General features: G+C 70.4%; 50 protein-coding genes (2 of these 50 running past the window's edge). 22 read left to right on the top strand and 28 right to left on the bottom strand.

The features are described from left to right. Positions 1-1,034, bottom strand: the 5' portion of a protein-coding gene (locus tag ASE56_RS05860) for a hypothetical protein (RefSeq protein ID WP_056226209.1). The gene continues 58 nt to the left of window position 1, outside the view; only the first 1,034 of its 1,092 coding nucleotides appear in the window; the start codon lies at positions 1,032-1,034; the stop codon falls past the left edge of the window. A 119-nt stretch (positions 1,035-1,153) separates the two neighbouring features. Here ASE56_RS05860 and ASE56_RS05855 point away from each other — a divergent pair, with 119 nt between their 5' ends. Then, positions 1,154-1,741 (top strand): hypothetical protein, encoded by a 588-nt coding sequence (locus ASE56_RS05855; RefSeq protein ID WP_056226206.1) that lies wholly within the window; start codon positions 1,154-1,156, stop codon positions 1,739-1,741. Positions 1,742-1,762: 21 nt separating this feature from the next. Here the strand turns inward: ASE56_RS05855 and ASE56_RS05850 are convergent, their stop codons facing one another. The 5 genes from ASE56_RS05850 to pxpA all read right to left on the bottom strand — a co-directional run bounded on the left by ASE56_RS05850 (position 1,763) and on the right by pxpA (position 12,600). Next, positions 1,763-2,362, bottom strand: coding sequence for a hypothetical protein (locus tag ASE56_RS05850; RefSeq protein WP_056226203.1), 600 nt, complete (start codon positions 2,360-2,362; stop codon positions 1,763-1,765). Positions 2,363-2,544: 182 nt separating this feature from the next. Further along, positions 2,545-6,420 (bottom strand): DNA-directed RNA polymerase subunit beta', encoded by a 3,876-nt coding sequence (gene rpoC, locus ASE56_RS05845; RefSeq protein WP_056226200.1) that lies wholly within the window; start codon positions 6,418-6,420, stop codon positions 2,545-2,547. 56 nt (positions 6,421-6,476) lie between these two features. Beyond that, positions 6,477-9,974: a DNA-directed RNA polymerase subunit beta gene (locus ASE56_RS05840; protein WP_056226197.1), complete on the bottom strand. Its 3,498-nt coding sequence runs from the start codon at positions 9,972-9,974 to the stop codon at positions 6,477-6,479. Between the two features lie 272 nt (positions 9,975-10,246). After that, complete coding sequence (locus ASE56_RS05835) at positions 10,247-11,854, bottom strand: urea amidolyase family protein (RefSeq protein ID WP_235556936.1); 1,608 nt, start codon at positions 11,852-11,854, stop codon at positions 10,247-10,249. Beyond that, the gene (pxpA, locus tag ASE56_RS05830; RefSeq protein ID WP_056226194.1) at positions 11,848-12,600 is read right to left on the bottom strand and encodes a 5-oxoprolinase subunit PxpA; all 753 of its coding nucleotides are present in this window, start codon (positions 12,598-12,600) and stop codon (positions 11,848-11,850) included. The genes ASE56_RS05835 and pxpA overlap by 7 nt, the downstream gene beginning before the upstream one ends. Before the next feature lie 41 nt (positions 12,601-12,641). Here pxpA and ASE56_RS05825 point away from each other — a divergent pair, with 41 nt between their 5' ends. From ASE56_RS05825 to ASE56_RS05815, 3 genes are all read left to right on the top strand, one after another. Beyond that, complete coding sequence (locus ASE56_RS05825) at positions 12,642-13,508, top strand: spermidine synthase (protein WP_056226191.1); 867 nt, start codon at positions 12,642-12,644, stop codon at positions 13,506-13,508. Between the two features lie 94 nt (positions 13,509-13,602). Beyond that, entirely contained in the window at positions 13,603-14,130 is a 528-nt protein-coding gene (locus ASE56_RS05820; protein WP_056228266.1) for a hypothetical protein, read from the top strand. Positions 14,131-14,160: 30 nt separating this feature from the next. Beyond that, positions 14,161-14,649, top strand: a complete 489-nt coding sequence (locus ASE56_RS05815) for a SprT-like domain-containing protein (RefSeq protein WP_056226188.1) — start codon at positions 14,161-14,163, stop codon at positions 14,647-14,649. Between the two features lie 9 nt (positions 14,650-14,658). Here the strand turns inward: ASE56_RS05815 and ASE56_RS05810 are convergent, their stop codons facing one another. Then, a complete protein-coding gene (locus ASE56_RS05810) occupies positions 14,659-15,273 on the bottom strand; it encodes a 2-phosphosulfolactate phosphatase (RefSeq protein WP_056226184.1) in 615 nt (204 codons plus the stop codon). A gap of 82 nt (positions 15,274-15,355) precedes the next feature. On the opposite strand from ASE56_RS05810, the gene ASE56_RS05805 reads away from it, so the two are divergent. Then, positions 15,356-15,856: a hypothetical protein gene (locus tag ASE56_RS05805; protein ID WP_056226181.1), complete on the top strand. Its 501-nt coding sequence runs from the start codon at positions 15,356-15,358 to the stop codon at positions 15,854-15,856. Positions 15,857-15,868: 12 nt separating this feature from the next. Here ASE56_RS05805 and ASE56_RS05800 read toward each other — a convergent pair whose 3' ends face one another. The 3 genes from ASE56_RS05800 to ASE56_RS05790 form a co-directional block, all read right to left on the bottom strand. After that, the gene (locus ASE56_RS05800) at positions 15,869-16,519 is read right to left on the bottom strand and encodes a response regulator transcription factor (RefSeq protein WP_056226178.1); all 651 of its coding nucleotides are present in this window, start codon (positions 16,517-16,519) and stop codon (positions 15,869-15,871) included. A gap of 64 nt (positions 16,520-16,583) precedes the next feature. Further along, a complete protein-coding gene (locus ASE56_RS05795; RefSeq protein WP_056228262.1) occupies positions 16,584-17,753 on the bottom strand; it encodes a sensor histidine kinase in 1,170 nt (389 codons plus the stop codon). A gap of 107 nt (positions 17,754-17,860) precedes the next feature. Beyond that, positions 17,861-18,349, bottom strand: coding sequence for an Lrp/AsnC family transcriptional regulator (locus ASE56_RS05790; RefSeq protein ID WP_056226175.1), 489 nt, complete (start codon positions 18,347-18,349; stop codon positions 17,861-17,863). Positions 18,350-18,457: 108 nt separating this feature from the next. Here ASE56_RS05790 and ASE56_RS05785 point away from each other — a divergent pair, with 108 nt between their 5' ends. Both ASE56_RS05785 and ASE56_RS05780 read left to right on the top strand, forming a co-directional pair. Next, on the top strand, positions 18,458-19,855 hold the full coding sequence (locus ASE56_RS05785) for a DUF6421 family protein (RefSeq protein ID WP_143017960.1): 1,398 nt from the start codon (positions 18,458-18,460) through the stop codon (positions 19,853-19,855). Positions 19,856-19,862: 7 nt separating this feature from the next. Further along, the gene (locus ASE56_RS05780; RefSeq protein ID WP_056226172.1) at positions 19,863-20,570 is read left to right on the top strand and encodes an SDR family NAD(P)-dependent oxidoreductase; all 708 of its coding nucleotides are present in this window, start codon (positions 19,863-19,865) and stop codon (positions 20,568-20,570) included. On the opposite strand, the gene ASE56_RS05775 is transcribed toward ASE56_RS05780, so the two are convergent. Continuing rightward, on the bottom strand, positions 20,567-21,940 hold the full coding sequence (locus tag ASE56_RS05775) for an MFS transporter (protein ID WP_056226169.1): 1,374 nt from the start codon (positions 21,938-21,940) through the stop codon (positions 20,567-20,569). The genes ASE56_RS05780 and ASE56_RS05775 overlap by 4 nt on opposite strands. 64 nt (positions 21,941-22,004) lie before the next feature. Beyond that, on the bottom strand, positions 22,005-25,181 hold the full coding sequence (locus tag ASE56_RS05770) for a DEAD/DEAH box helicase (protein ID WP_056226166.1): 3,177 nt from the start codon (positions 25,179-25,181) through the stop codon (positions 22,005-22,007). Between the two features lie 126 nt (positions 25,182-25,307). Here ASE56_RS05770 and ASE56_RS05765 point away from each other — a divergent pair, with 126 nt between their 5' ends. Next, a complete protein-coding gene (locus tag ASE56_RS05765; RefSeq protein ID WP_056226163.1) occupies positions 25,308-26,375 on the top strand; it encodes a low specificity L-threonine aldolase in 1,068 nt (355 codons plus the stop codon). Between the two features lie 73 nt (positions 26,376-26,448). Here ASE56_RS05765 and ASE56_RS05760 read toward each other — a convergent pair whose 3' ends face one another. Then, a complete protein-coding gene (locus ASE56_RS05760; protein WP_056226160.1) occupies positions 26,449-28,371 on the bottom strand; it encodes a M3 family metallopeptidase in 1,923 nt (640 codons plus the stop codon). Positions 28,372-28,438: 67 nt separating this feature from the next. Beyond that, a complete protein-coding gene (locus ASE56_RS05755) occupies positions 28,439-29,053 on the bottom strand; it encodes an NUDIX hydrolase family protein (RefSeq protein WP_056226157.1) in 615 nt (204 codons plus the stop codon). 85 nt (positions 29,054-29,138) lie between these two features. Here ASE56_RS05755 and ASE56_RS05750 point away from each other — a divergent pair, with 85 nt between their 5' ends. From ASE56_RS05750 to ASE56_RS05730, 5 genes are all read left to right on the top strand, one after another. Then, positions 29,139-29,807: an alpha/beta hydrolase gene (locus tag ASE56_RS05750; RefSeq protein ID WP_056226155.1), complete on the top strand. Its 669-nt coding sequence runs from the start codon at positions 29,139-29,141 to the stop codon at positions 29,805-29,807. A 201-nt stretch (positions 29,808-30,008) separates the two neighbouring features. Then, positions 30,009-31,604, top strand: coding sequence for an ABC-F family ATP-binding cassette domain-containing protein (locus tag ASE56_RS05745; protein WP_056226151.1), 1,596 nt, complete (start codon positions 30,009-30,011; stop codon positions 31,602-31,604). A gap of 102 nt (positions 31,605-31,706) precedes the next feature. Further along, on the top strand, positions 31,707-36,380 hold the full coding sequence (locus tag ASE56_RS05740) for an ATP-dependent helicase (protein WP_056226148.1): 4,674 nt from the start codon (positions 31,707-31,709) through the stop codon (positions 36,378-36,380). Continuing rightward, a complete protein-coding gene (locus ASE56_RS05735) occupies positions 36,373-37,149 on the top strand; it encodes a DNA-formamidopyrimidine glycosylase family protein (RefSeq protein ID WP_056226145.1) in 777 nt (258 codons plus the stop codon). Before ASE56_RS05740 ends, ASE56_RS05735 begins: the two co-directional genes overlap by 8 nt. A 240-nt stretch (positions 37,150-37,389) precedes the next feature. Then, entirely contained in the window at positions 37,390-37,797 is a 408-nt protein-coding gene (locus ASE56_RS05730) for a transferase (protein ID WP_056226142.1), read from the top strand. 79 nt (positions 37,798-37,876) lie between these two features. Here ASE56_RS05730 and ASE56_RS05725 read toward each other — a convergent pair whose 3' ends face one another. Continuing rightward, positions 37,877-38,263, bottom strand: a complete 387-nt coding sequence (locus tag ASE56_RS05725; RefSeq protein WP_056228255.1) for a DUF1304 domain-containing protein — start codon at positions 38,261-38,263, stop codon at positions 37,877-37,879. Positions 38,264-38,454: 191 nt separating this feature from the next. Here ASE56_RS05725 and ASE56_RS05720 point away from each other — a divergent pair, with 191 nt between their 5' ends. The 3 genes from ASE56_RS05720 to ASE56_RS05710 all read left to right on the top strand — a co-directional run bounded on the left by ASE56_RS05720 (position 38,455) and on the right by ASE56_RS05710 (position 40,776). Continuing rightward, positions 38,455-39,030, top strand: coding sequence for a LysR substrate-binding domain-containing protein (locus tag ASE56_RS05720; protein ID WP_235556935.1), 576 nt, complete (start codon positions 38,455-38,457; stop codon positions 39,028-39,030). 86 nt (positions 39,031-39,116) lie between these two features. Beyond that, the gene (locus tag ASE56_RS05715; RefSeq protein WP_056226136.1) at positions 39,117-39,845 is read left to right on the top strand and encodes a GMP synthase; all 729 of its coding nucleotides are present in this window, start codon (positions 39,117-39,119) and stop codon (positions 39,843-39,845) included. A gap of 115 nt (positions 39,846-39,960) precedes the next feature. Then, positions 39,961-40,776: a tryptophan-rich sensory protein gene (locus ASE56_RS05710; RefSeq protein ID WP_056226134.1), complete on the top strand. Its 816-nt coding sequence runs from the start codon at positions 39,961-39,963 to the stop codon at positions 40,774-40,776. Between the two features lie 54 nt (positions 40,777-40,830). Here the strand turns inward: ASE56_RS05710 and ASE56_RS16870 are convergent, their stop codons facing one another. Next, positions 40,831-41,019: a hypothetical protein gene (locus ASE56_RS16870; RefSeq protein ID WP_156371621.1), complete on the bottom strand. Its 189-nt coding sequence runs from the start codon at positions 41,017-41,019 to the stop codon at positions 40,831-40,833. A gap of 134 nt (positions 41,020-41,153) precedes the next feature. On the opposite strand from ASE56_RS16870, the gene ASE56_RS05705 reads away from it, so the two are divergent. Beyond that, positions 41,154-42,200 (top strand): sodium:calcium antiporter, encoded by a 1,047-nt coding sequence (locus ASE56_RS05705; protein ID WP_056226130.1) that lies wholly within the window; start codon positions 41,154-41,156, stop codon positions 42,198-42,200. Between the two features lie 6 nt (positions 42,201-42,206). Here the strand turns inward: ASE56_RS05705 and ASE56_RS05700 are convergent, their stop codons facing one another. Next, positions 42,207-44,354 (bottom strand): alpha-galactosidase, encoded by a 2,148-nt coding sequence (locus ASE56_RS05700; RefSeq protein ID WP_056226127.1) that lies wholly within the window; start codon positions 44,352-44,354, stop codon positions 42,207-42,209. Between the two features lie 59 nt (positions 44,355-44,413). Here ASE56_RS05700 and ASE56_RS05695 point away from each other — a divergent pair, with 59 nt between their 5' ends. Continuing rightward, positions 44,414-45,532: an ROK family transcriptional regulator gene (locus tag ASE56_RS05695; protein ID WP_056226124.1), complete on the top strand. Its 1,119-nt coding sequence runs from the start codon at positions 44,414-44,416 to the stop codon at positions 45,530-45,532. A gap of 54 nt (positions 45,533-45,586) precedes the next feature. On the opposite strand, the gene treZ is transcribed toward ASE56_RS05695, so the two are convergent. The 7 genes from treZ to ASE56_RS16865 form a co-directional block, all read right to left on the bottom strand. Continuing rightward, entirely contained in the window at positions 45,587-47,338 is a 1,752-nt protein-coding gene (gene treZ / locus ASE56_RS05690) for a malto-oligosyltrehalose trehalohydrolase (RefSeq protein ID WP_056226121.1), read from the bottom strand. 89 nt (positions 47,339-47,427) lie between these two features. Then, complete coding sequence (gene treY / locus ASE56_RS05685) at positions 47,428-49,815, bottom strand: malto-oligosyltrehalose synthase (protein WP_056228251.1); 2,388 nt, start codon at positions 49,813-49,815, stop codon at positions 47,428-47,430. Between the two features lie 5 nt (positions 49,816-49,820). After that, positions 49,821-52,034 carry a glycogen debranching protein GlgX gene (gene glgX / locus ASE56_RS05680; RefSeq protein ID WP_056228248.1) on the bottom strand — a complete coding sequence of 738 codons (2,214 nt, stop codon included), beginning with the start codon at positions 52,032-52,034 and terminating at the stop codon, positions 49,821-49,823. A gap of 90 nt (positions 52,035-52,124) precedes the next feature. Then, positions 52,125-52,613, bottom strand: coding sequence for a hypothetical protein (locus tag ASE56_RS05675; RefSeq protein WP_056226118.1), 489 nt, complete (start codon positions 52,611-52,613; stop codon positions 52,125-52,127). Next, positions 52,610-53,461 carry a hypothetical protein gene (locus ASE56_RS05670; protein WP_056226115.1) on the bottom strand — a complete coding sequence of 284 codons (852 nt, stop codon included), beginning with the start codon at positions 53,459-53,461 and terminating at the stop codon, positions 52,610-52,612. Before ASE56_RS05670 ends, ASE56_RS05675 begins: the two co-directional genes overlap by 4 nt. A 21-nt stretch (positions 53,462-53,482) precedes the next feature. Beyond that, entirely contained in the window at positions 53,483-54,160 is a 678-nt protein-coding gene (locus ASE56_RS05665) for a GTP pyrophosphokinase family protein (RefSeq protein WP_056226111.1), read from the bottom strand. Positions 54,161-54,203: 43 nt separating this feature from the next. Continuing rightward, complete coding sequence (locus ASE56_RS16865) at positions 54,204-54,350, bottom strand: hypothetical protein (RefSeq protein ID WP_156371620.1); 147 nt, start codon at positions 54,348-54,350, stop codon at positions 54,204-54,206. Positions 54,351-54,469: 119 nt separating this feature from the next. On the opposite strand from ASE56_RS16865, the gene ASE56_RS05660 reads away from it, so the two are divergent. Continuing rightward, positions 54,470-54,796: a hypothetical protein gene (locus tag ASE56_RS05660; protein ID WP_056226107.1), complete on the top strand. Its 327-nt coding sequence runs from the start codon at positions 54,470-54,472 to the stop codon at positions 54,794-54,796. Between the two features lie 3 nt (positions 54,797-54,799). On the opposite strand, the gene ASE56_RS05655 is transcribed toward ASE56_RS05660, so the two are convergent. Beyond that, positions 54,800-55,117: a hypothetical protein gene (locus ASE56_RS05655; RefSeq protein ID WP_056226105.1), complete on the bottom strand. Its 318-nt coding sequence runs from the start codon at positions 55,115-55,117 to the stop codon at positions 54,800-54,802. Between the two features lie 112 nt (positions 55,118-55,229). Between ASE56_RS05655 and ASE56_RS05650 the strand changes: the two genes are divergently transcribed. Then, complete coding sequence (locus tag ASE56_RS05650) at positions 55,230-55,541, top strand: hypothetical protein (RefSeq protein ID WP_056226102.1); 312 nt, start codon at positions 55,230-55,232, stop codon at positions 55,539-55,541. Between the two features lies 1 nt (position 55,542). Here ASE56_RS05650 and ASE56_RS05645 read toward each other — a convergent pair whose 3' ends face one another. Then, entirely contained in the window at positions 55,543-55,797 is a 255-nt protein-coding gene (locus ASE56_RS05645; RefSeq protein ID WP_056226099.1) for a three-helix bundle dimerization domain-containing protein, read from the bottom strand. Between the two features lie 74 nt (positions 55,798-55,871). Further along, the gene (locus ASE56_RS05640; RefSeq protein WP_056226095.1) at positions 55,872-56,396 is read right to left on the bottom strand and encodes a MarR family winged helix-turn-helix transcriptional regulator; all 525 of its coding nucleotides are present in this window, start codon (positions 56,394-56,396) and stop codon (positions 55,872-55,874) included. Between the two features lie 135 nt (positions 56,397-56,531). Here ASE56_RS05640 and ASE56_RS05635 point away from each other — a divergent pair, with 135 nt between their 5' ends. Continuing rightward, positions 56,532-57,020 carry a MarR family winged helix-turn-helix transcriptional regulator gene (locus ASE56_RS05635; protein WP_056226093.1) on the top strand — a complete coding sequence of 163 codons (489 nt, stop codon included), beginning with the start codon at positions 56,532-56,534 and terminating at the stop codon, positions 57,018-57,020. Positions 57,021-57,047: 27 nt separating this feature from the next. On the opposite strand, the gene ASE56_RS05630 is transcribed toward ASE56_RS05635, so the two are convergent. Further along, positions 57,048-57,287, bottom strand: a complete 240-nt coding sequence (locus ASE56_RS05630; RefSeq protein ID WP_056226090.1) for a DUF3072 domain-containing protein — start codon at positions 57,285-57,287, stop codon at positions 57,048-57,050. Between the two features lie 78 nt (positions 57,288-57,365). Between ASE56_RS05630 and ASE56_RS05625 the strand changes: the two genes are divergently transcribed. Then, positions 57,366-57,428, top strand: partial view of an alpha/beta fold hydrolase gene (locus tag ASE56_RS05625; protein ID WP_056226087.1) — the 5' portion only. It continues 903 nt past the right edge of the window; 63 of the gene's 966 nt are visible here — the first part of the coding sequence; the start codon lies at positions 57,366-57,368; the stop codon falls past the right edge of the window.

Genomic DNA, 57,428 nt, shown 5'->3' with positions numbered 1-57,428 from the left:
TCGGCGTTGATCTCGGTCACGCGGCGACCGCGTGCCGACACCCACGAGCCGAACCAGATGGTGAGTTCGCGGCCGAGGACGAAGGCGACGATCGCGAGCGGGGCGAGGACGTTGTTCTGGAGCAGTTCGACCGACTGGCGGGGGGAGATCTCCCAGAACGGCGCGGCGAAGAGGGCGCCGAGCAGGTGCCCGGCCCAGGCCACGACACCGACGACGAGACCCCAGACCACCCAGTGACCCCAGCGCCCACGGTTGATCAGGGCGCCGAGGAACCAGAACCCGAAGTAGAACGCCACGGTGGGCACCCACAGGTCCCACGTGGCCAGCGCCGAGAGGGCCGCCTGACCGAGGTCGGCGGTGGCGGTGCGGCCGGTCAACAGCCCCAAGCCGAGAGTCGCGGCGAGATACAGCACCGCGAAGACCAGAGCGGCGAGAAGGCCGATGGCACCGGCCGCACCCCGGTTGTTGCGGGGACGAGGGGCTTCGGGCGCCTGCACGAAGATCGGCTGCGCCCCGCCCACCGTGCGGGTGGGCTCTTCGGCGACGGGAGCGGCGGCGGCCGCGGCGGCGGCACCGGCGGCGGGGTACGCCGTCGTGCTCGCGTCGTCGTAGCGCGACGTCGCGGTCGTGTCGTCGTGACGGACGTCGTCGCGGCGGACGTCGTCGCGCCCCGGCTCCGCGGAGGCGGCGTACGCAGCCCAGCGGGCGTCTTCGTCCTCGAGGTCGACCGACCCGGAGGACGCCGTGGACCCCTGCGGGGCGACCGGCGACGCGTCGTGCACGACGGGAGCCGCGTGCTCGCTGCGGGCCGTCGTCGGAGCGGAGGCGGCGTGCTCGTGCGCCTCACGCTCGTCCCACGCGGCTTCGGCCGTCGCGGGGTCGACCGCGTCGCGGCGGGCGGCCTCGGCATCGGCGAGACCCTCGTGGGCTCGGCCGACGACATCCTGCGCTTCGTCCTTCGGCTCGACGACGGGGTCGCCGTACGAAGCCTTCGGTTCAGCGACGGGGTCGCTGCCCGACGTGTTGTCGCTCATGGGGTCTCCTCACGCGGTGCTTGCCGCGCAAGGCTAACCCGGGTATCCCGCGGCGCCGTGCAGGCGTGCCGTGGGATGTCTTTCTCGACCGTGTCGGTGGGGCGGCTTAGGGTGTTCCCATGTCCCGTCGCCTGCTCCGTCCGGCCGTCGCAGCGGCTCTCGCCGGCGCCACCCTCCTCGCGCTGAGCGCGTGCGCCCCTGCCGCAGACGACGCCGCGCCCACCCCCGCGGCACCGGTCGTGTCGTCCAGCCCGACCCCCATCCCGACGATCACCCAGACGGCACCGGCCGTCCGCATCCCGGCCGACTGCCGCTCGATGCTCTCGGCCGACGTCCTGGCTCAGCTCGGCCAGACTCCGTTGAACGACCCCGCGCTCGGGCCCTCGGGCGTGCAGTCCGACGGCTCGCTGATCTGCATCTGGCGCGATCCGGCGGCGGACACCACAGGCCTCGTCACGCACATCTCGCGCATGGACCGCGGCCCCGCGCTCGACATGCTGAACGGTCTCGTCGACACCCAGGGCTTCAGCTGCTACACCCCCGACGCGGGGACGCGCTGCGAGAAGACCTGGATCAACCCGACCTACCCCGTCAACGACGGTCGGACGCTTTACTGGCGCGACGGCGTGTTGATCGACACGCAGTACTCGAACCTCGCCCCCACGGGATACACCGGCAGCATCATCGCGTCCGTCTTCGGCGGCTGACCCCGCGAGGGGGCTCCCCCGTCACTCGCCGAAGAAGGCGTGGGATGCCACGATCGCGGCGTACCCGTCGGGCATCCACCCGGAGAGCGTCGACGACACCCACCGGTCGGCACGCAGATCGTGGACCTCGTGGAGCTCGCCCGAGGCGCGTTCGCAGTGCGTGGTGTCGGCCGCGACCGCGCACGTGAAACCCTGTGCGGCGAGCGTGGTCGAGACCGCTGCGGCCCCCTCGGGCGTCACCGTCGAGACGGTCGTCTCGATCGAACGCCCGGCTTCGCCCCGCCAGTGGCAGGTGATCACGACCGTCGGAGCGGCGGCGGCGACCGCCTCGGGCGTCGACGCCGGCGCGGTACGCCGCTGGGAGAGCAACGCCTGTGGAGACCACACGAGGGAGGACCACAGCGGTTGCGAGTACAGGTGTCGGCAGTCCGAAGCCGGCGCGGGAGGGGTGGTCTCGACCGCCGCGTGCCGCCCCGTGGCGGCCCTCAGCGTGTCGCCCACGAATCCCACGGCCATCGGCACGCCGGGGGTGGCGATGACCACCAGAGCGGCGACGGCGGCCGCGCACAGCAGACCCGCCGGCCATGCCAGCCACAAGCTGCGTCCCCCGATGCGGGCCATGCGTTCCTCCACCACAACGGTAGGCGCACCGAGGTGCCTCCCCCGCGCCTCGACACGCCGCGAGCACGACGAAGGCCCCCGGCGTGAGCCGGGGGCCTTCGGGGATCAGGATGCCGCGCCGGGGCGTGGCATCCCTCCCGTCGAGTTCGGGAGGACGGGCGACCCGCCCTCCCGAGCCTCGATCAGTTGTACGTGCCGGGCGTGAAGTCGTCCGTCGAGAAGCTGTCGAAGTCGACGTAGCTCAGGTCGGCGTCGCTGTACGCGCCGTCCGAAGCGAAGATGCGGTTGGGGTACCGCTCGCTCTTCGCCTCTTCCGTCGCCTCGACCGTGACGTTGCGGTACTTCGCAAGTCCGGTTCCGGCGGGGATGAGCTTTCCGATGATGACGTTCTCCTTGAGGCCGACGAGCGGGTCGCTCTTGCCCTCCATGGCCGCCTGCGTCAGGACGCGGGTGGTCTCCTGGAACGATGCCGCCGACAGCCACGACTCGGTCGCGAGCGACGCCTTCGTGATACCCATCAGCTCGGGACGACCCGACGCGGGACGCTTGCCCTCGCCGACCGCCTCGCGGTTGATGGTCTGGTAGCGCTTGAAGTCCACCAGCTCACCGGGCAGCAGATCGGTGTCGGCGTGATCGACGACGGTGACCTTGCGGAGCATCTGTCGGACGATGACCTCGATGTGCTTGTCGTGGATCGGCACACCCTGCGAGCGGTACACGCCCTGGACGCCGTTGACGAGGTACTTCTGCACCTCGCGGGCACCCTGCACGCGCATGACCTCCTTGGGGTCGAGCGTTCCGACCTGGAGGGGCTCGCCGACCGAGACGTGCTGGCCGTCCTCGACCAGGAGCGTCGCGCGCTTCAGGACGGGGTAGACCACCGGCTCGTCGCCGTTGTCGGGCGTCAGGATGACCTTCTTGGCCTTGTCGGTCTCGTCGATCGTGATGCGGCCGTCGGCCTCGGCGATCGGCGACGCACCCTTGGGGGTGCGGGCCTCGAAGAGCTCCTGCACACGCGGAAGACCCTGCGTGATGTCGTCCGCCGAGGCGGAACCACCGGTGTGGAAGGTACGCATCGTCAGCTGGGTACCGGGCTCACCGATCGACTGGGCCGCGATGATGCCGACGGCCTCGCCGATGTCGACGATCTTGCCGGTGGCGAGCGAACGGCCGTAGCACTTCGCGCAGACACCGACCGCCGAGTCGCAGGTCAGGACGGAGCGGACCTTGATGGTCTCGACACCACCCGCAACCAGCTTGTCGATGAGCACGTCGCCCACGTCGTCGCCGGCCTCGGCCAGCACGGTGCCCTGCGCGTCGACGACCGCCGTGGCGAGCGTACGAGCGAACACCGAGTTCTCGACGTTGGCGTCCTTGACCAGCGAACCGGTCGAGTCGGCCGCGGCGATCGGGAGCTCGAGGCCCTTCGACGTGCCGCAGTCCTCCTCGCGGATGATGACATCCTGCGAGACGTCGACCAGACGACGCGTGAGGTACCCCGAGTCGGCCGTACGGAGGGCCGTGTCGGCCAGACCCTTACGGGCACCGTGCGTCGCGATGAAGTACTCGGCGACCGACAGACCCTCGCGGTACGAGGAGATGATCGGACGCGGGATGATCTCACCCTTGGGGTTGTTCACCAGGCCTCGCATACCCGCGATGTTGCGGATCTGCAGCCAGTTACCACGGGCGCCCGACGAAACCATGCGGTTGATGGTGTTGTCGGCGGGGAAGTTGTCCCGCATCGCCTTCTGGACCTCGTCGGTGGCCTCGGTCCAGATCTTGATGAGCTCCTGACGACGCTCGGCGTCGGTGGTGAGACCCTTCTCGTACTGGCCCTGGACCTTCGCGGCCTGCTTCTCGTAGCCGGCGACGATCTCGGCCTTGTTCGGCGGAGTGAGGATGTCGCTCAGCGCCACCGTGACACCCGAACGGGTGGCCCAGTAGAAGCCGGCGTCCTTGATCCGGTCGAGCGATGCTGCGACCTCGACCTTGGGGTACTCCTCCGCCAGCTTGTTGACGATCTGCGACAGCTTGCCCTTGTCGGCCTGCTCGCGAACGAACGGGTAGCCCTTGGGGAGCGTGTCGTTGAAGATCGCCTGTCCGAGCGACGCGTCGACGAGACCGTGCACGTCGTAACCCTCGGGCGCCTGGCCCTCGAGGAACGTCAGGCCGGGGATGCGGATGCGCGCCTTGGCCTGCAGGTCGAGGGTGCCCTCGTCCTTGGCCAGGATCGCCTCGCCCACGGAACCGAACGCGCGGCCTTCGCCCTTCGCACCCTCCTTGAGGGTGGTGAGGTGGTGCAGACCGATGATCATGTCCTGCGAGGGCAGGGTCACCGGGCGACCGTCCGACGGCTTCAGGATGTTGTTCGAGGCGAGCATCAGCACGCGCGCCTCGGCCTGGGCCTCGACCGACAGGGGCAGGTGGACGGCCATCTGGTCACCGTCGAAGTCGGCGTTGAACGCCGCGCACACGAGCGGGTGCAGCTGGATCGCCTTGCCCTCGACGAGCTGGGGCTCGAACGCCTGGATGCCGAGACGGTGCAGGGTGGGTGCACGGTTCAGCAGCACGGGGCGCTCGCGGATGATCTCCTCGAGCACGTCCCAGACCTCGGGACGGTAGCGCTCGACGGCGCGCTTGGCGGCCTTGATGTTCTGCGAGTGACCGAGGTCGATCAGGCGCTTGATGACGAACGGCTTGAACAGCTCGAGCGCCATCTGCTTGGGCAGACCGCACTGGTGGAGCTTGAGCTGGGGTCCGACGATGATGACGGAACGGCCCGAGTAGTCCACGCGCTTTCCGAGCAGGTTCTGGCGGAAGCGACCCTGCTTTCCCTTGAGCATGTCGCTCAGGGACTTCAGGGCGCGGTTGCCGGTACCGGTGACGGGGCGACCACGGCGGCCGTTGTCGAACAGCGCGTCGACGGCCTCCTGCAGCATGCGCTTCTCGTTGTTGACGATGATCTCGGGAGCACCGAGGTCGATCAGGCGACGGAGGCGGTTGTTGCGGTTGATCACGCGACGGTAGAGGTCGTTCAGGTCGGAGGTCGCGAAGCGGCCACCGTCGAGCTGGACCATGGGACGAAGCTCCGGCGGGATCACCGGGACGACATCCAGCACCATCGAGGCCGGGCTCATGCCGGTCTGCAGGAACGAGTTGACGACCTTGAGGCGCTTGATCGCGCGGATCTTGCGCTGGCCCTTGCCCTCAGAGATCTGCAGGTGGAGGCTGTCGGCCTCGGCCTGCAGGTCGAAGGCCTCGAGGCGACGCTTGATCGACTCCGCGCCCATGTGGGCCTCGAAGTACTGACCGAAGCGGTCCTGCAGCTCGTGGAACACGTCGTCCTCGGGCTTCAGGGCGCCCACCTCGAGCGTGCGGAAGTCCTCCCACACGCGCTCGAGCTTGGCGATCTGCTCGTCGGCGTTCTTGCGGGCCGCCGTCATGTCCTTCTCGGCGGCGTCCTTGACCTTCTTCTTCTGGTCGGCCTTGGCACCCTCCGCCTCGAGGGCGGCGAGCTCCTCCTCGAGCTTGGCGAGGCGGGCCGCGACGCGGGCGTCGCGACGGTCGCCGAGCGTCTTCAGCTCGAGGCGGATGTTGTTCTCCTGCGTGGCCAGGTCGCGGTGACGAGCATCCTCGTCGACCGAGATCACCATGTAGGCGGCGAAGTAGATGACCTTCTCGAGGTCCTTCGGCGCCATGTCGAGCAGGTAGCCGAGGCGCGAGGGCACGCCCTTGAAGTACCAGATGTGCGTGACGGGCGCGGCGAGCTCGATGTGGCCCATGCGCTCGCGACGGACCGAGGACTTGGTGACCTCGACGCCGCAGCGCTCGCAGACGATGCCCTTGAAGCGCACGCGCTTGTACTTGCCGCAGGCGCACTCCCAGTCGCGGGAGGGTCCGAAGATCTGCTCGCCGAAGAGTCCGTCCTTCTCGGGCTTCAGCGTGCGGTAGTTGATCGTCTCGGGCTTCTTGACCTCACCGAAGGACCAACGACGGATGTCGTCGGCGGTGGCCAGACCGATACGGATCTGATCGAAAGTGGTTGATTCGAGCACTGGTTCTCCTGTGTCGGAATTCTCTGAAATCTGAGCTGGGTCGCTGAGCTGGAAGCTCAGATCTCGTCGATCGACGAGGACTCGAAGCGGCTGGAGATGTTGATGCCGAGTTCTTCCGCAGCGCGGAAGGCGTCGTCATCCGTGTCGCGCAGGTTCACCGCGGTGCCGTCGGCCGAGAGGACCTCGACGTTCAGGCAGAGCGACTGCATCTCCTTCATGAGCACCTTGAAGGACTCGGGGATGCCGGGCTCCTGGATGTTCTCGCCCTTGACGATGGCCTCGTACACCTTGACGCGGCCGAGGATGTCGTCGGACTTGATCGTGAGGAGCTCCTGCAGCGCGTAAGCGGCACCGTAGGCCTCGAGCGCCCACACTTCCATCTCACCGAAGCGCTGACCACCGAACTGCGCCTTACCACCGAGCGGCTGCTGGGTGATCATCGAGTACGGGCCCGTCGAACGCGCGTGGATCTTGTCGTCGACGAGGTGGTGCAGCTTCAGGATGTACATGTAGCCGACCGAGATGGGCGCCGGGAACGGCTCGCCGGAGCGACCGTCGAACAGCAGCGTCTTACCCGTGGAGTCGACCATGCGGTCGCCGTCGCGGTTGGGGATCGTCGAGTCGAGCAGACCCGCGATCTCGGCCTCGAAGGCGCCGTCGAACACCGGGGTCGCGACCTTCGTGCCGGGGGCGGCCTCGCGAGCCGACTCGGGCAGCTGGGCGGCCCACTCGGGGGTACCCTCGACCTTCCAACCCTGCTGGGCGATCCAGCCGAGGTGGAGCTCGAGGACCTGACCGAAGTTCATTCGACCGGGGATACCGAGCGGGTTGAGGATGATGTCGACCGGCGTGCCGTCGGGCAGGAAGGGCATGTCCTCGATCGGGAGGATCTTGGCGATGACGCCCTTGTTGCCGTGGCGACCGGCGAGCTTGTCGCCCTCGGTGATCTTGCGCTTCTGGGCGATGTAGACCACGACGCGGCGGTTGACGCCCGAGCCGAGCTCGTCGTCTCCGTCTTCGGCGTTGAACTCCTTGACGGCGATGATCGTGCCCTGCTCGCCGTGGGGCACCTTCAGCGAGGTGTCACGGACTTCGCGGCTCTTCTCGTTGAAGATCGCGCGGAGCAGACGCTCCTCGGCGCTCAGCTCGGTCTCGCCCTTGGGCGTGACCTTGCCGACGAGGATGTCACCGGGGCGGACCTCGGCGCCGATGCGGATGATGCCGCGGTCGTCGAGGTCCTTCAGCAGGTCGGGGCTGACGTTGGGGAGATCACGGGTGATCTCCTCCTTGCCGAGCTTGGTGTCGCGCGCATCGACCTCGTACTCCTCGATGTGGATCGACGACAGCGTGTCGTCCTTCACGAGGTCCTGGCTGAGGATGATCGCGTCCTCGAAGTTGTGACCTTCCCAGGTCATGAACGCCACGAGGAGGTTCTTGCCGAGCGCGAGCTCGCCGTTCTCGGTCGCGGGACCGTCGGCGATGACCTCGCCGGCCTCGATGCGCTCGCCGGCCGAGACGACCACGCGCTGGTTGTAGGACGTGCCCTGGTTGGAGCGGTCGAACTTGCGCAGGAAGTAGTCCTGCGTGCCGCCCTCGTCGAGCTGGATGGTCACGACGTCGGCCGAGACCTCCAGGACGACGCCCGACTTCTCGGCCGTCACGACGTCACCGGCGTCGATGGCCGCGAAGCCCTCCATACCGGTACCGACGACGGGCGACTCGCTGCGCACGAGCGGCACGGCCTGGCGCTGCATGTTCGCACCCATGAGGGCGCGGTTGGCGTCATCGTGCTCGAGGAACGGGATGAGCGAGGTCGCGACCGACACCATCTGGCGCGGCGAGACGTCCATGTAGCCGATCTCGTCGTTCGGGAAGAGGTCGACCTCGCCACCCTGACCACGACGGGCGAGGATGCGATCCTCGACGAAGTGTCCGTCGGCCTGGAGGGCGACACCGGCCTGAGCGACGATGTGGTCGCTCTCTTCGCTGGCGGTGAGGTAGTCGATCTGGTCGGTCACCCGGCCGTCGACGACGCGACGGTACGGGGTCTCGATGAAACCGAAGGCGTTGATGCGGGCGAACGAGGCCAGCGAGCCGATCAGACCGATGTTCGGGCCTTCAGGGGTCTCGATGGGGCACATGCGGCCGTAGTGCGAGGGGTGGACGTCGCGGACCTCGACGCCGGCACGCTCACGCGAGAGACCGCCGGGGCCCAGCGCCGACAGGCGGCGCTTGTGGGTCAGACCCGCGAGCGGGTTGTTCTGGTCCATGAACTGCGACAGCTGCGAGGTTCCGAAGAACTCCTTGATCGCGGCGACGACGGGGCGCACGTTGATCAGGGTCTGCGGCGTGATCGCCTCGATGTCCTGCGTGGTCATGCGCTCGCGGACGACACGCTCCATGCGCGACAGACCGGTGCGGACCTGGTTCTGGATGAGCTCGCCGACGGCGCGGATACGACGGTTGCCGAAGTTGTCGATGTCGTCGGTGTCGAGGCGGATCTCGGCGGCCTGGCCACCGCGGACGCCGTCGAACGTGACGTCACCGCGGTGCAGGCGGACGAGGTACTTGATCGTGGCGACGATGTCGTCGACGGTCAGGACCGAGTCGCTCAGCGGCTTGTCGAGACCGAGCTTCTGGTTGATCTTGTAGCGACCCACCTTCGCGAGGTCGTAGCGCTTCGAGTTGAAGTAGAAGTTGTCCAGCAACGCGCGCGCAGCCTCGGCGGCGACCTGCTCGCCCGGACGCAGCTTGCGGTAGATGTCGCGGAGGGCGTCTTCCTTCGTGAGGATCGTGTCCTTGGACAGCGTCTCTTCGATGGAGTCGAAACCGGAGAACTCGGCGAGGATGTCCTCGCTGGTCAGGCCGAGGGCCTTGAGGAAGACGGTGACCGACTGCTTGCGCTTGCGGTCGATGCGCACGCCGACCTGGTCGCGCTTGTCGATCTCGAACTCGAGCCAGGCACCACGCGAGGGGATGACGCGCGCCGACACGATGTCCTTGTCCGAGGTCTTGTCGGGCGTCTTGTCGAAGTAGACACCGGGCGAACGCACGAGCTGCGACACGACGACACGCTCGGTGCCGTTGATGATGAACGTGCCCTTGTTGGTCTGGAGCGGGAAGTCGCCCATGAAGACCGTCTGGGTCTTGATCTCACCGGTCTGGTGGTTCATGAACTCGGCCTCGACGTACAGCGGGGCGGCGTAGGTCTTGCCGCGCTCCTTGCACTCCTCGATCGAGTACTTCTCCGGCTCGAGGTAGGGGTTCGTGAACGAGAGCTGCATGGTCTCGCTCAGGTCCTCGATCGGCGAGATCTCCTCGAAGATCTCCTCGAGTCCGCTGATCTCGGGGACGTCGGTGCGACCGGCGGCCTGAGCCTCGGCGACGCGCGCCTTCCATGCTTCGTTACCGACGAGCCAGTCGAACGACTCGGTCTGCAGCGCGAGCAGATCGGGAACGGTCAGCTTGTCGGAGATCTTCGCGAACGAGAGGCGAGATGCGCCGCGTCCGCTCTTCGGGGTGGTGGTGGTGGATGCGTTGCTCGCAGCAGCCAAGGGAATAACCTCCAGAAGCCCGGGCGAGGGGCTCGTGATTCCTTGTCGTCAGGTGGAGTGCGTTCCTGCCCCGATAACCTGCACGTCGCACACCGCGGTGAAGCGGGGACGCGCAGGCTCAGCCGACCACCATATGAGGGCAGGGGGAATCGAGGAGCGCAAAGTCCAAGCATACGCGGGAGGACTCGCCGTGTCCAGTCCAATTCTTGACGCGTTCTCGGACCTGCGGTATAACCGCGTGCGCTCGCCCGGCATTCCTCGCTCCCGCCCCGTCAGGCCCGGCGAAACCGCACCCGGTCACCCGGCCGCACCTGTGCGAAAGCGTCGAGGGCGGCATCCGGGATCACCCCGATCACGGGATAGCCCCCGGTCACGGGACCGTCGGCGAGCAGGATCACCGGGCGCCCGTGCGGAGGAACCTGCAGCACTCCCGGACGCATGCCCTCGCTGGGGAGTTCGTCGCGACGGGTGCGCTCGAGGACCGGACCGTCGAGACGGATGCCGATGCGGTCGATGTCGGTCGACACGGTCCAGGACGCATCGGTCAGCGCATCGACGGAGGCGGGGGTGAACCAGTCCGCCCGCGGCCCCGGCCGGAGCCCCACCTCGAGCACGGCTGAGGGAATCGACCAGGGGAACCCGTCCACCGCGGGCACCTCCCCGGTCGCGAATCCCGCGTGCACGAGGTCGCCGGCACGGAGGGGTGGAGGGCCGAGTCGCGCGAGAACGTCGGTGGAGCGCGAGCCGAGCACGGACTCGGCGGCCACTCCCCCGCGGACGGCGAGGATCACCCGCAGGCCCGCGCGGGCGGGGTCGATCGTCAGCTCTGCACCCCTCGCGAGCCGCACCGGCGCGTAGGCGGAGACGCCGCGCCCGTCGACGCGCACGTCGGCGACAGCACCGGTCACCGCGACCCAGCAGTCGTGTACGGCTCGCGCCGAGAACCCGCCGAGCGTGATCTCGAGAGCCGCCGCGCTCTCAGCGTTTCCGACGAGACGGTTCGCGATGCGCAGGGCGCCGCGATCCAGAGCGCCCGAGCGAGCCACCCCCAGCGCCGCTCGACCGGGTCGGCCGAGGTCCTGCACCGTGACCAGCGGACCGGGGGCGAGGATGCGGAGCGCCGGGCCCGGCGCCGCCCCGGCGGTCGAGGAACGCGCCACATGGGGCGAGGAATCACCCGCGGACGAAAAGGCCGCGGCATCCGGTCGTCCGCTCGTCGGAGTCGTGTTGTCGGGCTCCCGCGGCCCGACGACGTGCGCGCGCTCGCGGAGCGGGACGAACCGCACGCGGCTGCCAGGCGCCAAGAGGACGGGGTCGACGGCCTCGGGGTCGAAGAGGACCGCATCCGTCGACCCGATGAGCCGCCAGCCGCCCGGGGTGTCACGGGGGTAGGCCCCGCTGAACGCCCCCGCGAGACCCACGGCTCCGGCGGGGACGCGAAGGCGGGGTCGGTCGAGTCGAGGGACGTCGAACGGCCAGTCCGCACTCACGAGATAGGCGAACCCCGGCGCGAAGCCGGTGAAGGCCACCATCCACTCCGCGGCGCCGTGGCGCGCGATGAGTTCGTCCGCTCGAATGCCGAGCAGCTCGGCCGTGTCGTCCAGGTCGGCGCCGTCGTACCGCGTCGCGATCTCGACGAGGGGGCCGGGTCGGGCGGCATCCGGATCCCCGGTCGCGGCCGCCCGGACCCACGCGGCGACCGCGGACGCCGAGGTGCGGAGCGGATCGAAGGCGATGAGCACGGTGCGCGCGGCGGGCACGAGATCGTCGACGCCGTCGAGCGGATCCGCGGCGAGCGCGGCGTGCAACCGCACGACAGCGGACAGATCGGCGACCTCGGCCAGCACGGCCCTCTCGCCCATCGCCCGCAGCGTCACCACGGAGCGCGCACCTCGACACCCGCGTCGTCCAGGGCCGCGCGCACGGCCCGCGCCATCGCCACGGCGGCGGGAGTGTCCCCGTGCAGGCACAGCGAGGCGGCCTCGACGGCGAGCCGCGTCCCGTCGACGGCCTCGACCTCTCGGTCGCGTACGAGGAGCACCGCCCGCTCGGCCACGAGGGCCGGGTCGTCGACGAGCGCGCCGGGAGACCCTCGGGGCACGAGCGTCGCCGTCGCCGTGTACCCCCGGTCGAGGAAGGCCTCGGGCACGAAGGGGAGACCCGCGGATGCCGCGGCCTCGGCGATCGCGCCGGGAAGGCCGAGGATCGGGAGCGCGCGTCCGAGCCGCGCGGAGTGGTCGGCCACCGCCGCGACGACCGCGTCGGCCTGCCGTCGGTCGACGGTGACCGCGTGATAAAGCGCCCCGTGCGGCTTGACGTACCGCAGGTCGGCACCGGCCGCGGCGAGCGCGGCGATCTGCCCGATCACACTCGCGCGGAGATCGGCGGAGCCGGGCGAGCGGGCCACGCGACCGAAGTTCTCGCGGTCCTCGTACGAGGGGTGTGCGCCGACGGCGACCCCGAAACGGCCCGCCCTCTCGACGGAGGCGCGCATCGCGCCGGCATCCCCCGCGTGCCCGCCGCAAGCGATGCTGGCGCTGGAGATCACCGCGAACATGGCGTCGTCGTCGGCCGTCGGCACTCCGTCGACGGTCTCGCCCAGGTCGGCGTTGAGATCCACCCGCATGCGGCCACGGTACCGCCGCCCCGAGGGCCTAGCGTGGGTTCATGGCCCGCATGCGCATCGAACCCGACGACGCCCCGACCGCGCGGCTGTCCGACGGCGCCCTCGCCCGAGTCTCGCCCTCGGGGTTCGTGTCGGGATGGGAGCTCGTCGTCGACGGGACACCCCAGTCGCACGTCGACCTCGACGACCCCACGCACCTGCACTTCGAGTACGTGGCGCGCATGGGCGCCGTGATCGATCGACTCCGGATGCCGGGACAGCCCCTCACCGCGGTCCACCTCGGCGCGGGCGCCCTCACGCTGCCGCGCTACGTGGAGGCGACCCGACCGGGCTCGCGCCAGCAGGTCATCGAGCTCGAGCCGGCGCTGTGGGACCTCGTGCGCGAGAACCTCCCCCTCCCCCGCGGCGCGTCGATTCGCGTGCGCATCGGCGACGCGCGTGCCGGGCTGTCGAGACTGCCGGCGGGGCTCTCGGGTGCCGTCGACCTCCTCATCAGCGACGTGTACTCCGGCGCGCAGACCCCCGCCCACCTCACCACCGTGGAGTTCTACCGCGAGGCGGCGGCCCTGCTCGCGCCCGAGGGGGTGCTCCTGGTGAACGTGTCCGACGGACCCGGACTGGCCTTCGCCCGCCGCCAGGTCGCCACGATCCGCGAGGTCCTGCCCGAGGTCATCGTCCTCGCCGAGGTGCAGGTGCTCAAGGGACGCCGATTCGGCAACCTCGTCGTCGCCGCCTCCGCAGCGACCCTGCCGGTCGAGTGGCTCCCGCGACTGATGGCGGCCGGCCCCCACCCCGCCAAGGTCTCTCAAGGCGCGGAGATCGAGGAGTTCATACGCGGGTCGCGACCGGCCACGGACGCCGATGCGACCGCGTCTCCGAAGCCCTCGGCATCCCTGTTCGAGAGATGATCCCGGCGTCTTCGCCGCCCGACCGCGTGGCGAGGCACCCCTCGACGCCCGTGCGGCGCACACTGGAAGTCCTGCCGGAACGAGAGGAGCGATGGTGAGCTACATCCACGGGTACGACCCCGACACTTTGCGCGAGGTCACCGACTCCCGTGAGTGCGCGGAACGTCTCGAGGAGATCGGTTCCCAGCGCAGCCTCCACGCCCTCCTCGAGCGGGTGTGGCTCCTCAAGGTGCTCGACCGATTCGACGAGGCGCTCGCGATCTCGGAGCAGTCGGTCCGGGTCGCCCGCATGGCCGGCACCCGTCGCGATCTGCTGCGCGCGCGCATCCTCCACGCGACGATCATGCAGTGCCGCGGGGCCTACGCCGCCGCCGAGCAGGAACTCACCATGTGCGCCGAAGAGGCCGAGGGGCAGGGTTGGGCGAGCATCGCCGCCTTCGCCCTCCAGCACCGCGGAAAGGTGCACTACGACGAGGGCGACTTCGACGCCGCCCGCCGCGACTTCAAGCAGGCGCTGTTCCTGCGGCAGAACGCCGGCGCCACCGACGCGCAGCTCGAATCGACCCTGCTCGCGATCGACGCCGCGGAGCGTCGCCGCACGCGCGAGGTCGTCGCGAGCTGAGTGTCGTAGGTCCCTTCTAGGCTTCCGCTCATGTCCGATCTGCAGCGCGTCCGCATCTGGGCCGAGGCGTTGATCGCCCTCCACCTCGATCCGTCGTGGACCTTCGCCTTCGACAACGCCAAGCGGCGCGCGGGCCTGTGCGACTACGGCCGTCAGCGCATCAGCGTCTCGCGCTACCTCTCCGCGCGCTACGACGACGACACGAATCACCAGACGCTGCTGCACGAGATCGCGCACGCCGTCGCGGGCCCGGCCGCGGGGCACGGACCGGTGTGGAAGCGGACGGCACGCGAGCTGGGTTACGTGGGCGGGACGACCCACGCCGGCGAGACCGCCAACGAACTCGCCCCGTGGGTCGGCACGTGCCCGGCGGGCCACGTCGCCTATCGGCACCGGCGTGCGACCCGGCCCACCTCGTGCGCGAAGTGCGCCCCGTCGTTCGACCCGCGTTTCGCTCTGTCGTGGGTGCACCGCGACATCAGCCGCGCGACGCGGCTCGCGGCCTCGACACCCCGCTAGGGCGAGGGCTCAGGCCGAGACGATCACCCCGTCGCGCAGGATCGGGACGACGGATGCCGCATCGCGCGCGGCCGAGGCGAGCACCGCCTCGCGTCGACCGTCGGCGGCGAGGGCGCGGCCGGTGCCGCTGGCCGTCAGCAGGTGCCGGACCGCTCCGCCGAGGGCGCGGAATCCTTCTCCCGCGACGGCGGCGTCGGGAGAGGCGTGGTCGATCCCGAGATCTCCAAGAGCGGCGATGACGGCGCCCGCGCCGAGCAGGTCGTCGACGGCGAAGCGGAGGCCGTCGTCGTCGGGGTAACCGGCGGCGACCACGGAGATGCTGGTGCGCTCACCTCGCGACCGCTGCACCTCGAGCACGTGGGCGGCGACGGCGGCCGCGTTGCGCAGTCCGCCGACGACGACATGGGCGCCGTCGCTCCCCGCCGCGAGCGCGAGTCCCGCGGCCTCATCACCCTCGAGGGGGAACGTCTCGCCGTCCTCGATCGCGTCCAGCGCGCGCATCGAGAGCCCCAGCGTTTGCACGATGATGGCGATGTGAGCGGGGGCGAGACGCTCCAGCCCCGAGCGGCCCCAGTCCAGACGCACCTGGTAGTCGGACTGGGCGAGGGCGGGAGAAGACGGCATCCCTCGATCGTAAAACGCCCGGAGTGCACCCCTCGCGTCAAGCCGTGCCCACCGACGGCCCGGATCGGGCACGATCGAGGTCATGCGCATCCTGCTGAAGTTCGTCATCGACTGCGACCCGGACGCCGCGTGGCGGGCACTGCACTCCCCCCGCGCCGTCGCGGAGCTGTACGGTCCGCTCCTCGACGTGGAAGCTCTGGGCGACATGCCGACCTCGTTCTCATCGGGCGACGACGTTCCCGTACAGATGAGCGTCGCAGGCCTCGTTCCGGTGGGTCGCCAGCTCATCTCGGTCGCCGACCGCGAGACGAGCGACGGACACGGGCGCGTCCGCGTCTTCCGCGACTGGGGCGTTCCCCTGACCGGACCGCTGTCGGTGCTCGACGTGTGGGATCACCAGATGGCGGTGTCGGCCGCCCCCGGAGAGCCCGGCCGCACCCTCTGGCGAGAGAGACTGACCATCGGCGGCGCCGCGGCCCCGGCCCTGTGGCCGGCGCTCTGGGCGACGTGGCAGTGGCGCGCGACGCGCATCAAGGCCCTCGCCCCCACGTGGGCGCACGACCCGGAGAACGACGACGCCTGAGGCGCCCGCCGCTCAGGCGAGGCCGTGGCGATAGGCGAAGACCACGAGCTGCACGCGATCGCGCAGGGCGAGCTTGGTGAGGATGCGACTGATGTGCGTCTTCACCGTCGCCTCGGAGAGGAACTCGCGCTCCGCGATCTCGGCGTTGCTGAGCCCCGCCGCGGCGAGGGCGAAGATCTCGCGTTCGCGATCGGTCAGCGCGCCGTAGGCCGCCGGAACCGGCTCTCCTCCCCCGCCGTCGGCGATGTGGGCGAAGAGCTCGCGCGTCGCCTCGGCGGCGATCACCGCCGAGCCGGCGTGCACGGTGCGCACCGCCGACAGCAGGAACTCCGGCTCGGAATCCTTCAGCAGGAACCCGCTGGCCCCGCCCTGGATCGCGCGGGCGGCGGCCTCGTCGAGGTCGAACGTCGTCAGCACGACGACCCGCGGCGCGTCGGGCTCGCGCAGGATCTCGGCCGTCGCCGCCAGACCGTCCATGACCGGCATCCGCACGTCCATGAGCACGAGGTCGGGGCGCGTGGAACGGACAACCTCGACGCCCTCGCGGCCATCCGACGCCTCCCCCACCACCTCGAGGTCGGGCTGCGAGTCGATCACCATGCGGATCCCGGCGCGGAACAGGGCTTGATCGTCGACGAGGACGATGCGGACGGGGGCGGTCATGACGACGGCTCCTCTCGCGGGTCGGGGGTGGCTCGGCATCCACTCTGCCCTCTCGCTCGGGCGTTCACAGCGGGGAGCCGATCGGGAGGGTGGCGCGCACGACGAACTCGCCGTACTCGGGCCCCGCGGTCAGGTGACCGCCGACGAGCTGCGCACGCTCGCGCATGCCGATCAGCCCGTGCCCGCCCGATGGAGGGCTAGCCGGAGCGGGGACGGATGCCGTGGCCCGGGCATTGCGCACCGAGGCGACGACCCGGTCGGGCCACCATCCCAGGTGCACGCGCACGCGCGGGTCGACTCCGTGCCGCAGGGCGTTGGTGAGCGCCTCCTGCATGATGCGGTAGACCGCGAGCTGGATGGCCGCGGGGGGCTCGCCCGGGGGCAACGGGTCGACCTCGACCTCGAGGGCCACGCCCGCCGCCCGCATCCGCTGGAAGAGGGTCTCGAGGTCGGCGAGAGTCGGCTGAGGCCCCTCGGCCTGCGAGTGCCGCAACTGCGTGAGGAGCAACCTCACGTCGGCGAGCGCGGCGCGCGCGGTCGACGAGATCGTCGTGAGCGCCTCGGCGCTCGCCCGCGGATCGGATGCCGCGGCGTACCGGGCACCGTCGGCCTGGGCGATGACCACCGCCAGGGAGTGCGCGACGACGTCGTGCATGTCGCGGGCGATGCGGACACGCTCCTGCTCGGCGATCGTCTCGGCCTCGGCCGCCCGCTGAGCCCGGCTGTTCGCCGCAGCCCTCATGGCCGTGCGCACCAGTGCACCCGAGACCCAGGCCAGCATGAGCGCGAAGCCCGCCGCGAGGAAGAGCGCAATGACGGCGAACCAGTCGTTCCCGTTCGGCGGGGCCTGCAGCCCGCGACCCACGAGGTACAGCGGAACCACGGCCGCTCCGACGATCGCCGAGACGAAGCCGAACCAGAACACGCGCCGCGAGCCGTACGCCGACGTCGTATACAGGACGGCGAAGATCGCGAGGTCGGACGGCGACGGCTGCCGGCCGAACCCCATCTGCGCGAGGGCGGCCGCCCACGCCACGCAGAGGGCGAGGCCCGGATGGAGCCGTCGCAGAGCCACCGCCCCCGCGAAGGCGAGCGCGATGAAGAATCCCGCGACGTTGTCGATCGGGGTGGCGCTCGCGACGAGCTCGATCGCGATGGCCACCAGGAAGAACACCACGGCGATACCGAGGTCGGTGACCAGCTGATAGCGGGTGAGCGGGCGCAGAGCGAACATCACGGCCACGCTACGCGGACCGACGGGGGCGGGGCATCCGTCGCGGGATGTATCCCGCCGTCAGCCGTCGTGCGGATGGCCTCGGGACCAGGTCCCGTGGCCGGGGGTCACGCCGGGTAGTCGGCGGGCTCGATCGGTCGCGCCTCGAAGAACGTCTGGAGCACCACGGTCGTGCGCGTGTTGACCTGCGCCGCGGCGCGGATGTCGCGGATCAGCTCTTCGAGATCGCGGGGCGTCGGCACGCGGACGAACAGCATGTAGGCCGCCTCGCCCGCGATGGAGTGGCACGCCTCGATCGGGGTCAGGTGGGCCAGCAGCTCGGGGGCATTGTCGGGCTGCGCGGGATCGAGGGGCGTGATCTCGACGAACGCGGCGAGGGGTCGCCCGAGGGCCTCGGCATCGAGGATCGGACGGTAGCCCTTCACGATGCCGCGTGCCTCGAGTCGGCGCAGACGGGATTGCACCGCCGACACAGAGAGCCCGACGCGCTCCGAGAGGTGCGAGAGCGTCGCCCGCGCGTCGAGGGAGATCTCTCGCACGATGGCCGCATCGACGGAGTCCTCGAGGCGAGGGGCGCGGGATGAGGCCTCGGTCATGCGGTCGACAGTATCAGCGGCGCCGCGGGCCGCTCTGGCGGAATCCGTAAGTTTTCCGTTAGAATCCAGGTTTAACAGGAATTTTTACAGCACAGAATGGAGGATGCCATGACCATCGCCACGCCCACCCGTGCCGCCGACGATCTGATCGCCGACCACGGCGTCGACACGGTCGAGCAGACCCCCGCCTGGATCCAGCTGAAGAGCGCGGCCACCGCCCTGCAGGCACTTCAGGCCAAGGACGGGTCCATCGAGGACACCGCCGCGGCCGCACCCCTGCTCGACGACCTCATCACCGCCATCGAGGCACTCGCCCCCCTCTTCCCCCACGACCGGTCCTACCTCGCGGCCTCCGTCGCCGACTTCCGCCGGTGGCGCGACGCCGGCCTCGGCGTGCCCGACTTCCTCGACTCCCTCGTCGCCTTCCAGCCCCAGGAGCACCGGGTCGACGGCATCCGCCACCTTGTCGTGTTCCCGATGTACACGCAGAACGGCTCCAACGAACGACACGTCGAGGCGGTGCTCGTCGAGGCGATCTGGCCCGAGTTCATCGCGCGACTCGAGACCGAGTACACCAACCGTCTGTTCGTCTCACTGCGTCTGATCGACTTCACCTCGGGCTACGACACGAACTCGGCCGTGCTCTTCCCCGAGACCGTGGCGATGCGTGAGATTCCGACCTTCACCTGGGGCGCGATCTTCCAGGACCGCGAAGCGGCGCGGTACCGCCGCGTGACCCGCGCCGCTGCCGAGATCACCAAGCTCGACCTCCCCGAGGCCGCCGCCCGCATGCTCGACGACCAGTCGCTCACCGAGCAGACGTTCGTGATGTGGGACCTCATCCACGACCGCACGCACATGCGCGGCGACCTTCCGTTCGACCCGTTCATGATCAAGCAGCGGATGCCGTTCTTCCTCTACTCGCTCGAAGAGCTGCGCTGCGACCTCACCGCCTTCCGCGAGTGCGTCTCGCTGCAGGCGCGGCTGTCGGCGCGCGACGACCTCGATGCGACCGAGAAGGCGATGCTCGAGCACGCCGAGCTCGTGCAGTACGCGGTGATCTTCGACCGCATCTTCCGCTTCGCCATCACCGGGTCCCGTGTACGCAACTACGACGGCCTCGGCGGACAGCTGCTGTTCGCCTGGCTGCACCAGCACCGCGTGCTGCACTGGACCGACACGTCGCTCGCCTTCGACTGGGACGAGGTGCCCGGCGCGGTCATCGCCCTCGCCGACGCGATCGACGAGCTGTACTGGCGCTCGATCGACCGCCCCAAGGTCGCGCACTGGCTCGCCGCATACGATCTCGTTCGCGGAGTCGTCACACCCCACCCCGCCTCGGTGTGGGCGCGCGGACTGTCCGACGAGGTGCTCGCGGGGCTGCCGAAGGGCTACACCGACGCGGTGCTCGACGACGAGTTCCCCCTGTCGATGTTCTTCGAAGCGCTCGAGAAGAAGATGCGCCCGGTCATCGCGTCGACCGCGGGCATCCGCGGGACGGACTGACCGTCGCATGAGCTCCCTCGCGACCGCACCCGTCCCGCACGAGCGGGTGCGGGGACGACTCGTGCTGCTGGCCGGCGGAACGAGCGCGGCCGGTCGCGCGTGTGCGCTCGCCCTCGTCGAGGCGGGGGCGCGCGTCGTGATCGTCGGATCGAACGCCGACCGCCTGGCCGCTTCCGCCGCGTCCGCCCCGGGGGCGGCGACCGACCAGTGCGATCTGACCGATCCGGATGCCGTGGCGGACCTGCGCGCGCGCGTGAACGACGCGCATGGCCCGGTCGACGGTGTCGTGCACCTCGTGGGCGGGTGGCGCGGCGGAGGCGGGCTGGCCGGGCAGAGCGACGAGGATCTCGCCGTGTTGCTGCGATCGTTCACCGCACTGCGGAACGTGAGCCGCACCTTCGACGACGATCTTCGCTCCTCGGATGCCGGACGCCTGACGATCGTCTCGTCCACGGCCGTGGCGCGGCCCCTCGCCGGGGGCGCCAACTACGCCGCGGTGAAGGCCGCGAGCGAGGCCTGGACGCGGGCCGCCGCGCAGGGCTACGCGAAGCACGCGCGAGACGGGGGACGCGAGCTCTCGGCCGCCGGTGTGATCTTCCGGGTGCGGAGCCTGGACGGTCTCGAGCACGCCCTGGCCGCGGCCGTCGTGGCCCTGTGGGACGACGACGCCGCGGCGTGGAACGACGTCGTCATCGAGATCGAGGCCGGCGGCTAGACCGCACCCACCTCGGCGTTGACCTCGGCCGTCCGGTACTGCCGGGAGAGCGTCCGGTACGAACGCGTGGCGAAAGCCAGCGCACCCGCGATCACCATCACGACCCCCGAGACGGCGAACACCAGCGCGATGCCGCGGGACTCCCCCTCGCCGAGCAGCCAGCCCCACGTCGCGCGGCCGTCGTCTGCGTCCATGTACGGGATGATCAGGAATTGCGCGATCGGCGCGATGAGGAACGACGTCACGGGCGCCGCAGCCGACTCGAACGCCGCGGCGAAACCGAAGACGCGCCCCTGGGTCTCGAAGGGGACGACCTTCTGGATGACCGTCTGCTCCGCCGCCTCGACCGGTGGGATGAGGGCCATGTAGACCCAGATGCCCACCGCGTACAGCCACCACCATTCGCGCAGGGTGAAGAGCGCCCCCAGAGCCCCCATCGCGATGACGATCCAGAGCATCGTGCGGATGGGGTTCTTTCCGAGGCCGAACTTCGCGACGAGACCACCGCCGACGATGAATCCGGTCGCGGTCACCCCGAGGACGATGCCCCAGATCTGCACGTCGAACATCTCGAGGCCGTACGGGTCCATGAGCGCCATGTACACGCCGCCGATGAGGTTGTTGAACGTCGAGAAGACGATGAGAGCGAACAGGCCCGGGGCGCGGCGCACGGCCCGGACCGCCCCGCGGAGATCGACGACGGGACCGGGAGCCGTGCCGGCGGCGGGGCGCTCCTCGGGGATGCGGATCGTCAACAGGTGGGCGAGCGCGAGGACGGTCAGCGCCAGCGCGATGGCGAGCGTCCATCCCATGCCCAGGAACCCGACGGACAGCCCGCTGAACACGCTCGTCACCACGAACGCGAGGCCCTGCACGGTGCCGACCAGGCCGTTCGCGTTGGCGTGACGCTCGACGGGGACGAGGAGCGTCACGGTCGTCGACAGAGCGATGTTGCGAAGGTTCTCGATCACGGCCCCGGCGAGGATGATGCCCGAGAAGAGCCAGAACCACGGTCCGCCCAGGTCGAGGAGCGCGGCCTCGGGAAACGCCAGCCAGAGCGCCCCCGCCAGCAGGAACGCCACGAGCGTCACGAACCCGGAGACCACCATGACCCGGTGCTTGCGATGGCGATCGACGAGCGAGCCGAACACCATCGCGAACACCGCGAGGAGCAACATGTACGCACCGCCGACGATGCCGGTGGCGAGGACGGAGCGGGTCTCGAGATAGACCCAGAACGTGAGGGCGAACCAGAGGAAGCTCGTGGTCACGTTGGCGGCGGCAGTGTTGACGAGCACCGCGAGAAAGGTGCGGCGCCCGGACGACGCGACCGCGTCGAGCGGGGCGGCGGGGGCCGGACTCTCGGACATAGCGCCACGGTAGACCGGGGGTCCGACATTGACCAGGGGCCGGTCGAACGGCGGATCCTCGGGGTCAGTCGATGAGGCTGCGGATGTCCGCCGCCGTCAGGCGGGTGCCGCCACCGAACGTCTCGCCCTCGCCGCCGTCGAGCACACGCGAGAAGAGCTCGGCCTTCGTCTCGCGCAGGGTCACCACCTTCTGCTCGATGGTGTCGGCGGCCACGAGCCGGTACACGATCACGGGACGGGTCTGCCCGATGCGATGCGCACGATCGATGGCCTGGTCTTCGACCGCGGGGTTCCACCACGGGTCGAGGAGCACCACGTAGTCCGCCTCCACGAGATTGAGGCCCACTCCGCCGGCTTTGAGCGAGATGAAGAACGCCGGGTCGTCGCCCTCGCGGAAGCGGTCGATCTCGACCTGTCGGTGCGGGGTGGCACCGTCGAGGTAGCCGGACGGAAGACCCGCTTCTGTGCATCTGTCTCGAGCCGCGCGCAGGAAGCGCGTGAACTGGCTGAGGACGAGGACACGGTGTCCCTCGGCAGCGGCCTCGGTCACGAGTTCGACGAGGGCGTCGAGTTTGGCGGACGGAGCCTCTCCCTCGTCGACCAACGCCGGATCGAGAGCGAGCTGGCGCAGCATCGTCAGCGAGCGGAAGATCGCGAAGCGATTGCCCTCGGCATCGTCGAGCAGGCCCAGGAGGCGTTGACGCTCGCGATGGAAGCGCCGGTCGTACAGCTTGCGATGCGTCGGGTGCAGGGTCACCTCGACCACGGTCTCCTGCTTCGAGGGGAGCTCGGACGCGACGAGTTCTTTCGTCCGTCGCAACAGGAACGGGCGGATCCGTCGGCGGAGCAGGTCGAGGCGCGCGGAGTCGGAGCGCTTCTCGATGGGCGTGCGGTACATCGCGGTGAAGGACTCGCGAGTGCCCAGAAGCCCCGGCGCCACGAGAGACATGAGGGCCCAGAGTTCGAGCAGGTTGTTCTCCATCGGCGTGCCCGTGATGACGAGCGTGAAAGGCACCGAGAGAGCGCGCGCCGCGCGGTAGCCCCGCGAGGAGGGGTTCTTGATCTGCTGTGCCTCGTCGAGCACGAGTCCCGACCACTCGACCTCGGCGTACTGCTCCTGCTCGAGACGGAACAGCGCATAGCTCGTGACCACCACGTGCGCACCCGCGGCGGCCTCGGAGAGGGGGGTGGAGCGTCGCGCCTGCGTCGAGGCGATGGTCGCCACTCGCAGTCCCGGAGCGAATGCGGCGCACTCGCGAGCCCAGTTGCCCACGACACTCGTCGGCGCCACGATCAGGAACGGGGCCATCTCGGGGTCGGACTCGCGGGCGACCTCCATCATCGCGATCGCCTGCACGGTCTTGCCGAGGCCCATGTCGTCGGCGAGGACGCCCCCGAGCCCCTGCGTGCGGAGGAAGTGCAGCCAGTCCAGGCCCGAGCGTTGGTAATCGCGCAGGGTGGCGCGCAGACCCGCGGGGGACGCGACAGGGGAGAGAGCCGCCTCGTCGGTGAGACCACGCACGCGTAGCCACCACTCCGCCTCTTGCGCCGCGAGGAGGCCGAGCTCGGATAGGTCGTCCCAGAGACCGACGTTGTAGCGGTTGAGCTTTAACGCGCCGTCCGGGCGATCGGCGAGTGTCCGCGCCTCGTCGATGACCGCGCGGAGACGGTCGAAGGCGGGGGTGTCCAGTCGGACGTATGACCCGTCGTCCAGGAAGAGAGCCCGGTCACCCACGACCAGTGCGGTGTAGAGCGCGGAGAAGTCGACCTCGGTCTCGCCCACCGTGACGCGCGCGTGCAGGTCGAACCAGTCGCTGCCGTCGTCGTCACCGGTACGAAGCTCCACGGAAGCCGGCTCGGCCGCCGCGCGAGAGGGCGCGGCGCCGTCGGCGACGTTCACTCGGACGTGAGCCAGAGTCTGCAGCCGCGGCACGCCCTCGGCGACGAAGATCGCCGCGTCCGCGGGAGTCCACGCCCGGGGCGGGGTGGTACCCGAGGGGAAAGGTTGCGGAACGCCGACGCCCAGCTCGGTCGCGATGGCCGCCACGGCGTCCCACACCGCGGACTCGTGCGCCGCGTCGCGCCGGCCGTTGGTGGACGACCGATCCCACCGGACGGTGATGGACGCACGACCGCCTCGGTGGCCGAGGTCGAGCTCGAGGACCGGACGTGGCGGAGGCGGCAGGTCGACCGTGCCCCTCGGGGACACCACGGGGGCCTCGAGCTGCAAGCGCGGAAGGTAGTCGTGCATGAACACCTCGGAACCCCCGTCGACGGCGAGGGCGCCAGGTCGCGCCAGCAGCCCGCGGACGGCCCCCGTCACCGGCGTCGCCAGGCGCGCGATGCTGAACCTCTCGTCGTCGCCGTCGCGATCCGCCACGAAAGCAACGGCGACGGCAGGGTCGCCCACCACCCACGACGGCAGCGACGCGACGTCGTCGTCGACACCCTCGAGGATCCCTCTCACGTGCAGGGCCGAGCCGCGTCGGTCGACGGCGACCGCCGCCGTCATTTCGGGCTCGAGAATCCGCACCGGGTGATGTGCGCCCGAGGCCGCCACGAGTGGCACCCCGGCCGCGATGACGGCTTCGAGCTGCATCCAGAGGGAATGCGGGGGGACGGCGGAGAGCGGCATCCATTCGTCGGAGAGGAACGCGCCGTTCCCGGAGCGGCCAAGGCGGCCCAAGCTGTCGAGGGCGGCGCGCGCCCGCGGGTCGGCGGAGAGGAGCGACAGCCCCGACCATCCGGCGCGCCCCTTGATCCAGGTACCGCGCGTCCCCCGCATGCCGGGGCGGGCGGTGAGCGTCAGCGCGGTGCTGCGTCCGTGGCCTCCCCCGCGCCGGATGGCGAGGAAGAGGCACAGGTCGACGGCCTGCTCGTCGTCGACCCGGGCGCCGACCGTGAGCAGTTCGTCGAGGGTGCGCTGCCACTCGGGGCGCGGCGGCCGGCCGGCCGAGATCATCCGGTCGAAGAGCACCACCGCTGCGGCGCACGAATGCTCGCACTCGGGACCACGGCCGCACGAGCACCAGCCGGACACGCGCGTGAAATCCGTGGGCACGCGCAGTTCGAGGTGTTCGTACCCGGCTGCCCCGAAGGACTGCGCGGAGACGACGAGAACGCCGTCGAACGCCTTCACGTCGCCGACTTCGACCGAGCCGTAGATGAGGAGCCGGTCGGCGCGCGACATCGCCGCCGGGGAGAAGATCTCGCCGGCGATGCTGAGCGCCTCGGGGTCCATGTGCACTCCGCCATTCTTCCGGGCCCCACCGACATCCCGGCGCCGCCGGGGAGGCGAAAAGGGAGAACGCTCCGAGACGCATCCCTGGGGAGGAGGGTCATGTCCCCCGGTCGTTACGCTGGAGGAGTGACCACCCTCCACGATTCCTCGGTGCGCGGTTTCGCCTCCGACAACTACTCCGGCATCCACCCCGATGTCCTCGCCGCGATCTCCGCCGCCAACGAAGGCCACCAGGTCGCCTACGGCGAAGACGTCTACACCTCCCGCCTCCAGGAGCTGTTCGTCTCGTTGCTCGGCGACGGCGTCGAGGCCTACCCGGTCTTCAACGGCACCGGCGCCAACGTGGTCGGCCTACAGTCGATGCTCCCCCGCTGGGGCGCCGTGATCTCGGCATCCACCGCGCACATCAACGTGGACGAGGGCGGCGCTCCCGAGCGCGTCGGCGGCATCAAGCTGCTGACCGTCCCGACCGACGACGGCAAGCTGACCCCCGAGCTCGTCGACCGCGAGGCCTGGGGATGGGGAGACGAGCACCGCGCGCAGCCGCTGGTCGTCTCGATCACGCAGTCGACCGAGCTCGGCACCCTCTACACGGTCGACGAGATCCGCGAGCTCGCCGCCCACGCCCACGGCCACGGCATGCGCCTGCACATGGACGGCGCGCGCATCTCGAACGCCGCCGCGGCACTTGACGTTCCCCTGCGGGCCTTCACGCGCGACGCCGGCGTCGACGTGCTGAGCTTCGGGGGGACGAAGAACGGCGCGATGATCGGCGAGGCCATCGTCGTGCTCGACCCCGAGGCCTCGACCGGGCTCACGTACCTGCGCAAGCTCGACATGCAGCTGTCGAGCAAGATGCGGTTCGTCTCGGCGCAGCTGGTCGCCCTGCTCGAGAACGACCTGTGGCTGAAGAACGCGCGTCACTCCAACGCGATGGCGCAGCGCCTGCGCGAGGGCATCGAGGCGGGTCTCTCCGACGGCTCGATCCAGGGCGTCGAGTTCACCCAGCCGACGCAGGCCAACGGCGTGTTCGCGATCCTGCCGGCCGGCGTCGCCGACCGCCTGCGTCAGAGCTTCCGCTTCTACGACTGGGACGAACTGCGCCGCGAGGTGCGGTGGATGTGCTCGTTCGACACGACCGAGGCCGACATCGACGCCTTCATCGCGGCGATCGCCCGCGAGACGACGGCCTGAGCTCGCGCCCCCACGCGCTCACGTCGCACCCAGGGCCGCGGCATCCGGAAAGGGATGCCGCGGCCCTCGACGTTCACGCGCCGGCGAGCCAGTCCCGGTAGGCGTCGAAGGTCGGCTCACGACCGAGGAACGCCTTCACGAGGTCGCGGGCGTCACGGGTGCCGCCCGGTTCGAGGATCTCGCGCCGATAGCGCGTGGCCGTGTCGACGTCGAACAGGTCGTCGCCGAAGGCCGACAACAGGTCGCGGGCGATCACGAGGCTCCACTGGTACGTGTAGTAGCAGGCGCCGTAGCCGGTCAGGTGTCCGAACCCGGCGTATGAGTGCGAACCGTCGAGCGGCGTGACGGGGCTCGCGGCGCGGTAGTAGCCGTCGACGGCTGCGGCGAGGTCGGCGGGCCGGTCGACGTGCAGGCGGTAGGAGGTCGTGGCGTGGCCGAGCTGACGCGTGACCTCCAGGGCCCGGCCGAAGGCGTCGGCCGTGCGCATGCGTGCGACGAGGTCGGCCGGGATCGGCTCGCCCTCGTCGTTCACGGCGAAGGCGGCGAGCGCTTCGGCATCCCACGCCCACTCCTCGAGCAACTGGCTGGGGGCCTCGACGAAGTCCCACTCCGTCGCTACGCCCGTCCACCGCGCCCACTTCTGGTGGCCGCCGAGGATGTCGTGCACGAGGTGACCGAACTCGTGGAAGAACGTCACCACCTCGTCGTGCTCGAGCAGGCCGCGCGAGAAGTTGCACAGCAGCACCGACTCGGGCAGCGACCGACCGGTGATGCCCGGGGCCAGACCGAAGCACGCGGCGTGGTTGTACTTGCCGTCGCGCGGGTGCAGGTCGAGGTGGATGCGCCCGAGGCGCTCCTCGCCGCGCACGACGTCGTAGGTGCGCACGTCGTCGTGCCAGGAGGGCGCGTCGACGGGGACGTACTCCACATCGAGCAGGCGCGCGGTGGTCGCGAGGACCCCCTCGAGCACGCGGTCGAAGCGGAAGTACGAGCGCACGAGCTGCGAGTCGACGTCGTACTCCTCGCGCTTGAGGGCGCTGAGGACGTACCAGAAGTCGGCGATCGTGACGGCGTCGGCGGTGGGCTCGTCTCGGCGGAGACGCTCGAGCACGCGGTCGTACTCGACGGCGGCGGCGGGAGCCACGGCATCCGCCACCTTCTCGAGGAAGGTCTTCACCGCGGCCGACGAACCGATCATGCGGGTCTCGGTCTCGTAGTCGGCCCAGTCGCCGTATCCGAGCAGCGCCGCGCGCTCGGCACGGACGGCGAGCATCTCGGCGAGCACGGGCTCGTTCACGGGCCACGCGAGGTCGTTGTACGCCCCCATGAGCTCGTGGCGCACCGCGCGGTCTCGCGCGTACTCGCGCACCGGCATGAGGTCGGTGTATTCGGTGGTGAGCGTCACCATCCCGTCGGCATCGGCCGGGTGTTCTGCGAGGAAGTCATCGGGGAGACCGTCGAGCGACGACGCGGGCACGCGGATCTCGCGGCGGCCCTCACGGATGTTGCGCGAGAAGGTCAACGAGAGCTCGGTGTCGCGGTCGGTCAGCTCGCGCACGCGCTCGCGGTCGGCCTCGTCGAGGTCGACGCCGCCGCGACGGAAGTCGCGCTGGATCTGGGCGAGCAGGCGCTGCTCGTCGGAGTCGAGTCCGTCGGCGGTGGCATCGGCGAAGACGCCCCACAGCGCGCGGTCCAGCAGCCGGCGTGACTGCACGGCGTCGACCGCCTGCGCCTGCTTCTCTGCGGCGTCCCGCACCTCGCCATCGGGATGCGATTCGCTCACCAGGTGGGAGGGCGCAGCGGCCTCGCTCAGGGCGATCTCGGCCTCGTTCCACAGCGCGAGACGCTCCTGCAGCGGGAGATCGGCCTCGGCGGTGAGCCGGGCGTCGATCTCGGCCACGCGCGCGAGGCGCTCGGTCGGACGGTCTTCGGCGAATGCTCGCCACCCGTCGAGGTCGCGCGGAAGGGTCAGGGGTTCCAGGGGAGGATGCGGCATGCTTCGACCCTAGGCAGGGCCTCCGACACAGGCAATCATCCGAGCGCCGGAACCCCGTCCTCCCGGGTCAGCGCAGGGCGCCGACCGATGCGAGCGCCTGACGGATGAGGGTGCCGCGGCCGCCCTCCATCTCATCGGACAGGGCGTCGGATGCCGCCTCTTCGGGCGACAGCCACGTGACCTCGAGCGCGTCCTGGCGCGGTTCGCACGTACCCGTGACGGGGACGACGAAGGCGAGCGCCACCGCGTGCTGGCGGTCGTCGTGGAACGCGCTGACCCCGGGGAGGGGGAAGTACTCGGCGACCGTGAACGGCGTGGGCGAGGGCGGAAGCAGCGGGAAGGCCATCGGTCCGAGGTCGTTCTCGAGGTGCCGGAAGAGCGCGTCGCGCACCGTCTCGCCGTAGCGGACGCGGCCCGAGACGAGGGTGCGGGTCATCTCGCCGAGCGGGGTGGCACGCAGCAGGATGCCGACCTGGGTGACGGCGCCCATGCCATCGGTGCGCACCGGCAGGGCCTCGACGTAGAGCATCGGCAGGCGTCGCCGCGCCTCGGCGAGTTCGACCTCGCTCAGCCAGCCCGGGTTGGGGTTGGGACCCCCCTGAGCTCCTGAGAAGGACGCCGAGAGCGGCTCGCGCTCATCGCCGTTGTCGCCGGGTTCGGGATCGGGAGTGCGCACGGGCATGCTCCCTGTATATCAACGCTCCGCTCCGGATGCCGCGTGTCCGACCCCGCGGGGCGATGTCGGAGGCCTTTGCGACAATGGCCGCATGAGCACCACGCCCTCCCTCGATTCATCCGTCGTGCAGTGGTCGGTGCCGCCCGCGGAACGCGGCGACCGACCGGTTCTCGTGCTGCTGCACGGCTACGGTTCCGACGAGAACGACCTGTTCGGTCTCGTGCCATATCTCCCCGACGCCTTCGTCGTCGCGAGCGTGCGCGCTCCGCTGTCCCCGCCGTGGCCCATGCCCGGGGCCTCGTGGTACCCGATCGAGGGCCTCGACGGCCGCGATCCGGCCGCCGTCACCCGCGCGGCCGACGCGGTGCTGGCCTGGATCCGCTCCACCGTGGGCGAGAGTCCCGTGGGACTGCTCGGGTTCTCGCAGGGTGGGGCGGTCGCTGTGCAGACACTCCGTGTGAACCCGGATGCCGTGTCCTTCGCCGTCGTCCTCGCCGGGTACGCCGCGGGTGGCGAGCTGCCCGGCGATGCCGTCCTGGCGGAGCGGCGCCCTCCGGTGTTCTGGGGGCGTGGCGCGGCGGACGACGTGATCCCGCCGCTGCTGATCGACGCGACCTCGCAATGGCTGCCCCGCCACAGCGAGCTCCGAGGCCGGGTGTACCCGGGCCTCACCCACTCCATCTCCCAGGACGAGCTCGACGACGTGCGCACCTTCCTCGACGAACGGCTGGCCGACCGCGCCGGTGCCGCCGCGCACTGACCGCGGGGGTATCGCGCGGGCCGAGCGTCGGCTATCGTGAATGCTCCTGTCCCCGAGAACGAGGTCTCCTCCGGTGAAGAACGTCGACGCTTCCGCGCCCCTGTCCGCGCGCTGACCCGTCGACCCGCCGTCCTCTCGGCATCCCTCCGCTGATGCGGACGGGTCCGGTGTCCGCGCACCCCGCGTCATCGGAGTTCCGTCTTGTCATCTTTTTCTCCTTCCCTCGTTTTCGACCGCGTCCGCCTCGTGTGGCCCGACGGAACCGTCGCCCTCGACGGGATCTCGGGGGCGATCGGGGTTGGCCGTACCGGTCTCGTCGGTCGCAACGGCGCCGGCAAATCCACGCTCCTCCGGGTGGCTTCGGGGCATCTCACCCCCACATCCGGCACGGTCTCGGCGTCCGGTGAGGTCGCGATGCTCCCTCAACGCCTCGCCGCTGACCCGCATCGTTCCGTCGCCGCCCTTCTCGGCGTCGAAACGGCTCTCACCGCACTTCGCGCGATCGAGTCGGGCGATGTCGCACCGCACCACTTCGACGCCGTCGGCGACGACTGGGACGTCGAGGCGCGTGCCCACGCCCTGCTCGCCGAGGCGGGTCTGGCACCTGATGCGCTCGATCGAACGGTCGGAGAGCTCTCGGGTGGCGAGACGATGATGGCCGCCCTCGTCGGGCTCCGCGTCCGCGCGGCCGGGATCACGCTCCTCGACGAACCGACCAACGACCTCGACGGCGACGCGCGGGCGCGTGTGAGCGATCTCGTGCGGGGGTGGTCCGGCACGCTGATCGTCGTCAGCCACGACATCGGCCTGCTGGAGCTGATGGATGCCACCGCCGAGCTGTATGACCACACTCTCAACGTGGTCGGCGGCCCGTACAGCGCGTGGCGCGCCCACCGCGACGCGGAGCAGGAGGCCGCCGTACGCGCCGAGCGCGACGCGGCTCAGTCACTGCGCCGTGAGCGCCGGCAGCGCATCGAGTCGTACGACAAGCTCGCCACGCGAGCGCGCGTCGCGCACAAGGCGCAGGTCGAGAAGCGGGTCCCCAAGATCCTCGCGGGAGCCCGAGCCGACGCGGCCCAGGTGAGCGCGGGCCGGTTGAGCACCGAGGTGAGGGGGAAAGAGGATGCCGCGCGCGCGGCGCTGAGCGAGGCGTCGGCCCGTGTGCGCGATGACGACGTGGTGCGCATCGATCTGCCCGATCCGGGCAATGCTGCGGGCCGGCGCATCATGTCGCTGGGCGACGGTGAGCGCGAGTGGATCGTCACGGGCCGCGAGCGCGTCGCTCTGGTGGGGCGAAACGGCGCGGGGAAGACGACCCTCCTCGAGAACCTCGTCCACACCGTGGCCGCGGAGGGACCGATCCACGCCCGTGCGAGCGTCGCGCACGTGGGCTATCTGCCGCAGCGCCTCGACGGCCTCGACGACACGGCATCCGCCCTCGACACGGTGTGCGCGGCGGCGGCGAGTGTGCCCGTTCCGCTCGTGCGCGATCGACTGGCGCGGTTCCTCGTGCGCGGCGACGCGGTCACCCGACCGCTCGGGTCGCTGTCGGGAGGGGAACGCTTCCGCGTCACCCTCGCCCGCGTGCTGCTGGCGGACCCGCCCCCGCAGCTGCTCGTGCTCGACGAACCGACGAACAACCTCGACCTCGACACCGCCGACCAGCTCGTCGCCGCGGTGCGGGCTTATCGCGGGGCGGTGCTCGTCGTGAGCCATGACGACGCCTTCCTCTCGCGGCTCGGGCTGGACCTGCGGCTCGAGCTCAGGGAGGGGAGGTTGCGGGAGGAGCCGGTCTAAGCGGGCGTGTGGGCGGCGCCCTCCGGCCGGGAAGAGGCGGTTTCCGCGGCGGGCGAACGTCAACCCCGACCCGATGTCGGAGGTCCGGGAGAGGATGTCGGCATGGCCGACGTGTTGGAGAGATTCGGTCCTGCGACGCAGGACTGGTTCCGTGGAGCGTTCTCGGCGCCGACCAACGCTCAGAAGGGCGCGTGGGAATCCGTGTCGTCGGGCCGCAACGCGCTCGTGGTCGCGCCCACCGGTTCGGGAAAAACGCTGTCGGCCTTCCTCTTCGCGATCGACCGGGTGTTCCGCGAGAAGGGCCCCGAGGTTCCGGATGCCGCTCCCGCACGCCGCGGCAAGAAGGCCGCCCCGAAAGCACCGCCGACCACCACCCGCATCCTGTACATCTCGCCGCTGAAGGCCCTCGGCGTCGACGTCGAGCGGAACCTCCGCTCGCCTCTCGTCGGGATCGGGCAGTCCGCGCGCCGTCTCGGGATCGAGGTGCCCTCGGTGACCGTGGGCGTCCGCTCGGGTGACACGAGTTCGAGCGACCGCCGCAAGCTCGTGACCGCGCCTCCCGACATCCTCATCACCACGCCCGAGTCGCTCTACCTCATGCTCACGAGCCAGGCGGCCGAGACGCTTCGCGGCGTGCACACGGTGATCATCGACGAGGTGCACGCGGTCGCGGCCACCAAGCGCGGCGCACACCTGGCCGTGAGCCTCGAGCGGCTCGACGCCCTGCTCGACGCGCCGGCTCAGCGCATCGGACTCTCGGCGACCGTGCGTCCGATCGACGAGGTGGCCCGCTTCCTCGGCGGAGCGCAGCCCGTCGACATCGTCGCCCCCAAGGCGACCAAAGCCTTCGACCTCTCGGTCGTGGTGCCGATCGACGACATGCTCAACCCGCCGCCGCCCCCGGGGTCGCCGGCTCCCGACGAAGCCGGTGACGGCGAGTGGTTCTCCGAGCGCCCCGAGAGCACCGAGATGGCCGGCTCGGTCTGGCCGCACGTCGAAGAGGCCATCGTCGACCGCATTCTCCAGCGCCGCTCGACGATCGTGTTCGCGAACTCGCGGCGTCTGGCCGAACGACTGACCGGTCGACTCAACGAAATCTACGCCGAGCGGCAGGGCATCGACGTGCCCGAGCCAACGGTTCCGGCCGCGACGATGGCGCAGGCGGGCTCGTCAGCGGGCGTCGCCGCGATCCTCGCCAAGGCCCACCACGGCTCGGTGTCGAAAGAACAGCGCGCCCAAGTCGAGGACGAGCTCAAGTCGGGAGCGCTGCGCTGCGTCGTCGCGACCAGCAGCCTCGAGCTCGGCATCGACATGGGCTCGGTCGACCTCGTCATCCAGGTCGAATCGCCGCCCAGCGCGGCATCCGGCCTCCAGCGCGTGGGACGCGCCGGCCACCAGGTCGGCGAGGTCAGCCGGGCGGCCCTCTTCCCCAAGCACCGCAGTGACGTCCTCCACACCGCCGTGGTCACCGAGCGCATGCTCGCCGGGCGCATCGAGGCCATCTCGGTCCCGCAGAACCCGCTCGACATCCTCGCGCAGCAGACGGTCGCCGCCTCGGCCCTCGGCGCGATCGACGTCGAGGAGTGGTTCGAGACGGTCAAGCGCAGCGCGCCGTTCCGCTCGCTCCCCCGGTCGGCGTACGAGGCCACCCTCGACCTCCTGGCCGGTCGCTATCCCTCTGACGAATTCGCCGAGCTGCGCCCCCGCCTGGTCTGGGATCGCGACGCCGGTACCCTCACCGGCCGGCCCGGAGCGCAGCGCGTCGCGGTCACCAGCGGCGGAACGATCCCCGACCGGGGCCTCTTCGGCGTGTTCGTCGCGGGCGAGTCGCAGAACGCCCGCGTCGGAGAGCTCGACGAAGAGATGGTCTACGAGTCGCGCGTCAACGACGTCTTCACCCTCGGCACCACGAGCTGGCGCATCGTCGAGATCACCCACGACCGCGTCAACGTGCTGCCCGCCTTCGGCCAGCCCGGCAAGCTCCCGTTCTGGCACGGGGACGGCATCGGTCGCCCGGCCGAACTCGGAGAGGCTCTCGGCAAGTTCTCGCGCGACATCGCCGGCGCCGACCGGGGTAAGGCCGAGGAGCGCCTGCGCGAATCGGGCCTCGACGACAACGCCATCACCAACCTGCTGGCGTACTTGGCCGAGCAGCGCGAGGCCACCGGCAGCCTCCCCACCGACAAGACGCTGACCGTCGAGCGCAGCCGCGACGAGGTCGGGGACTGGCGCATCATCCTGCATTCCCCGTACGGCATGCAGGTCCATTCCCCCTGGGCCCTCGCGGTGAACGCCCGCATCCGAGAGCGCCTCGGCGTCGAGGGCGCGGCCGTGGCGAGCGACGACGGCATCATCGCCCGAGTTCCGGATGCCGCGGCCGAGCCGCCCGGGGCCGACCTATTCGTCTTCGAGGCCGACGAACTCGAGCAGATCGTCACCGACGAGGTGGGCGGATCCGCGCTGTTCGCCTCGCGCTTCCGGGAGTGCGCGGCCCGCGCGCTGCTCCTGCCGCGCTTGAACCCGAACCGCCGGTCGCCGCTGTGGCAGCAGCGGCAACGCTCCGCTCAGCTGCTCGAGGTGGCCAAGCGGCATCCGGCATTCCCGATCATCCTCGAGACCCTCCGCGAAGTCCTGCAGGACGTCTACGATCTGCCCGCCCTTCTGCGCGTGACCCGACAGATCGGCGAGCGCAAGATCCGCCTCGTCGAGATCACCACCTCGCAGCCGTCGCCCTACGCCCGAGATCTGCTCTTCGGCTACGTCGGCGCCTTCATGTACGAGGGCGACTCCCCGCTCGCCGAGCGTCGTGCCGCGGCCCTGTCGGTCGACCCGGCACTGCTGAGCGAGCTGCTCGGCAAGGTCGAGATGCGCGAGCTGCTCGACCCCGACGTCATCGCGCAGTTCGAGCGCGAGGCCCAGCGCCTCGATCCCGACCGTCGGGCCCGCGGCGTCGAAGGCGTGGCCGATCTGCTGCGCATCCTCGGTCCGCTCGACGCCACCGAGGTGGCCGCGAGGCTCGACACCGAGGGAGACGCGCTCGCCGAGGCCGAGCAGCACCTCGCCAGCCTGGTCGATGACCGGCGCGCCATCCGCGTGACGATCGCGGGCGTCTCCCGCACGGCTGGGATCGAAGACGCCGGGCGACTCCGCGACGCTCTCGGCGCGGCGCTGCCGGTCGGCATCCCGAACGCGTTCCTCGAACCGTTCCCGGATCCGCTCGGCGACCTCGTCGCGCGTTTCGCTCGCACGCACGCGCCGTTCACGACCGATGCCGTCGCCGAACGCCTCGGCGTCGGCGTGGCGGTCGCGCGGCTGACACTGCAGCGCCTCGAGTCGCAGGGGCGTCTGTCCAGCGGTTTCTTCCTGCCCGAAGCCTCGGGCGGAAACCGGGGCGACGAGACCGAGTGGTGCGACGTCGAGGTCCTCCGGCGACTGCGCATGCGCTCCCTCGCGGCCATCCGCGGCAGTGTCGAGCCCGTTCCTCCGGCCGCGTACGCGCGCTTCCTCCCCATCTGGCAGCACCTCGGGCGCCCCCTCGAGGGCATCGACGGGGTGCTGGCGGTGATCGAGCAGCTCGCGGGTGTCCCGATCCCGGCCAGCGCCTGGGAATCGCTCATCCTGCCCTCACGCGTCACCGACTACTCCCCCGCCCTGCTCGACGAGCTCACCGCCACCGGCGAAGTGGTCTGGTCGGGGCACGGCACCCTTCCCGGTCGCGACGGGTGGATCGCCTTGCACCCGGCAGAGGCAGCGCCCTTCACCCTGCAGGATCCCGAGGACGCCGACGACCCCGCACCCGACTCGCTCGAGGCGCGCATCCTCACCGCGCTCGAGGGCGGGGGCGCCTACTTCGCCACCCAGCTCACGCAACTGGCCGGAGCTCAGAACGAGCAGTCCGTCAACGACGCCCTGTGGGCCCTCACCTGGGCCGGACGTGTGACGAACGACACCTTCGCCCCGGTCCGCACCCTGCTGAGCGGCGGCGGTCAGTCGCACCGCGTGGCACGGCGCGCCCCCCGCGCGCGCATGTACCGGGGCGCCACCATGCCGCGCGCGACCTCCGCGCCGCGACCTCCGTCCCTCGGCGGTCGATGGTCGCTGCTGCCCGAACGCGAAGCCGACCCGGCGGCCCGAGCCACGGCGACCGCGAGCCTCCTCCTCGATCGCTACGGGGTGGTGACGCGCGGGGCCGTGCAGTCCGAGGGGGTTCCCGGCGGCTTCGCGCAGGTGTACCGCATCCTCGCCGGCTTCGAAGAGGCGGGCCACTGCCGACGCGGATACGTGATCGAGAAGCTCGGCGCGGCGCAGTTCGCCGCCTCCGCCACCGTCGATCGCCTGCGCGAGTTCGCAGCGGTCGCGGACCCGCCACCACTGCGGACGGTGACGCTCGCCGCCACCGACCCCGCCAACCCGTACGGAGCCGCCCTCGGATGGCCCGCGATCGAAGGGGTCACCCACCGACCGGGCCGCAAGGCCGGAGGTCTCGTCGTGCTCGTCGACGGCGAGCTGACCCTCTACCTCGAGCGTGGGGGGCGCAGCGCCCTCGCCTTCACCGACGCGGAGCCCGCGCTGCAGGCGGCAGCACGTCACCTCGCCGAGACAGCGAAGAAGAGACGGCTCGAGACGCTCACCGTCGAGCAGGTGAACGGCGAGTTCGTCTACGGCACCGCGGTCGGCCGGGCGCTGCGGGAGGCGGGATTCGTCGAGTCCCCGAAGGGGCTGACCCTGCGGAAGCTCACCGCGGGCGACACCCTGCGCGAGGCGGCTCGTGCCTGAGGGCGACACCGTGTACCGCGCCGCGGCGAAGCTCTCCGCGGCGCTCGCGGGCAAGGTGGTCACGCGGTTCGACATCCGCGTGCCCGGAAGCGCCACCGCGGATCTCCGCGGCGAGACGGTGCACGAGGTGGCGGCGCGGGGCAAGCATCTCCTACACCGCATCGGCGGGTACACGCTGCACTCGCATCTCAAGATGGAGGGCCGGTGGGACGTCTATCGGCCGGGAGAGCGCTGGCGACGCCCCGCTTTCAAGGCTCGGGCGATCGTCGGTGTGTCGGGCGCGGACGCCGTCGGCTTCGACCTGGCCATGGTCGAGGTTCTGCGCACGGCCGACGAGCACACCGTGATCGGGCACCTCGGTCCCGATCTGCTCGCCGACGACTGGGACGAAGCCGAGGCCGTGCGACGCGTGTCCGCCGACGAGAGGGCCGCCCACGTTGCTCTCCTCGACCAACGGAACGTGGCGGGGTTCGGCAACGTCTATGCGAACGAGCTGCTGTTCGTCCGCGGTATCGCGCCGACCACCCCGGCCACCGAGATCGATGCCCAGGCGACCATCGCCCTCGGCGAGCGCATGATCCGCGCCAATCTTCCCCGTCCCGAGCGCACCTTCACCGGCGACAACCGTCCCGGGCGGCGCTTCTGGGTGTACGGGCGCGAGGGGGCACCGTGCCGCCGCTGCGGCACTCCCATTCGGGCCACCTCACTCGGCGCCACCGCGACGAGCGAACGGAACGTGTACTGGTGCCCGACCTGCCAGCCAGGCTGACCGGGCGAGGGCGGGCGTGAGCAACTGATTCGACGGCGCATGTCAACCCGCCCGGCTCGCTTCGTCGAGCATGCGAAAACAGGGGGACAACTCCGCGCCGCACCCCGACGCTTCCCTTTCCTCGACATCGAGGAAACCGATCACGGTACCGGCGACGAAGAAGCATTCGAGGGAATGAACGCCATTCCCGACCCGTTGTGATACACGTCGGCTCAACCCGATGGCCGACCGGAGGGGATCGTGGGAAAGAACTACATCGACATCGAAAACGACCACGGCGAGACGCTGCGTTACCGCAAGCACGTCAATGGTCGCGGACTCGTCGCGCACGGCGCGAAGGTCCACCCGTCGGCGCTGGTCGAGAATGGCGCTTACGTCGAACCCGGCGTGCAGATCGCCGCGGGTGTTCGTGTCGGCCGCGGTGCCTGGATCGAGTCAGACGCCGTGATCGGCCCGGAGGCCCACATCGAGCCGCACGCGCACATCTGCGCCGGAGCGGTGATCGGCGCGGGCGCCCACATCGGCGTCCGCACACAGGTCGGCCACAACGCTCGGATCGCGGTGGGCTCGCTCATCGGTGACGACGAGATCATCAACGACGGTGAAGCGGTCGCCACCGACCGGCGGGGCCTGCGCCTGGCCGCCTGACCATTGCCCGAAGGGCGCAACGACCCGCACGACTCCTCGGAGCGTGCGGGTTTTCGTTTGCGCCGGCGGTTCGTCCGCCTCAGGCGAAGATCGCCAGGATCAGGCCGATGAGCGGCAGCGTCCCCTGGATGCTCGCGGGGCGGAGGTACTTCTTGCCCGAGGTGACGAGAACGAGCGCTGCGGCGAGCATCGACCCGAGCGAGAAGATGAGCAGCGTGCGTCCGGCGACGTCGCCGATGCCGTTGACCACCCAGAACACGATGCCGATCGCCGCGCCGACCGCGAGGAAGAGGTTGTAGAAACCCTGGTTGTACGCCATGGGCTTGGTCACGTCGGCGGCCTGCTGGTCGGCGATGCCGAAGACCTTCCACGTCTTCGGCTGCGTCCACCGGACGCTCTCGAGCACGAAGATGTAGACATGGAGCAGGGCTGCGAGTCCCGCGAAGACGAGCGCCAGGATGCCGATCACGCGTCCAACGTTAGTCCCGCGGCTAGCCTGGAGCCATGGCGAAAGGCAGCGGGTCCCGCGGACGAGGTGGCGCGCCTCGACGCGCCGCCGGCGCGAAGTCTTCGGCGGCGGGACGGTCGCGCTCACCGAAACGGAAGCAGAAGGCCGAACGCCCCGCTCCGCCGCCCCGCGAGGAGCCACGTGAATTCGTGCTGGGCGCGATCCCCGGCGCGACGCCCGGCAAGTGGATCGGGCTGTGGCGCGAGCGGATGCCGCACGTCTCCCTCGAGCTCAGAGAGATCGCCGTCTCCGCCCAGCTCGAGGCGCTCACCGAGGTCGATGCGGCGCTCGTCCGCCTCCCCGTCGAGGAGTCCGACGATCTCCACGTCATCCCCCTGTACGAAGAGGAGCCCGTCGTCGTCATGTCGACCGACTCCGATCTGACCGCCGCCGACGAGCTCGACATCGCCGACCTGCGTGGCGAGGTCGTCATCGCGGCAGCGGACGACGTCTTGCACCTGTCCGTTCCGGATGCCATCGCTCCGGCGTTCGCGCCTCCGAGCCACACCGCCGAGGCGATCGCGACCGTCGCCACGGGGGTGGGGGTGGTGGTCGTGCCGATGTCGCTCGCTCGTGCGCACCAGCGACGTGACGTCGAATACCGCGTGCTGCGCGATGGCCCGCGCTCCACCGTCGCCCTTGCGTGGCTTCGCGACCGCACGACCCCGGATGTGGAGACGTTCGTGGGCGTCGTGCGCGGTCGCACGGCGCGATCGTCCCGCTGACCCTGCGTCCGTGAGGGCCGCGCACCCACGTTTCGCCGCGTGTCACCCCCCGATCCGACGCGAGAGCGCGCGCGTAGAATTCCGGGATGACCGGTTCTCTTCTCTACGTCTGCGTCCGCCCGCAGCGTGAGGCGGCCGTGGCCGAGTGGGCGTCGTTCCGCGACGGTCTCGGCGTGCGCGATGAGGACCTCGTGCACCACGATCTCGTCCGCGCTCCGCTCCCTGAAGACCAGGACCGATACGCGGCGGTGGTGGTCGGGGGCAGCCCTTTCAACGTCACCGACCCCGACAAGACCGACGACCAGCGTCGTCTCGAGCGCGATCTGGAACGCCTCGCCGCGGTGGCGATCGAGGGCCGCACGAACGCACTGTTCACCTGCTTCGGCATCGGCGTCGTGACGCGCCTCCTCGGCGGTCGTGTGAGTCTCCTGCACCCCGAAGGAACGGGTCCCACCGACATCGCGCTCACCGCGGCCGGCCGAGACGACGAGCTGTTCGGCATCCTGGAACCTCGCTTCGAGGCGCTGACCGCGCACAAAGAGGGCACGGCGACCGTGCCGCCGAGCGCCGTCCTGCTCGCCGAGAACGACGCCTGCCCCGTGCAGGCGTATCGTGCGGGGGCCGGGCTGTGGGCCACGCAGTTCCATCCCGAGCCGACCACCGACGCCTTCGTGGAGCGAATGGTCGTCTATCGCGAAGCGGGCTACTTCGATGCCGACGCGTTCGATGAGGTGTCCGCTCACGTGCGTACCGCCTCGGTCGAGCAGCCGACGCGCTTGCTGCGCTCGTTCGCCGCGCGTTCCGTCGCGGCCTGATGCGGCCGAGCCCCCGGTGGGGGCTCGACCGAGGGGGATCGCGGGGCGGCGGCGCCGTCCGGGCTGATGTCAACCCCGAGAGCCACATTTACCTAGCTTTTCTAGTGTTCTAGATATGAACGCAACAGCTCAGTGGCGGGGCTCGGACCTCGCTCGTCAGATCGTCGTCCTCTCCGCGGTGTCGTTCATGCTGATCGCGGCCGTCATCGGCGCGGGCGCCTTCGGCAACACCGCCGTGCAGGACCAGCAGGGCGGCGCGCTCAACACCGACGGTTCGTACCTCGCGCCCGCCGGCCCCGCGTTCTCGATCTGGTCGATCATCTACCTCGGCCTGATCGTCTACTCGATCTGGCAGGCACTTCCGGGCCAACGCACGAACCCGCGGCAGCGCGCCCTCGGCTGGCTGATCGCCCTGACGATGACGCTGAACGGACTGTGGCTCGTGGCGGCGCGCTTCGGCACGCTCGTCCTCACCGTCGTCGTGATCGTGCTCTTGCTCGCCGCTCTCGGCTGGACCTTCCGGATCGCCGTCGCCACGCGCGAGCCGCGCGGCGGTGTCGTCGACTCCGTGCTCATCGACGGCGTCACGGGCCTGCACCTCGGCTGGGTCACCCTGGCGACCGTCGCCAACACCGCCTCGTGGCTGACGACCATCGTGCCGGCCGAGTGGGAGAGCGCAGCGGATGCCATCGGCATCGCGGTCCTGATCGTGGTGGCCCTCATCGGCCTGGCGATCGCGTGGCGCAGCTCGTGGCGCGTGACACCCGCGATCGCCCTCGCGTGGGGTTTGAGCTGGCTCGCCGTGGAGCGCTTCACCGGGGAACCGCAGAGCGGCCCGATCGGTGCGACCGCGATCGTCGTGGCCGCGGTCGTGCTGCTGCCGCCGGCGATCGTCAGCGTGCTGCGTCTGATCCGGCCGAGCGTCGACTGAGCCGGATCCGCCCGGCGGTCTCGCCGTCGACGGTTCTGCGCGCGGTCGCAGCCCTCAGAAGCCTCGACCGAGGTCGATCTGACGCTGGATTTCCTCACGGGCTCGGCCGAGCTCACTGTCGGGACGATGGCGTGACGCGCCTCGCGCTCCCCCCGATCGGTTGACCGCGGCGAGGATCACCACGGTCACGGCGATCACCACGAGACCACTTGTCGATAGAGCTGCGACGAGTCCGGCATCCATGTTCCGCTCCTTCGGGAGATGACGGCCCACGCTTCCACCCCCCGCCGGGGAGGTCAACCCCGCTGGGCGTACGCCTCCGACGCCTCGTGCGCAAGCGGATCGGATGCGAGGGGCGCGGGGAGTGTAATCGGGCGGTGGACTCGTTGCCGTTCTTCCTGCTCGTCGTGATCTTCGTCGCCGCGGCGGCGGTGGTGTGGGTCGCCGGGATCCAGCTGTTGAAGGCGACCGACGTGCTGGATGCCCGGTTGCACCTGGGCAGCGCGCTCGGAGGCCTGATCGTTCTCGCCGTGGCGACCAACCTGCCCGAGATCGCGATCACGGTGTCAGCGGCCGTGTCGGGCAACCTCGAGGTCGCGGTGGGCAACATCCTGGGCGGGATCGCCCTGCAGACGGTCGTGCTCGTGATCCTCGACGCCTTCGGCAAGCGCGGCCGCGGCGTGAAGCCGCTGACCTACCGCGCGGCATCCCTCACCCTCGTCTTGGAGGGTCTCGTCGTCGTCGCGATCCTCGCCGTCGTCATCGCGGGGAGCCAGCTTCCGAGCGGGCTCGAAGTGCTGCGGCTCACCCCCGACGTCGTGCTGATCGCCGCACTGTGGATCGTGGGGTTGGTCCTCGTTCAGCGGGCCGGGAAGCACCTGCCCTGGCACGAGGACGGGCGAGCACCGGATGCCGCACCGAAGCCGCAGAAGAAGGATCCGGCGAAGGCGATGAGCACGAAGAAGGCGGCCCTCGTCTTCTCGATTTCCGCCCTCGCCACCCTCGTCGCGGGCGTGGTGCTCGAGCGCGCGGGAGATGCGGCGTCGTCGCAGATCGGGCTGTCGGGGGTGCTCTTCGGGGCGACCGTGCTCGCTCTCGCGACCTCTCTTCCCGAGATCTCCACGGGCCTGCAGGCTATCCGTCAGGGCGACGACAACCTCGCGATCAGCGACATCTTCGGCGGCAATGCCTTCTTGCCGGTACTCTTCCTGCTCGCGACCGTCATCTCGGGCGCGGCGGTGCTCCCTCAGGCCAACGGAGCCGACATCTACCTGACGGCTCTCGCCGCTCTGCTGACCCTCGTGTACGTGGTCGGCCTGATCTTCCGCCCGCAGCGACGCCTGCTCGGGATGGGCGTCGACTCGTTCGTCGTCCTCGTGCTCTATGCCGTGGGCATCGGCGGCTTGTTCGCCATCTCCGCCTGACGGGGCTCAGCCGGCCGTCAGCTCGACCACCACCGCCTGCTGGGGGTTCTGCACGGGCGGGCGGATCCCGGATGCCGCGAGCTGGCGCCCGGTGAGCACGGTGTCGTGGTGGGCCCACGGCAGGGGCGACTGAGCGGGCTCCTGCACCAGACCGCCCGGCGTCACGAGCCGCACCCGGTACGCGCGGTCGGGGTCGAGACCCGGCAGGCGCACGCGCCCCGCGGGCGAGGCGATGAGGGTCTGCGTCTGCGCGATCGTGAAGAAGGCGTGATCGCGATCGGCCGCGATCACGCCGCGCACGTCCAGGCCGGGGTCGACGACGTCGACGTTCACGAGACGCCCCGTCGCCACCAGCGGTCGCACGCGCCGCGCGAGAGCCACCCACTCCCCCACGACGGCGCGGTCGCGCTCGTCGAGCGTGGTGAGGTCCCACTCGATGCCGAAGTGCCCGAACAGCGCGACGGCTCCGCTGAACGCGAGCGAGACCGTGCGGCTCGTCGAGTGCACGTGCGGGGTGGTCAGGTGCATGCCCATCATCTCGGGCGGCACCACCAGCGCCGTGTAGCGCTGCGTCTCGAGCCGCTCGACCGGGTCGAGGCAGTCACTCGTCCAGATGCGGTCGGTGCGGTCCAGGATGCCGAGGTCGACGCGCGCCCCACCTGAGGCGCAACTCTCGATCTCGAGACCCGGGAAGGTCGCCTTGAGCTCGTCGATGAGCCGGTACACGGCGAGCGTGTGGGCGTGCACGGCCGAGCCGCCGCCGGGGCCGGTCGCGGCATCCACGAGATCCCGATTGTGGTCCCACTTCACGTACGCGATCGGGTAGGCCCGCAGCACCTCGGTCATTCGCTCGAGGATGTACGCGTAGGCGCCGGGGTGGGCGAGGTTCAGCACCTGCTGCTGGCGTGCCGACGGCGGGAGCTCGTCGCGTCCGCGCAGGATCCACTCGGGGTGCGCGCGGGCGACGTCACTGTCGGGGTTGAGCATCTCGGGCTCGAACCACAGCCCGAACTCCATGCCCAGGCCCGTGACGTGGTCGGCGAGCGGGCTCAGCCCTTCGGGCCACACGCCCTCGTCGACGAACCAGTCGCCGAGGCCCGCGGTGTCGTCGCGACGGCCGCGGAACCACCCGTCGTCGAGCACGAACCGCTCCACGCCGATCTCGGCGGCAACGTCGGCGAGCTGCCGCAGTTTCGGCAGGCGGTGGTCGAAGTACACCGCCTCCCACGTGTTGAGCGTGATCGGGCGCGGGCGCTCGGGGTGCTGCGGCCGGGCGCGCCAGGTGTCGTGGAAGCGCGCGGCGAGCTGGTCGAGACCGTCGCCCCACGACCCGTAGACGAGCGGCGACGAGACCTCAGCGCCCGGTGCGAGCACGATCTCGCCCCACGCGGCCATCTCGCCGCCCGCGAGCAGCGCCTCACCCAGCGGCAGCCGCTCGGCGAACACGCGCTGGTTGCCGCTCCACGCGACGTGGATGCCGTGCACCAGACCCGCCTCGAACCCGAAGCCCGGACGCCCGGCGGCCAGCAGCAGGGTCGCGTCGGCACCGGGGCGACCGCGACGGCTCTCGCGCAAGTGCGTGCCGAAGGTGAAGGCGTGGCGCTGCGACGAGCGCTCGCGCAGGTGGCGGCCGGTGGCGTCGAGGATCTCGGTGGCCTCCCAGGGCAGCGGGAAGCTCGGCTGCAGCGTCGAGACGACGAGGTCGTCGGCCCCGTCGTTGACCACGGTGAGCTGCTGCGAAAACAGGCCCGCGGCATCGACTCGCAGCTCCGCGCGCAGACGCAGAGCGCGCTGCTCGTCGACGAGGTGCAGCGTCAGGGCATCGACGGCGGAGTGGATGGATGCCAGCGAGAACACCGTTCCCTGCACGACGCCGCCGCGCCCTCCCTCGTATCCGGGAGCGCCGGGCCAGCCGGCCGCGGCCGTCGGCACGATCGTGAGGCGGGGCGTCTGGTCGATGCCCCCCGAGACGCGTTGCGGACGCGCCGCAACGGCCATCGACGAAAGCGTCTCGACATCGAGGGCGCCGAGGTCGGGCCCCCAGTGGATGATGGCGGGCGCGGGCTGCGCGGTGAGGTCGACGACGACGCTGGTGCCTCCGGCGCGGAGGTGCGCCGCCGAAGCGGTCTCGAGTGCGACGACGGTGTGCGACATGGCATTATTTCTACCACGGAACAAATGCCCGCCTGCCGCGGGAGAGCGGGAGGGGCGCGATGCTCACCGAGAGCGAGGCCGCCGTCGCCCGTGCCGTGCTGACCCACGGCCCCCTCTCGCGCCGCGCCCTCGCCGCGCGCCTGCACCTGTCGCCGCCGAGCCTCACCCGCTTGACCCGCCCCCTGGTGGACGCCGGCATCCTGATCGAACTCGACGACGAGGTGGACGGCTCGGTCGGTCGCCCCTCGCGACCCCTCGACATCTCGCCCACCGCGGGCACGTTCGTCGGCGTCAAGCTCACCGGCGACCACCTCTACCTCGTCGCCACCGACATCCGCGCCGAGGTGCGCGAGCGCGCCGACCGCCGCCTGACGGGCTCGACACCCGAGCACGTGATCGACGAGACCGCTGCCGCGGTCGGTGCCCTCGGACTGAGCGATGTCCGCGGGGTCGGCGTGAGCCTGGGCGGCGCGGTGCGCGACGGGGTCGCCGTCGACGCTCCCTTCCTCGGCTGGCGCGACGTCGCCTTCGCCGACGCGCTCGCGGCGCGCCTCGACGTGCCGGTCGCGCTCGAGAACGACGTGGTCGCCCTCGCCGAGGCCGAGCGCTGGTTCGGGGTAGGCCGCGCCCTGCCGGGCTTCGCGATCGTGACCGTCGGCGCGGGCGTGGGCTTCGGCCTCGTCATCGACGGGCGCACCGTGCGCACGCCCGATGCCGGGGTCGGCACCGTCGGCCACCTCCCGCTCGTCGCGGACGGACCCCCCTGCCCCGAGGGGCACCGTGGCTGCGCCGCCGCCCTGCTGACGACCACCGCGATCAGTTCGCAGGTGTCCCAGGCACTCCGCCGTTCCGTCTCGTATGACGACGCCCTCTCGCTCGCCCGCGCCGACGACCCCGCCGCACGCACCGTCATGGATGCCGCGGGCGACGCCCTCGGAACCCTCTGCGCCCTCGCCGCCAACCTGTCACTGCAGTCCGACATCGTGCTCGCCGGAGAGGGCGTCGAGGCGTTCGATCTGGTGCGCGACCGGGTCGAGGCGTCCCTCGCGCGCGGCCGCGAGCGCTCGGCATCCGCCGTCTCGATCCACCCCGACCGCTCGGGTTTCTCCGCCTGGGCACGGGGAGCCGCGGCGGTGGCGATCCAGGCCGCCATGGGCCGCATCTCGCTCACCGACTGACCCGCGCACGCCGACGGCCCCGCCCCTCGAGGGGACGGGGCCGTCGATCGGGGGTCAGAGAGCCGGCGCCACGATCGCACTCGCGCCGGCGGGCACGGTCAGCGTCGTCCCGTCGAGCACGACGCCCTCGGCGGTGGCCAGCAGCACACGAACATCGGATGCCGCGGAGGCCGAGGCCTCGGCATCCGACAGGTTCACGACGACGAGGAGGGCGCCGCGACGCAGTTCATACACGCGCCCGCCCTCGGCCTCGCGAGCGGTAGCCGACAGGCCCTCGCGCGAGGGGTCGGTGAGCTCGGGACGCTCGCGACGGATCTTCGCGAGCTCGCGGTACAGACCGAGCAGCTGGGCGTGGTCGCCCTCGCCCAGCTCGTCCCAGTCGAGCTTCGAGTTCTCGAACGTCGAGGGGTCCTGCGGGTCGGGCACCGTCGACTCGTCCCAGCCCATCTTCTCGAACTCGGCGATGCGCCCCTCGGCGGTGGCCTTGCCGAGCTCGGGCTCGGGGTGCGAGGTGAAGAACTGCCACGGGGTGGTGGCGCCCCACTCCTCGCCCATGAACAGCATCGGCGTGCCGGGAGCCGTCAGCGTGAGCACGGCGGCCGCGGCGAGACGGTCGTAGTCGAGCGTCTGCGAGAGGCGGTCGCCGGCGGCGCGGTTGCCGATCTGGTCGTGGTCCTGCGCGAAGGTCACCAGGCGCCAGTTCGGCACGTCGGCGGGAATGGGCTTGCCGTGCTTCTCCTCGCGGAAGGTCGAGTAGGTGCCGTCGTGGAAGAAGCCGCCCTCGCTCACCTTGCGGAACGCGTCGAGGTCGGCGAAGTCCTCGTAGTACCCGATCGTCTCCCCAGTCAGGGCGACGTGGGCGGTGTGGTGCCAGTCATCCGACCACTGCGCGGTGAGTCCGTAGCCGCCGGCCTCACGCGGGAGGATCAACTTCGGGTCGTTCATGTCGCTCTCGGCGATGGTCGTGAGCGGCACGCCGCGGTGCGCCGACAGGGCGTCGGTGCGCTCGGCGATCTCCTGCAGCACGTGCGGATCGCGGTGGTCGAGCAGCGCGTGCACGGCATCGAGGCGCAGACCGTCGACGTGGTAATCGCTCATCCACATCAGCGCGTTCTCGACGATGTAGGCGCGCACCGCATCTTCGTCGAGGTTGACCGAGTCGCCCCAGGTGTTGCGGCTGCCCTCGCGGAGGTACTCGCCGAAGAGGGGCAGGTAGTTGCCCGAGGGTCCGAGGTGGTTGTAGACGACGTCCTGGATCACGGCGAGCCCCGCGGCGTGGGCGGCGTCGACGAAGCGCTGGTAGGCCTCGGGCCCGCCGTAGGCCTCGTGCACGGTGTACCAGAGCACCCCGTCGTAGCCCCAGTTCCACGTGCCGTTGAAGCCGTTCACCGGCAGCAGCTCCACGTGGGTGACGCCGAGGTCGACGAGGTGGTCGAGGCGGCCGATCGCGGCATCCAGGGTCCCTTCGGGGGTGAAGGTGCCGAGGTGCAGCTCGTAGATCAACCCGCCCGCGAGCTGCTTGCCCGTCCAGGCGGCGTCGTTCCACGCGTAGACCGAGGGGTCGAACCACGCCGATGCCTCGTGCACGCCGCCGGGCTGGCGCCGCGAGCGCGGGTCGGGACGAAGGTCGTCTCCGTCGCCGAGCACGAAGCCGTAGCGCTCCCCGTCGGCGAGATCGACCGGCGCGGTCCACCACCCGCCGGCATCCGCCGACATCTCCACGTCTTCGACGACGGTGTCGCCGCTGTCGTCGAGTCGGCGCAGTCGCACGCGGTCGGCCTTGGGTGCCCAGACGTCGATGCTCATGGGGGTTCTTCCTTCGCGTGAGGAGTCAGAAATTGTCGCTGAGACGAGCGCGAGGCGACAAGAAATGACCCCTCACGCGCGGGGACGGGTCAGGAGATCAGCAAAGCGACCGGGTAGGTCGCGAGAAGGTCGGCGAGGCGGGTCGGACCGCCCTGGTACTGCTTGCCCGTGAGCACGTCGATGACCAGCGTGTCGGGCAGCAGCAGCACCGTGTCGCGCCAGCCGCCCGCGGTGCGCAGGCCGTGGGGCAGGCGCGTCGCGACCGCGAACACCCCGCCGCGGTCGAACGCGACGACGTGATCGGATGCCACGCCGGCAGCTTCGAGCGGACGGTAGACGTCGAGCGGCACGTCGTTCCGCACCCGGAGCGCGCGAGAGGTCACAAGTAGCTTCGCGGCCCCGGTCCCGTCGATGGGCGGGCGCACGGCATCCGTCCCGTCGATCGAGGCGAGCAGACGTCGACGCTCGGCGAAGTCGACCGGGCGACGGTTGTCGGGGTCGACCAGCGACTGCTCCCACAGCTCCGAGCCCTGGTAGACGTCGGGGACGCCCGGGCCGAGGATCTGCAGCAGCTTGGCCGAGAGACCGTTCGACCAGCCGTCGGCCGAGATCTCGTCGACGAACGCGCGCACGCGCTCGGCGGCGGGACCGGTGGCCGCATCGACCAGCGCGTGCATGCGCTCTTCGAAGGCCTCGTCCTGCTCCCACCAGCCGGTGACCTCGCTCGCCTCGCGCGCGGCCTTCTCGGCGTAGGCGTGCAGGCGTTCGCGGTAGTCCGTGAGACCTTCGGGGGTGGATGCCGATGCCGGCCACGCCCCGACGATGGCCTGCCACAGCAGGGCGTCGAAGGGACCGTGCCCTGTCGAGGCGATGCCGCGGAACTCCTCGAGGTGCGCGGCCCACTTCTCGGGGATCTCGGCGAGCACGGCGATGCGCGCACGCGTGTCCTCGCCGCGCTTGGTGTCGTGCGTCGAGAGGGTCGTCATCGCTGTCGGCCACGACGCGTGGCGCAGCGCCTGCGCGATGTGGAAGCCGTGCACGTCGAGCGCGAACTGACCCGGATCGCCGCCCACCTCGGTGAGCGACCCGAGGCGCGTGTAGCGGTAGAACGCCGTGTCTTCGACGCCCTTCGCCATCACGGGCCCGGTCGTCTGCTGGAATCGCCACGCGATCTCGAGGTCGGTGTCGGAGAGCGCCGGCACGAGCTTCTCGATCACGTCGTCGAGCTCGGGGCGGCGGATCTCCGCCTCGCCCGCGGCGGCGTCGAGGTGCGCGCGACCCGCGGGGAGGTAGGACCGGTAGACGGGGAAGCACGCGAGGATCTCGGCGAGGGCGTCCTGCAGCACCTCGGCCTCGAACTCCTCACGCAGCTCGGCGGGGAGGCCGCGCACGATGCGGCGGATCTCCGACACCTGGATGGAGTCGGCTATCTTGCGCTTGGTGTCGTGGATGAGGTCGTGCCAGCCGGTCAGGGCGGGCAGGTCGCTCTCGGTGCGCAGTCGCGCATCCAGGGCGTCGAGCGGCACCTCGCCCGCGGGATCGGTGAGCACGCGGTCGATCTCGGCGAGCGCGTCGTACCCGGTCGTGCCGGCGGTCTTCCACCACGAGGGCAGGGCTTCGCCGTGCTCGAGGATCTTCTCGCCGAGCACGTAGCCGACCTCGTCGTCACTCGCGTCCCTCAGGGCGGCCGAGAGGCGGTCGAGGTACCCGCCGGGGTCGACGAGCCCGTCGGGGTGATCCACGCGCAGGCCGTCGGCCAGACCCTCGCGCACCCAGCGCAGGATCTCGACGTGGGTCGCCTCGAACACCTCGGGCCGCTCGACGCGCACGCCCGCGAGCGTCGTCACGGCGAAGAAGCGGCGGTAGTTGAGGTCGGCCGCTTCGTCCTGCCAGAAGCGCAGCTCGAAGTTCTGCGCATCGAGCAGAGCCCGGATGCCGAGGTCCGACGACCCCGTTCCCGGGGCGACCGGAAACTCGTGGTCGTAGTAGCGGATCAGCCCGTCGGGGGCGTCGTCGGCCGGTGTCGGGTCGTACGAGATCTCATCGATCACCGCGTCGAGGTGATCGCCGAGCACGGGGACGCGCACCTTGCCGCCGCCGAACTCCCAGTCGATGTCGAACGCGTCGGCGTGCGCCGAGTCGCGCCCCTGGCGCAGGACGTCCCACCACCACGCGTTCGCGCGCGGCTCGGAGACGCCCATGTGGTTGGGCACGATGTCGATCAGGATGCCCAGATCCTTCGCGCGCGCCGCCTCGACGAAGCGCGAGAGACCCTCGGCACCGCCGCGGGCGGGGTCGACGCGCGTGACGTCGACGACGTCGTAGCCGTGGTCGGAGCCCGGGGTGGCCACGAGGATCGGCGAGAGGTACGCCCACGAGACCCCGAGGTCACGGAGGTAGTCCGTGACCTCGGCGGCGTCGTCGAGGGTGAACGATTCGCGGATCTGCAGGCGGTAGGTCGAAAGCGGATGTCGCATCTCGGTCACAGCTCCGGCTTGGGCGCCTGGCCGGGCAGGTCGTCGGTGCCGATGATCTGGATCTGCGCCGTGAGCGAGGCCGCGACCGAGTGGTCGACCTCGGGCTCGGGCAGGTGGTGCTCGCGCAGGACGATCAGCGACTTCGGCTCGAGCGGCAACGTCTCGCCGGGGTTGAGCGGCTCGGTGTTCGCGCGCTCGCCCGCGGTGTCGACGTAGGCGTCCCACTTGGGGGCGTACTCGAAGTCGGGCAGCCGGAAGTCGACCGTGTCGTCGCCCGCGTTGAACAGCACGAGGAAGTGGTCGTCGCTGATGGACTCGCCGCGGCGGTCGCGCTCGCGGATGCCCTGGCCGTTGAGGAAGATCCCCACCGCCAGACCGAAGCCGTTGTCCCAGTCCTCGGGCTGCATGAGCGAACCGTCGGGACGCAACCACACCACGTCGGGGATGGGCGCACCCTCCTCCATCTTCACGGGGCGACCGTCGAAGAACCGGCTGCGGCGGAAGGTGGGGTGCTGCTTGCGCAGTCGCGCGAGGGCGGCGGTGAACTCGATCAGCGGGGTGTCGATGTTCGACCAGTCCACCCAGGTGATCTCGTTGTCCTGCGCGTAGCCGTTGTTGTTGCCGCCCTGCGTGCGACCGAGCTCGTCGCCGTGCAGCAGCATCGGCACACCCTGGCTCAGTAGCAGCGTCGCGATGAAGTTGCGCTGCTGCTGCGCACGGCGCTTGAGCACCTCGGGGTCGTCGGTGGGACCTTCGACGCCCATGTTGCTCGAGCGGTTGTGCGATTCGCCGTCGTTGTTGTCTTCGCCGTTGGCCTCGTTGTGCTTCTCGTTGTACGACACGAGGTCGCGCAGCGTGAAGCCGTCGTGGGCGGTGACGAAGTTGATGGATGCCACGGGGAAGCGACCGGAGTGCTCGTACAGGTCGGCGGAGCCGGTGAGGCGCGAGGCGAACTCGCCCAGGGCCTGCGGCTCGCCACGCCAGAAGTCACGGACGGTGTCGCGGTACTTGCCGTTCCACTCGGTCCACTGGGGCGGGAAGTTGCCGACCTGGTAGCCGCCGGGGCCCACGTCCCACGGCTCGGCGATGAGCTTGACCTGCGAGACGATCGGGTCCTGCTGCACGAGCTCGAAGAAGGCCGCGAGGCGGTCGACCTCATAGAACTCACGCGCGAGGGTCGAGGCGAGGTCGAAGCGGAAGCCGTCGACGTGCATCTCGAGCACCCAGTAGCGCAACGAGTCCATGATCAGCTGCAGCGTGTGGGGGTTGCCCACGTTCATGCTGTTACCGGTGCCGGTGTAGTCGGTGTAGTACCGCTTGTCGTCGTCTTCGAGGCGGTAATACGCCTCGTTGTCGATGCCGCGCATCGACAGGGTCGGGCCCATGTGGTTGCCCTCGGCGGTGTGGTTGTAGACCACGTCGAGAATGACCTCGATGCCGGCGGCGTGCAGAGCCTTGACCATGGCCTTGAACTCCTGCACCTGCTGACCGTGGTCGCCGGTCGAGGAGTAGGTGTTCTGCGGGGCGAGGAACGCGATGGTGTTGTAGCCCCAGTAGTTCGACAGCCCCTTCTCTTCGAGGGTGGAGTCGTTGACGAACTGGTGCACCGGCATGAGCTCGATCGCGGTGATGCCGAGCTTCTTGAGGTGCTCGATGACGGCGGGGTGGGCGATGCCGGCGTAGGTGCCGCGCAGCTCCTCGGGCACGTCGGGGTGCAGCTGGGTGAGGCCGCGCACGTGGGCCTCGTAGATGAACGACTCGGCGTAGGGGATCTTCGGCTGACGGTCGCCCGACCAGTCGAAGAACGGGTTGATGACGACGCCCTTCATCATGTGGGCGGCGGAGTCCTCGTCGTTGAACGAGTCGGGGTCGCCGAACTCGTAGCTGAAGACCGCCTGCCCCCAGTCGACCTGGCCCTCGACGGCCTTCGCGTACGGGTCGAGGAGCAGCTTCGCGGGGTTGAAGCGCTTGCCGTTCGCGGGGTCGTACTCCCCGTGCACGCGGTAGCCGTAGCGCTGCCCCGGCTGGATGTTGGGGAGGTAGGCGTGCCAGACGAACGCGTCGACGTCGATCAGCTCGAAGCACGTCTCCGTTCCGTCTTCCTCGAAGAGGCAGAGCTCTACCTTCTCCGCTCCTTCACTGAACAGGGCGAAGTTCGTCCCGTTACCGTCGTAAGTGGCCCCGAGGGGATAACTGGATCCTGGCCATACCTGCTGCACGTCGCTCACGATAGACCAGCGTCGTTTCCGCGAACCTCCGTGGTCACGGCAGTTGACACCCACCCCACCCCCGACTATGCGCGCGGGTCTCTATGCGCGTTCGGGCGGATGCCGCAGCAGCTCGATGCGTTCCGCGAGATACCGGTCGAGGGGCATGAACCCTCCGGCGGCGCTCCACCGCACGAGGAGCTCGCCTCCGCGGATCGCCACGGGGGTGGACGACTCCCCCACCGCGTCCGGATCGATGGTGCGCCACTCGATGTGGATCGTCTCGCCCTCGGGGACTCCGCCCCGTGCGGCCGCGGCGGCGAGTTCGGCGCGACGGCGTTGCGATTCGGCCGCGAATCCGCGACGCACTTCCGCACGCGAGCGCACGATGTCGCCGGTCGCCAGCACAGCGTCGTCGGTCAGCAGCAGGACACCGAGATGCCAGGCCGTGCCGCGCGGCGCGATACGGGCCGAACGAGGGATGCCGAGCAGCCGGCGCCCCTCCTGCAGCTCGCCGAGACGTTCTCGCGGCGCCCCGGACAGACGCGCGCGCGCCTCGTCGAGCACCGCGGAGAGGGGTGAGTCGCTCATCGATCCGTTCCTTCGTCACGAGCGGCTTCGGCGCGCTCGACGGCTTCCGACGCCGCACGCACGGACTCGCGAGCCCGAGTCTGCTCATCCTGGCGCTGCATCAGCACCTCGTCGGCCGCGTCCGCCTCTTTCTCGGCGCGCGCGAGATCGGCTCGCAGGCCGTCCACGCGCTCTCGAGCGCGGGCGGCCCGTTCCGCCGCCGTATCCACACGCCGCCCGGCGGCGGTGCTCTCGCGCTCGGCGTCGGCTCTGGCCCGCTCCGCCTCACGGACGGCTCGTTCCGCGGCCTTCCGCGCGCGACGCGCGGCGAGGTCGTCGCGCGGGGCGGCAGCCTGCGGGATGGCCGCGGGAACGGAGCCGGCCACCGCCTCCGCGAGCGTTCCGTCGCCCATCTCGGCGAGGTCGATCGCCGAGGTCAAGCGCCCCGTCAGCACGGCCGCCGCGACCGTTTCGTCGACCACCGCGGCGTTCACGGTCTTCTCGACGGCGTCCGACATCGCCGCGCTCAGGGGGGTCCCGGCCTCGGCGGCGAGCTCACCCGCGCGGCGGGCGAGGGCGGCGACCAACTGTCGACGCTGCCGCCCCAGTCGCCCGAGCTCCGCGGCATCCAGGTCGTCCTGCGCTTCGTGCAGAGCGCGGGACAGCTCCACGGCCTCGCCGAGCTGACCGTCGCGTACGAGCAGGTTGACCGCCCACGCGGCGACCGTGGGCTTGCGCAGCTTGGCGATCCTCCGCCCCAGCGCCCCGCCCTCGGCGGCGCGGTCATTGCGGGCGGCGGTGAACCTCGCGGGCGGAAGAGCGAGAAGTTCGGCGGCGACCTCGTCCAGGCGGGCGTCGTCGTCGCTCATCGATCCATTGTGTCGCCCTCGTCAGAGCGAGACCACCCCGGGGTGCGCGCCGCGGATCTCGCGGTGCAAGCGCTCCATCCTCGTGTCGAGCTCGGCCGCGGTATCGGCGGCGTTCTTCAGCTCGGCGAGGAGGTCGTCGGGAACCAGCCGATCGTACTTGTAATAGATCTTGTGCTCGAGACTCGCCCAGAAGTCCATGGCGATCGTCCGGAACTGCACCTCGACGGGCACGTCCACGCGGCCGGTCGACAGGAAGACGGGCACCTCCACGATCACGTGCAGACTCTTGTACCCGTTGGGCTTCGGGTGCGCGATGTAGTCCTTGACGTCGCGCACGGTGATGTCGTCCTGCCGCGTGAGCAGCTTCGAGAGCCGATAGGCGTCATCGATGAAGCTGCAGGTCACGCGGATGCCGGCGATGTCGGTGATCGACGCGCGAATGGAGTCGAAGTCGGTTTCGATGCCCTTGCGCCGCACCTTGTCGACCAGACTGTCCGGCGACTTCACACGACTCGAGACGTGCTCGATGGGGTTGTACGCGTGCATTTCCTGGAACTCTTCGCGCAGGATGGAAATCTTCGTCTCGACCTCGGCGAGCCCGAAGCGGTACTCCATCAGGAACCGCTGGAACTCGTCGCGCATCGCCCGCAGGGCCGCGCTCGAGACGGTGATCTGCTGTTCGTCCAGCGGGTCCGACATGGGGTCGACGCTAGCGAACACGACTACGAGGTCGCTGGGAGCGTCAGGTCCGGCGGGGTTCGATGCCGCCGGCACGCGGCAGCAACTCGCCGTCGACGACGTCGATGCCGATCAAGCCGTGGAACACCTCGGGCAGATCGTCCGGGTCGTTCCCCGATTCGGGGTTCCGAGGCATAGGGGGATTGGTCACGGCGCCCTCCTTCCGTGCAACACCCCCTACTGTGCCAGGAGCCGCCGCCACGCCCGGCGGTCTTGACACCTGGCCTCCCGCCGCGTACCTGTGACGCCCCCTGGCGTATCGTGGGCCGCATGGGGACCATTCACTACGGCGGCAGCGGCACGACGGTGCACATCGAAGACCGCGCCCTGGCTCACCTCAAAGTCGTCATCTCGACGAAGCTGCGCCGCGGCGAGAGCTTCACGCTGTCGTGGCGGCACCGCGACGACGAGGAACGCGGCCGCAGCACGCTCTGGCTGCACCCCGCCATCCCGCTGCGCTTCGTCTTCGACGACAGCGAGCCGACGACGCTGAGCCGCGAGTGGATCGAGCGGCTGGCCGATTCGGCGAACTCCTCGGGCGGCATCATGCTCGTGCCCGAGGACATCACCCCGGCGGAGCAGACGGAGAAGAGCTAGCGCTCAGCCCTCTTCGACGAGGGCGTCTTCGCTGGGCTCGGGCGTGATCGCCAGGCCGTTGGGGCCCGAGGCCGCGAGCATGAGGTCTTCGACCCAGACGCGGTTGATGCGGGGCTGGCGGCTGCCGTAGAAGTGGAACTGGATCGGCACCGAGGGGTGCATCCAGAAGCTGCGACGACCGCTGCCGTCGCCGACCTCGACGTCGAACATGAACGACTCGGAGCGCCGAAGCTTGTTCATCACGACGATGCGCAAGTGCGCAAGCGTGCGGTCATCGATGTCGACCGCATTGGCAACGGTGTCGTAGATGAATCTGCCCATGCGACCGAGCCTATCCGAGGAACGCACCTTCAGCCGCTTTCCGGGATGCCACGTCGCGTCGCGCGAATCAACCCCGCCGGGGAGGCTCTCGGGGCCCGACTAACGTACTCGTGTGGGAACGCTCTACTACGGCGACGTCGCGACGCCGATCGACATCGAGGATCGCGCTCTGGCTCACGTCAAGGTCGTCATCGCGACCAAGCTCCGCCGCGGCGAGAGCTTCACCTTGTCGTGGACGCACGGGCCCGACCAGGAGGTGGGACGCAGCACCGTGTGGCTGCACCCCTCGATTCCGCTGCGGTTCGTCTTCGACGAGCCCGAACCCGCGCTGCTCAGTCGCGCGTGGATCGAAGCGCTGGCCACCTCCGCGAACTCGTCGGGCGGTCTGCTGTTGGTCGACGAGCCGGAACCCCGCGGCTCCTGAATCAGTCCCGCGGGAGGCCCAGGATCTCGCGAGCCCCCTCTTCGACGGCGATGGGCACGACCAGGGGGCGCCCCGCCGAGAAGGCCTCCCATTCGCGCAGCACGACGGCTTCGATCCGCGACGGATCCTCGAGCGGATAGTCGGTCCTCAGCCGGGCGATGACGGCACGGAAAGAGGCGACCTCTATTCCGTCCACCTGATGGACGAGGTCGGCACCGGTCGCGGGGGAAACCGCGTCGCTTGCGCTCTCGTCCATGGACCCCATGCTCTCACGCCCGACCTGCGCGCTCGGCCGTCACGACGGAGGGCGCGGGCGCGCTCGGCGCGTGCTCAGTGCGCGGCTTCGGCGTCGACCGGGTGCGGGTCGACCTGGTCGACGGCATCCTGGAGCCGACCGAGGCAGGCGATCACCGCAGCGCTCTCTTCGGGGGTCATATCGACGACCGCCGCCATCATGCGCGTGTGCATCGACCCCAGAGTCGCGCGCACCTCTTCGTCGCTCACGGCCGTGGCCACGATGTAGATGCTCCGACGATCGGTCGGGTGCGGCACGCGGGTGACGTGACCGGTCTTCTCGAGGCGGTCCACGATCGCGGTCGTGGATGCCGTGGACACCCCGAGGTAACGGGTGAGCTCGCTCGGCGAGACCTGACGCTGCTGCCCCGCCGCTTTGATGAGGTAGCGAAGCACGAGCAGCTCGTTCTCGCCCATGGACATCGACTCGCGCGTGCGACGCCGCATGGCGACCTCGGCGGCGCGGTACACGCGGAAGGCTTGGAGGACTTCGACCGCTCGACGGCGGCGATCCTCTTCGCTCGCGCCGTACCAGTAGCGCGACTCGGACCCTGTTTCCACCAGGGCATCCTATGTCAGGCTCCGCGTCCAGCCCCCTGCCGGTGCACGGGAAGGACAGGTAGCATCTAACTAGAACGGCTATCTACTTGATCGGCGTGAAAGACAGTAGCTCACCGAGGAACGCGAGGAGGAGAGATGAAAGACGCGGCTTCCGCCGACGACGTCGTCAAGGCTCTCAACGACCTCACCGATTCCGGTGTCGCCTCCGAGCGCGCCGCGCTGCACTCCCTGGGCATCGGCCCGAACGACGCGAAGGTGCTGCGCTTCCTCCTCCAGCGCTCCGCCGACGACGAGCCGGTCACCCCTCGCATCCTCGCCTCGATGCTGAGCATCTCGTCGGCGGCCACGACGGCGCTGATCGACCGACTCGCCGACGCGGGGTGGGTGGAACGAGAGCCATACCCGGGTGATCGGCGCTCGATCGTCGTCCGCGAGACGATTCCCGCCGACTCCCCCGCCCGCCGCGTGCTGTCGGTGCGCAGCGCGTCGGCCGCCGCGGCCGCCGGGCGACTCGGCCCCGCCGAACGGCGGATCGTCGCCGACTTCCTCGACGACATCGCTCGCGGTGAGAAGCAGGACATCGACGACATATCGGCAGACGAAGAGGCGCCCCGCGCGTCCTGACGAGCAGGAGCCGGGACGCCTCGAGGGTCACTCGGTGGAGCGACCGGTCTCGTTCTGCAGGCGATCGATCTGCTCCGACGCCTCCGCCTTCGTCAGGTCGGCGGGGATCTCCTCGCCGGCTTCACGGGCGAGGGTGTCGAGGTAGCTGCGCTGCGGGGCGGTCATGGGCTCGTCGCCGGTCACCCAGTCGGACGGGTCCTTCTCGGCGGGGTTGTCGCCCTCGCGGACGGCACCCAGGGTCTCTTCTTCGCGGGAGGTATCGCTCATGCAGGAAGGCTAGGCGGGGCCGACGACACTGGGGCCGGGATTGACAGGACGCTCAGCCGGGTAGGGCATTCTGGTCGGATGCCCGAGGACTCGCGACCCGCCGACGTCGACGTCGACACGCTCCGCCGGGGGCCCTCACAG

This window comes from Microbacterium sp. Leaf203, assembly GCF_001421275.1.
Lineage (GTDB): Bacteria > Actinomycetota > Actinomycetes > Actinomycetales > Microbacteriaceae > Microbacterium > Microbacterium testaceum_A.
This window is presented reverse-complemented; position numbering and strand designations above follow the sequence as displayed.

Excerpts from the sequence above, each read along its gene's own strand:
- ASE56_RS05670 (WP_056226115.1), bottom strand. The coding sequence starts at position 53,461 with ATGAGCGACGACGACGCCCGCCTGGACGAGGTCGCCGCCGAACTTCTC.
- ASE56_RS05740 (WP_056226148.1), top strand. The coding sequence starts at position 31,707 with ATGGCCGACGTGTTGGAGAGATTCGGTCCTGCGACGCAGGACTGGTTC.
- ASE56_RS05785 (WP_143017960.1), top strand. The coding sequence starts at position 18,458 with ATGACCATCGCCACGCCCACCCGTGCCGCCGACGATCTGATCGCCGAC.
- ASE56_RS05750 (WP_056226155.1), top strand. The coding sequence starts at position 29,139 with ATGAGCACCACGCCCTCCCTCGATTCATCCGTCGTGCAGTGGTCGGTG.
- ASE56_RS05675 (WP_056226118.1), bottom strand. The coding sequence starts at position 52,613 with ATGAGCGACTCACCCCTCTCCGCGGTGCTCGACGAGGCGCGCGCGCGT.
- ASE56_RS05665 (WP_056226111.1), bottom strand. The coding sequence starts at position 54,160 with ATGTCGGACCCGCTGGACGAACAGCAGATCACCGTCTCGAGCGCGGCC.
- ASE56_RS05655 (WP_056226105.1), bottom strand. The coding sequence starts at position 55,117 with ATGGGCAGATTCATCTACGACACCGTTGCCAATGCGGTCGACATCGAT.
- ASE56_RS05710 (WP_056226134.1), top strand. The coding sequence starts at position 39,961 with ATGAACGCAACAGCTCAGTGGCGGGGCTCGGACCTCGCTCGTCAGATC.
- ASE56_RS05800 (WP_056226178.1), bottom strand. The coding sequence starts at position 16,519 with ATGACCGCCCCCGTCCGCATCGTCCTCGTCGACGATCAAGCCCTGTTC.
- ASE56_RS05825 (WP_056226191.1), top strand. The coding sequence starts at position 12,642 with ATGGCCCGCATGCGCATCGAACCCGACGACGCCCCGACCGCGCGGCTG.
- ASE56_RS05795 (WP_056228262.1), bottom strand. The coding sequence starts at position 17,753 with ATGTTCGCTCTGCGCCCGCTCACCCGCTATCAGCTGGTCACCGACCTC.
- ASE56_RS05855 (WP_056226206.1), top strand. The coding sequence starts at position 1,154 with ATGTCCCGTCGCCTGCTCCGTCCGGCCGTCGCAGCGGCTCTCGCCGGC.
- treZ (WP_056226121.1), bottom strand. The coding sequence starts at position 47,338 with ATGAGCATCGACGTCTGGGCACCCAAGGCCGACCGCGTGCGACTGCGC.
- ASE56_RS16870 (WP_156371621.1), bottom strand. The coding sequence starts at position 41,019 with ATGGATGCCGGACTCGTCGCAGCTCTATCGACAAGTGGTCTCGTGGTG.
- ASE56_RS05790 (WP_056226175.1), bottom strand. The coding sequence starts at position 18,349 with ATGACCGAGGCCTCATCCCGCGCCCCTCGCCTCGAGGACTCCGTCGAT.
- ASE56_RS05755 (WP_056226157.1), bottom strand. The coding sequence starts at position 29,053 with ATGCCCGTGCGCACTCCCGATCCCGAACCCGGCGACAACGGCGATGAG.
- ASE56_RS05715 (WP_056226136.1), top strand. The coding sequence starts at position 39,117 with ATGACCGGTTCTCTTCTCTACGTCTGCGTCCGCCCGCAGCGTGAGGCG.
- ASE56_RS05770 (WP_056226166.1), bottom strand. The coding sequence starts at position 25,181 with ATGGACCCCGAGGCGCTCAGCATCGCCGGCGAGATCTTCTCCCCGGCG.
- ASE56_RS05850 (WP_056226203.1), bottom strand. The coding sequence starts at position 2,362 with ATGGCCCGCATCGGGGGACGCAGCTTGTGGCTGGCATGGCCGGCGGGT.
- ASE56_RS05695 (WP_056226124.1), top strand. The coding sequence starts at position 44,414 with ATGCTCACCGAGAGCGAGGCCGCCGTCGCCCGTGCCGTGCTGACCCAC.
- ASE56_RS05645 (WP_056226099.1), bottom strand. The coding sequence starts at position 55,797 with ATGGACGAGAGCGCAAGCGACGCGGTTTCCCCCGCGACCGGTGCCGAC.
- ASE56_RS05775 (WP_056226169.1), bottom strand. The coding sequence starts at position 21,940 with ATGTCCGAGAGTCCGGCCCCCGCCGCCCCGCTCGACGCGGTCGCGTCG.
- ASE56_RS05780 (WP_056226172.1), top strand. The coding sequence starts at position 19,863 with ATGAGCTCCCTCGCGACCGCACCCGTCCCGCACGAGCGGGTGCGGGGA.
- ASE56_RS05660 (WP_056226107.1), top strand. The coding sequence starts at position 54,470 with ATGGGGACCATTCACTACGGCGGCAGCGGCACGACGGTGCACATCGAA.
- ASE56_RS05700 (WP_056226127.1), bottom strand. The coding sequence starts at position 44,354 with ATGTCGCACACCGTCGTCGCACTCGAGACCGCTTCGGCGGCGCACCTC.
- ASE56_RS05810 (WP_056226184.1), bottom strand. The coding sequence starts at position 15,273 with ATGCCGTCTTCTCCCGCCCTCGCCCAGTCCGACTACCAGGTGCGTCTG.
- ASE56_RS05815 (WP_056226188.1), top strand. The coding sequence starts at position 14,161 with ATGTCCGATCTGCAGCGCGTCCGCATCTGGGCCGAGGCGTTGATCGCC.
- ASE56_RS05760 (WP_056226160.1), bottom strand. The coding sequence starts at position 28,371 with ATGCCGCATCCTCCCCTGGAACCCCTGACCCTTCCGCGCGACCTCGAC.
- ASE56_RS05805 (WP_056226181.1), top strand. The coding sequence starts at position 15,356 with ATGCGCATCCTGCTGAAGTTCGTCATCGACTGCGACCCGGACGCCGCG.
- ASE56_RS05630 (WP_056226090.1), bottom strand. The coding sequence starts at position 57,287 with ATGAGCGATACCTCCCGCGAAGAAGAGACCCTGGGTGCCGTCCGCGAG.
- ASE56_RS05635 (WP_056226093.1), top strand. The coding sequence starts at position 56,532 with ATGAAAGACGCGGCTTCCGCCGACGACGTCGTCAAGGCTCTCAACGAC.
- pxpA (WP_056226194.1), bottom strand. The coding sequence starts at position 12,600 with ATGCGGGTGGATCTCAACGCCGACCTGGGCGAGACCGTCGACGGAGTG.
- treY (WP_056228251.1), bottom strand. The coding sequence starts at position 49,815 with ATGCGACATCCGCTTTCGACCTACCGCCTGCAGATCCGCGAATCGTTC.